At 69.7% G+C, this 55,413-nt stretch carries 52 protein-coding genes and 4 tRNA genes (1 of these 56 only partly in view); 38 read left to right on the top strand and 18 right to left on the bottom strand.

The genetic code is table 11. From position 1 onward, the window contains the following. Positions 1–135 precede the first annotated feature (135 nt). The 8 genes from pqqA to ICW72_RS06880 all read left to right on the top strand — a co-directional run bounded on the left by pqqA (position 136) and on the right by ICW72_RS06880 (position 5,987). Positions 136–291 (top strand): pyrroloquinoline quinone precursor peptide PqqA, encoded by a 156-nt coding sequence (pqqA, locus tag ICW72_RS20590; RefSeq protein WP_223880959.1) that lies wholly within the window; start codon positions 136–138, stop codon positions 289–291. 61 nt (positions 292–352) lie between these two features. Next, a complete protein-coding gene (gene pqqB / locus ICW72_RS06910; protein ID WP_191085526.1) occupies positions 353–1,273 on the top strand; it encodes a pyrroloquinoline quinone biosynthesis protein PqqB in 921 nt (306 codons plus the stop codon). Further along, positions 1,273–1,992: a pyrroloquinoline-quinone synthase PqqC gene (gene pqqC / locus ICW72_RS06905; protein WP_191085525.1), complete on the top strand. Its 720-nt coding sequence runs from the start codon at positions 1,273–1,275 to the stop codon at positions 1,990–1,992. Before pqqB ends, pqqC begins: the two co-directional genes overlap by 1 nt. Next, on the top strand, positions 1,989–2,249 hold the full coding sequence (gene pqqD, locus ICW72_RS06900; RefSeq protein WP_191085524.1) for a pyrroloquinoline quinone biosynthesis peptide chaperone PqqD: 261 nt from the start codon (positions 1,989–1,991) through the stop codon (positions 2,247–2,249). The genes pqqC and pqqD overlap by 4 nt, the downstream gene beginning before the upstream one ends. Next, complete coding sequence (gene pqqE, locus ICW72_RS06895; protein WP_191085523.1) at positions 2,243–3,322, top strand: pyrroloquinoline quinone biosynthesis protein PqqE; 1,080 nt, start codon at positions 2,243–2,245, stop codon at positions 3,320–3,322. Before pqqD ends, pqqE begins: the two co-directional genes overlap by 7 nt. Before the next feature lie 74 nt (positions 3,323–3,396). Further along, on the top strand, positions 3,397–4,599 hold the full coding sequence (locus tag ICW72_RS06890) for a PQQ-dependent sugar dehydrogenase (protein ID WP_191085522.1): 1,203 nt from the start codon (positions 3,397–3,399) through the stop codon (positions 4,597–4,599). Continuing rightward, positions 4,599–5,180, top strand: a complete 582-nt coding sequence (locus ICW72_RS06885; protein ID WP_191085521.1) for a c-type cytochrome — start codon at positions 4,599–4,601, stop codon at positions 5,178–5,180. The genes ICW72_RS06890 and ICW72_RS06885 overlap by 1 nt, the downstream gene beginning before the upstream one ends. 63 nt (positions 5,181–5,243) lie before the next feature. Then, the gene (locus ICW72_RS06880; protein WP_191085520.1) at positions 5,244–5,987 is read left to right on the top strand and encodes a tellurite resistance TerB family protein; all 744 of its coding nucleotides are present in this window, start codon (positions 5,244–5,246) and stop codon (positions 5,985–5,987) included. Here ICW72_RS06880 and ICW72_RS06875 read toward each other — a convergent pair. Next, complete coding sequence (locus ICW72_RS06875) at positions 5,984–7,243, bottom strand: MFS transporter (RefSeq protein WP_191085519.1); 1,260 nt, start codon at positions 7,241–7,243, stop codon at positions 5,984–5,986. The two genes, ICW72_RS06880 and ICW72_RS06875, sit on opposite strands and share 4 nt — an antisense overlap. A gap of 295 nt (positions 7,244–7,538) precedes the next feature. On the opposite strand from ICW72_RS06875, the gene ICW72_RS06870 reads away from it, so the two are divergent. After that, on the top strand, positions 7,539–11,270 hold the full coding sequence (locus tag ICW72_RS06870; RefSeq protein ID WP_223880881.1) for a histidine kinase N-terminal 7TM domain-containing protein: 3,732 nt from the start codon (positions 7,539–7,541) through the stop codon (positions 11,268–11,270). Between the two features lie 30 nt (positions 11,271–11,300). On the opposite strand, the gene ICW72_RS06865 is transcribed toward ICW72_RS06870, so the two are convergent. Both ICW72_RS06865 and ICW72_RS06860 read right to left on the bottom strand, forming a co-directional pair. Next, positions 11,301–11,513: a DUF4287 domain-containing protein gene (locus tag ICW72_RS06865; RefSeq protein ID WP_191085517.1), complete on the bottom strand. Its 213-nt coding sequence runs from the start codon at positions 11,511–11,513 to the stop codon at positions 11,301–11,303. A gap of 51 nt (positions 11,514–11,564) precedes the next feature. Next, positions 11,565–12,359 (bottom strand): enoyl-CoA hydratase/isomerase family protein, encoded by a 795-nt coding sequence (locus ICW72_RS06860; RefSeq protein WP_191085516.1) that lies wholly within the window; start codon positions 12,357–12,359, stop codon positions 11,565–11,567. Between the two features lie 85 nt (positions 12,360–12,444). Between ICW72_RS06860 and ICW72_RS06855 the strand changes: the two genes are divergently transcribed. After that, complete coding sequence (locus ICW72_RS06855) at positions 12,445–12,768, top strand: SemiSWEET family sugar transporter (protein WP_223880880.1); 324 nt, start codon at positions 12,445–12,447, stop codon at positions 12,766–12,768. 446 nt (positions 12,769–13,214) lie between these two features. Beyond that, positions 13,215–15,344, top strand: a complete 2,130-nt coding sequence (locus ICW72_RS06850) for a TonB-dependent hemoglobin/transferrin/lactoferrin family receptor (protein ID WP_191085515.1) — start codon at positions 13,215–13,217, stop codon at positions 15,342–15,344. Between the two features lie 8 nt (positions 15,345–15,352). Here the strand turns inward: ICW72_RS06850 and ICW72_RS06845 are convergent, their stop codons facing one another. Beyond that, entirely contained in the window at positions 15,353–16,051 is a 699-nt protein-coding gene (locus tag ICW72_RS06845; protein WP_191085514.1) for a phytanoyl-CoA dioxygenase family protein, read from the bottom strand. Further along, the gene (locus tag ICW72_RS06840) at positions 16,048–17,820 is read right to left on the bottom strand and encodes an extracellular solute-binding protein (RefSeq protein ID WP_191085513.1); all 1,773 of its coding nucleotides are present in this window, start codon (positions 17,818–17,820) and stop codon (positions 16,048–16,050) included. Before ICW72_RS06840 ends, ICW72_RS06845 begins: the two co-directional genes overlap by 4 nt. Positions 17,821–17,856: 36 nt before the next feature. On the opposite strand from ICW72_RS06840, the gene ICW72_RS06835 reads away from it, so the two are divergent. The 3 genes from ICW72_RS06835 to ICW72_RS06825 are packed head-to-tail and all read left to right on the top strand — an operon-like array spanning position 17,857 to position 22,137. After that, positions 17,857–18,948, top strand: a complete 1,092-nt coding sequence (locus tag ICW72_RS06835; protein WP_191085512.1) for an ABC transporter permease subunit — start codon at positions 17,857–17,859, stop codon at positions 18,946–18,948. Further along, positions 18,932–21,421: an ATP-binding cassette domain-containing protein gene (locus ICW72_RS06830; protein ID WP_191085511.1), complete on the top strand. Its 2,490-nt coding sequence runs from the start codon at positions 18,932–18,934 to the stop codon at positions 21,419–21,421. Before ICW72_RS06835 ends, ICW72_RS06830 begins: the two co-directional genes overlap by 17 nt. Further along, the gene (locus ICW72_RS06825; protein ID WP_191085510.1) at positions 21,418–22,137 is read left to right on the top strand and encodes a hypothetical protein; all 720 of its coding nucleotides are present in this window, start codon (positions 21,418–21,420) and stop codon (positions 22,135–22,137) included. The genes ICW72_RS06830 and ICW72_RS06825 overlap by 4 nt, the downstream gene beginning before the upstream one ends. Before the next feature lie 35 nt (positions 22,138–22,172). Here the strand turns inward: ICW72_RS06825 and ICW72_RS06820 are convergent. Next, positions 22,173–22,247 (bottom strand) — tRNA-Val (locus ICW72_RS06820). A gap of 82 nt (positions 22,248–22,329) precedes the next feature. Here ICW72_RS06820 and ICW72_RS06815 point away from each other — a divergent pair. Further along, positions 22,330–22,512, top strand: a complete 183-nt coding sequence (locus tag ICW72_RS06815; protein ID WP_184385916.1) for a hypothetical protein — start codon at positions 22,330–22,332, stop codon at positions 22,510–22,512. A 117-nt stretch (positions 22,513–22,629) separates the two neighbouring features. Here ICW72_RS06815 and ICW72_RS06810 read toward each other — a convergent pair whose 3' ends face one another. The 8 genes from ICW72_RS06810 to ICW72_RS06775 form a co-directional block, all read right to left on the bottom strand. Continuing rightward, a complete protein-coding gene (locus ICW72_RS06810; protein ID WP_191085509.1) occupies positions 22,630–23,811 on the bottom strand; it encodes a multidrug effflux MFS transporter in 1,182 nt (393 codons plus the stop codon). Then, entirely contained in the window at positions 23,808–24,248 is a 441-nt protein-coding gene (locus ICW72_RS06805; protein ID WP_191085508.1) for a cupin domain-containing protein, read from the bottom strand. The genes ICW72_RS06810 and ICW72_RS06805 overlap by 4 nt, the downstream gene beginning before the upstream one ends. A gap of 24 nt (positions 24,249–24,272) precedes the next feature. Then, complete coding sequence (locus tag ICW72_RS06800; RefSeq protein ID WP_456300178.1) at positions 24,273–24,977, bottom strand: ABC transporter ATP-binding protein; 705 nt, start codon at positions 24,975–24,977, stop codon at positions 24,273–24,275. Beyond that, a complete protein-coding gene (locus ICW72_RS06795) occupies positions 24,974–25,729 on the bottom strand; it encodes an ABC transporter ATP-binding protein (protein ID WP_191085507.1) in 756 nt (251 codons plus the stop codon). The genes ICW72_RS06800 and ICW72_RS06795 overlap by 4 nt, the downstream gene beginning before the upstream one ends. After that, entirely contained in the window at positions 25,722–26,645 is a 924-nt protein-coding gene (locus ICW72_RS06790; RefSeq protein WP_191085506.1) for a branched-chain amino acid ABC transporter permease, read from the bottom strand. The genes ICW72_RS06795 and ICW72_RS06790 overlap by 8 nt, the downstream gene beginning before the upstream one ends. Beyond that, complete coding sequence (locus ICW72_RS06785) at positions 26,642–27,562, bottom strand: branched-chain amino acid ABC transporter permease (protein ID WP_191085505.1); 921 nt, start codon at positions 27,560–27,562, stop codon at positions 26,642–26,644. The genes ICW72_RS06790 and ICW72_RS06785 overlap by 4 nt, the downstream gene beginning before the upstream one ends. Before the next feature lie 147 nt (positions 27,563–27,709). Next, positions 27,710–28,921 (bottom strand): ABC transporter substrate-binding protein, encoded by a 1,212-nt coding sequence (locus ICW72_RS06780; RefSeq protein WP_191085504.1) that lies wholly within the window; start codon positions 28,919–28,921, stop codon positions 27,710–27,712. A gap of 42 nt (positions 28,922–28,963) precedes the next feature. Further along, positions 28,964–29,761 (bottom strand): alpha/beta hydrolase, encoded by a 798-nt coding sequence (locus ICW72_RS06775; protein ID WP_191085503.1) that lies wholly within the window; start codon positions 29,759–29,761, stop codon positions 28,964–28,966. Positions 29,762–29,808: 47 nt separating this feature from the next. On the opposite strand from ICW72_RS06775, the gene ICW72_RS06770 reads away from it, so the two are divergent. Next, on the top strand, positions 29,809–30,393 hold the full coding sequence (locus ICW72_RS06770) for a nucleoside 2-deoxyribosyltransferase (protein WP_191085502.1): 585 nt from the start codon (positions 29,809–29,811) through the stop codon (positions 30,391–30,393). A 75-nt stretch (positions 30,394–30,468) separates the two neighbouring features. Here the strand turns inward: ICW72_RS06770 and ICW72_RS06765 are convergent, their stop codons facing one another. The 3 genes from ICW72_RS06765 to ICW72_RS06755 form a co-directional block, all read right to left on the bottom strand. Then, the gene (locus tag ICW72_RS06765) at positions 30,469–31,161 is read right to left on the bottom strand and encodes an endonuclease/exonuclease/phosphatase family protein (RefSeq protein ID WP_191085501.1); all 693 of its coding nucleotides are present in this window, start codon (positions 31,159–31,161) and stop codon (positions 30,469–30,471) included. Positions 31,162–31,166: 5 nt separating this feature from the next. Continuing rightward, positions 31,167–31,763 carry a DUF2238 domain-containing protein gene (locus tag ICW72_RS06760; RefSeq protein ID WP_191085500.1) on the bottom strand — a complete coding sequence of 199 codons (597 nt, stop codon included), beginning with the start codon at positions 31,761–31,763 and terminating at the stop codon, positions 31,167–31,169. Positions 31,764–31,918: 155 nt separating this feature from the next. Continuing rightward, a complete protein-coding gene (locus ICW72_RS06755; RefSeq protein WP_191085499.1) occupies positions 31,919–32,707 on the bottom strand; it encodes an enoyl-CoA hydratase-related protein in 789 nt (262 codons plus the stop codon). Positions 32,708–32,802: 95 nt separating this feature from the next. Here ICW72_RS06755 and ICW72_RS06750 point away from each other — a divergent pair, with 95 nt between their 5' ends. After that, positions 32,803–35,193 (top strand): 1-deoxy-D-xylulose-5-phosphate synthase N-terminal domain-containing protein, encoded by a 2,391-nt coding sequence (locus ICW72_RS06750; protein ID WP_408639221.1) that lies wholly within the window; start codon positions 32,803–32,805, stop codon positions 35,191–35,193. On the opposite strand, the gene ICW72_RS06745 is transcribed toward ICW72_RS06750, so the two are convergent. Beyond that, on the bottom strand, positions 35,187–35,729 hold the full coding sequence (locus ICW72_RS06745; protein WP_191085498.1) for a DUF1643 domain-containing protein: 543 nt from the start codon (positions 35,727–35,729) through the stop codon (positions 35,187–35,189). The genes ICW72_RS06750 and ICW72_RS06745 overlap by 7 nt on opposite strands. Positions 35,730–35,796: 67 nt before the next feature. On the opposite strand from ICW72_RS06745, the gene ICW72_RS06740 reads away from it, so the two are divergent. From ICW72_RS06740 to ICW72_RS06640, 21 genes are all read left to right on the top strand, one after another. Continuing rightward, a tRNA-Leu gene (locus ICW72_RS06740) sits at positions 35,797–35,881 on the top strand. Positions 35,882–35,917: 36 nt separating this feature from the next. Beyond that, on the top strand, positions 35,918–37,240 hold the full coding sequence (gene tig / locus ICW72_RS06735) for a trigger factor (protein ID WP_191085497.1): 1,323 nt from the start codon (positions 35,918–35,920) through the stop codon (positions 37,238–37,240). 146 nt (positions 37,241–37,386) lie between these two features. Next, positions 37,387–38,025, top strand: coding sequence for an ATP-dependent Clp endopeptidase proteolytic subunit ClpP (gene clpP, locus ICW72_RS06730; RefSeq protein WP_191085496.1), 639 nt, complete (start codon positions 37,387–37,389; stop codon positions 38,023–38,025). A gap of 169 nt (positions 38,026–38,194) precedes the next feature. Beyond that, positions 38,195–39,451 (top strand): ATP-dependent Clp protease ATP-binding subunit ClpX, encoded by a 1,257-nt coding sequence (gene clpX, locus ICW72_RS06725; RefSeq protein WP_184385942.1) that lies wholly within the window; start codon positions 38,195–38,197, stop codon positions 39,449–39,451. A 160-nt stretch (positions 39,452–39,611) separates the two neighbouring features. After that, a complete protein-coding gene (gene lon / locus ICW72_RS06720) occupies positions 39,612–42,008 on the top strand; it encodes an endopeptidase La (protein ID WP_191085495.1) in 2,397 nt (798 codons plus the stop codon). Between the two features lie 220 nt (positions 42,009–42,228). Then, positions 42,229–42,501 carry an HU family DNA-binding protein gene (locus ICW72_RS06715; protein WP_184385946.1) on the top strand — a complete coding sequence of 91 codons (273 nt, stop codon included), beginning with the start codon at positions 42,229–42,231 and terminating at the stop codon, positions 42,499–42,501. Positions 42,502–42,543: 42 nt separating this feature from the next. Continuing rightward, positions 42,544–42,618: transfer RNA gene (locus ICW72_RS06710), tRNA-Val, on the top strand. Positions 42,619–42,689: 71 nt separating this feature from the next. Continuing rightward, positions 42,690–42,766: transfer RNA gene (locus ICW72_RS06705), tRNA-Asp, on the top strand. 250 nt (positions 42,767–43,016) lie between these two features. After that, entirely contained in the window at positions 43,017–43,385 is a 369-nt protein-coding gene (locus ICW72_RS06700; RefSeq protein ID WP_191085494.1) for an NADH-quinone oxidoreductase subunit A, read from the top strand. Between the two features lie 5 nt (positions 43,386–43,390). Next, positions 43,391–43,936, top strand: a complete 546-nt coding sequence (locus ICW72_RS06695) for a NuoB/complex I 20 kDa subunit family protein (RefSeq protein ID WP_191085493.1) — start codon at positions 43,391–43,393, stop codon at positions 43,934–43,936. After that, positions 43,929–44,576 (top strand): NADH-quinone oxidoreductase subunit C, encoded by a 648-nt coding sequence (locus ICW72_RS06690; protein ID WP_191085492.1) that lies wholly within the window; start codon positions 43,929–43,931, stop codon positions 44,574–44,576. Before ICW72_RS06695 ends, ICW72_RS06690 begins: the two co-directional genes overlap by 8 nt. Further along, a complete protein-coding gene (locus tag ICW72_RS06685; protein WP_191085491.1) occupies positions 44,573–45,784 on the top strand; it encodes an NADH-quinone oxidoreductase subunit D in 1,212 nt (403 codons plus the stop codon). The genes ICW72_RS06690 and ICW72_RS06685 overlap by 4 nt, the downstream gene beginning before the upstream one ends. Then, the gene (locus ICW72_RS06680; RefSeq protein WP_191085490.1) at positions 45,781–46,443 is read left to right on the top strand and encodes a complex I 24 kDa subunit family protein; all 663 of its coding nucleotides are present in this window, start codon (positions 45,781–45,783) and stop codon (positions 46,441–46,443) included. Before ICW72_RS06685 ends, ICW72_RS06680 begins: the two co-directional genes overlap by 4 nt. A 3-nt stretch (positions 46,444–46,446) precedes the next feature. Next, positions 46,447–47,742, top strand: a complete 1,296-nt coding sequence (gene nuoF, locus ICW72_RS06675) for an NADH-quinone oxidoreductase subunit NuoF (protein ID WP_191085489.1) — start codon at positions 46,447–46,449, stop codon at positions 47,740–47,742. Between the two features lie 5 nt (positions 47,743–47,747). Beyond that, entirely contained in the window at positions 47,748–49,760 is a 2,013-nt protein-coding gene (nuoG, locus tag ICW72_RS06670; protein WP_191085488.1) for an NADH-quinone oxidoreductase subunit NuoG, read from the top strand. A gap of 4 nt (positions 49,761–49,764) precedes the next feature. Continuing rightward, positions 49,765–50,775, top strand: a complete 1,011-nt coding sequence (gene nuoH, locus ICW72_RS06665; RefSeq protein ID WP_191085487.1) for an NADH-quinone oxidoreductase subunit NuoH — start codon at positions 49,765–49,767, stop codon at positions 50,773–50,775. Beyond that, positions 50,772–51,260, top strand: coding sequence for an NADH-quinone oxidoreductase subunit NuoI (gene nuoI / locus ICW72_RS06660; protein ID WP_191085486.1), 489 nt, complete (start codon positions 50,772–50,774; stop codon positions 51,258–51,260). Before nuoH ends, nuoI begins: the two co-directional genes overlap by 4 nt. A 73-nt stretch (positions 51,261–51,333) precedes the next feature. Then, on the top strand, positions 51,334–52,014 hold the full coding sequence (locus ICW72_RS06655; RefSeq protein WP_191085485.1) for an NADH-quinone oxidoreductase subunit J: 681 nt from the start codon (positions 51,334–51,336) through the stop codon (positions 52,012–52,014). Further along, positions 52,014–52,325 (top strand): NADH-quinone oxidoreductase subunit NuoK, encoded by a 312-nt coding sequence (gene nuoK / locus ICW72_RS06650; protein ID WP_184385973.1) that lies wholly within the window; start codon positions 52,014–52,016, stop codon positions 52,323–52,325. The genes ICW72_RS06655 and nuoK overlap by 1 nt, the downstream gene beginning before the upstream one ends. Before the next feature lie 4 nt (positions 52,326–52,329). After that, a complete protein-coding gene (gene nuoL / locus ICW72_RS06645) occupies positions 52,330–54,240 on the top strand; it encodes an NADH-quinone oxidoreductase subunit L (protein ID WP_191085484.1) in 1,911 nt (636 codons plus the stop codon). A gap of 3 nt (positions 54,241–54,243) precedes the next feature. Beyond that, a protein-coding gene (locus ICW72_RS06640) for an NADH-quinone oxidoreductase subunit M (RefSeq protein ID WP_191085483.1) crosses the window boundary here: on the top strand, positions 54,244–55,413 show its 5' portion. The gene runs 345 nt beyond the window's last position; only the first 1,170 of its 1,515 coding nucleotides appear in the window; its start codon is at positions 54,244–54,246; the stop codon falls past the right edge of the window.

The following is a 55,413-nucleotide window of genomic DNA, read 5'->3' as shown; positions in this document are numbered from 1 at the left end:
GGAGACATTCTGGACGCATGAACCTTAAGCTGACGCGCCAAGATAACGATGTTTGCATGCCTTGGACACAGGGGGCGTGCAACCCCTGAAACGTGTGGGCGTTGGCAAGGAACGGGGATATCGGCCGGCGCCTTGATGGGTGCCCAGGCCCACCCCATAGTCGGACAGGATGGCATCGTGTCCATCCCATGCAACGCACAGGAGAGAAACATGGCCTGGAAGACCCCCAAGATCGTCGAAGTGTCCCTGGCGCTGGAAATCAACAGCTACGCCTGCGCCGAGATCGGCTGAGGCCCGCCGCGGGGGTGTTTCCCCGCGAAACTGAACGAGCCCTGGAGAAGGTGCCGCGCCCATGCTGCGCGTGATCGTGCTGGGCGCGGGGGCGGGTGGCGGCTTCCCCCAGTGGAACTCCGCCGGCCCTGGTTGCCTGCGCGCCCGTGCGGGCGACCCGGCCGCCCTGCCGCGAACCCAGGCTTCCATTGCCGCTTCGGTGGATGGGGAGCGTTGGGTGCTGGTCAATGCCAGCCCGGATTTGCGCGCGCAGATCGCGGCTACGCCCGCGCTGCATCCTCGTCAGGGCCGGTTGCGCCATTCCCCCATCTGCGCCGTCGTCCTCACCGGGGGCGAGGTGGATGCGGTCATGGGGCTGCTGCATCTGCGCGAGCGGCATGCTTTCGAGATCTGGGGCGCGCCCCCCGCCCTCTCGGTGCTGGAGGCCAACCCGATCTTTCGTGCCTTGAATCCGGACATTGTCTCCCGCCGTGCGCTCCCTCTCGGGAGGGAGTTCGACCTGATGGGGCTTCGCATCACCCCCTATCCGGTTCCCGGCAAGGTGCCCCTCTTCGCGGAGGAGGTCGGCCTCGCGGACGACGCGGCGGTGGCTCCCGTGACCGAGGATGGTGAGGCGCTGGGCCTCGCTCTCTCCGCTGGCGGTGGCACGCTGCACGTCATTCCCGGCTGCGCCATGATGACCCCCGCCCTGCGCCAGCGGTTGGCGGGCGCGGATTGCGTGCTGTTCGACGGCACCCTCTTCACCGATGACGAGATGATCCGCACCGGCGCCGGCCCCAAGACCGGCCGCCGCATGGGCCACATGCCCATGACCGGGCCCGGCGGCGCGCTGGAGGCCTTCGAGGGGCTGGGCGTGCGCCGGCGCATCTTCCTGCACATCAACAACACCAACCCCGCTTTGCTGGCCGACAGCCCCGAGCGCGCGCAGCTCGCCGCCGCCGGCTGGGAGGTGGCGGAGGACGGGATGGAGATTTCTGTCTGATGCTCTCGCCGGACCAGTTCGAGGCCGCTCTGCGCGCGATCGGGGATGAGCGCTATCACATCCACCACCCCTTCCATCACCTGCTGCATGACGGGAAGCTGTCCAAGGCGCAGGTCCAGGCCTGGGCGCTGAACCGCTACTACTACCAGGCCTCCATCCCGGCGAAGGACGCCTCGCTGCTGGCGCGCCTGCCCACCACCGAGCTGCGCCGCGAATGGCGCCGCCGCCTCGAGGACCATGATGGCGACGGCAGCGCGCCGGGCGGCGTGGAACGCTGGCTGGCGCTCACCGACGGGCTGGGGCTGGACCGCGACTATGTGGTGTCGCTGCGCGGCCTGCTGCCCGGCACGCGCTTCGCGGTGGATGCCTATGTGCGCTTCGTGCGGGAGCGTTCGGTGCTGGAGGCCATCGCCTCCTCGCTGACCGAGATGTTCTCGGCCAACATCATCCGGCTGCGCGTGGCCGGCATGCTGCAAAACTACGATTTCGTGAGCGAGGCGACACTCGCCTATTTCAAGCCGCGCCTGACCCAGGCGCCGCAGGATGTCGCCTTCGCGCTCGACTATGTGAAGCGCCATGCCGACACCGCCGAGAAGCAGGAGGCCTGCCTGGATGCGCTGCGCTTCAAATGCGACCTGCTCTGGGCGCAGCTGGACGCGCTGCACCTGGCCTATGTGGAACCGGGGCTGATTCCCCCCGGCGCCTTCGTGCCGGCATGACAATTCCCCGCTTCGCCCCCGGCGTCCGCCTGCAGGAGGACCGTGCCCGCAACCGCTGGATGGTCATGGCGCCGGAGCGCATGTTCCTGCCCGACGAAACCGCGCTGGCCGTGCTGCGGCTGGTGGATGGCGCGCGCGATGAGGCCGCGATCGTCGCCGCGCTTGCCGCGCAATACGCGGCACCCGCCGAAATCATCGCCGCCGATGTGCGTGCCCTGCTGGAGGACCTCCGCGCCCGGGGGGCGTTGACGTGGTAGACGCCCCGCTCGCCCTGCTGGCGGAACTCACGCACCGCTGCCCACTGCGCTGCCCCTATTGCTCCAACCCCATGGAGCTGGCGCGGGCCGCCGCGGAACTCACCACCGCCGAATGGGCGCGTGTCTTCGAGGAGGCGGCGGCGCTTGGCTGCCTCCAGGTGCATCTCTCGGGCGGGGAGCCGACCGCGCGGCGCGACATCGTGGAGATCACGGCGGCTGCCCGCGCCGCCGGGCTCTACACCAACCTCATCACGGCCGGCGTCCTGCTTGATGCGGGGTTGATGGAGCGCCTGGTGGCGGCCGGCCTCGACCATGTGCAGCTCTCCGTGCAGGACGCGGACGAGGCGGGTGCCGAGCGCATCGGCGGCCTCAAGGGCGCCCATGCCGCCAAGGCGCGGGCGGCGGCTTTGGTGCGCGCGGCGGGCCTGCCGTTGACGCTCAACGCCGTGGTCCACCGGCAGAACCTGCACAACCTGCCCCTGCTGGTCGAGCGCGCTCTGGAGTGGGGTGCCGCGCGGCTGGAAGTGGCGCATGTGCAGTATTATGGCTGGGCGCTGGCCAACCGCGACGCCCTGCTGCCCACCCGCGCGCAGCTGGACGAGGCCACGCGCGTCGTGGACGCCGCGCGCGTTGCCCACAAGGGCAGGCTGGTCATTGACTATGTGGTGCCGGACTACCACGCGACGCGCCCCAAGGCGTGCATGGGCGGCTGGGGGCGGCGCTTCCTGGGCGTCTCGCCCGCCGGCAACATCCTGCCCTGCCACGCGGCCGAAAGCCTGACGGGGATGGTTTTCCCCAATGCGCGTGAGGTGAGCCTCGCCGCCGCCTGGGCCGACAGCCCCGCCTTCAACGCCTTCCGCGGCACCGCCTGGATGCCCGAGCCCTGCCAGAGCTGCGACCGGCGCGAGGTGGATTGGGGCGGCTGCCGTTGCCAGGCCTTCGCCCTGACGGGTGAGGCGGCCGCGACCGACCCCGCCTGTGCCCTCTCGCCGCATCATGGGTTGTTGCAGGCGGCCGTTTCGCACGCGGAGGGTGGGGTGTTCCGCTACCGGCAATACAGCCGCGCGCGCTGACCACAAGTGCCTCTTGCGGGCGGCCGCGCGCCGCCCTTCTAATCATGGCAACCACCAATAAGCCGGAGGGACCCATGAACACCAACATCATCCCCGCGCTGGCCGGCGCGGCACTCCTGCTGGCGCCGGGCTTGGCCCTCGCGCAGGGCGCGCCGCCGCCCGCCTGGGCGCAGGGCCGTTCGCCGGAGATGGCCAACTCCACCCTGGCCCCCCATGCCGGACGCCTGACGGTAACGCCGCCCGACCAGCTTCCCACCGCGCAGCTGCGCGTGCCCGAAGGCTTCCAGGTGGAGCTCTGGGCGCATGGGCTGCCCGGCGCGCGCGTGATGGTGCGCGGGCCCAACGGCACCATCTTCGTGGGCACGCGCGGCATCGGCCGCGTCTATGCCGTGCGCGAGGAGGGGGGTGAGCGCCGGGTCAGCACCTTCATGCAGGGGCTCCAGCAGCCCTCCGGCCTCGCGATCCGTGATGGCGCGCTCTACATCTCGGCCATCAACCGCATGCTGCGCGTGGACAATGTCGAGCAGAACCTGTCCAACCCGCAGCCCGTGGACCTGACCGCCGCCTTCAACCTGCCCGAGGCGCCGCACCATGGCTGGACGCATATCGCCTTCGGGCCCGATGGGCGCCTCTACGTGCCGCGTGGCGTGCCCTGCAACATCTGCGACACGGATGGCGAACGCTACGCCCTGATCGCGAGCTTCAACCCCGACGGCACCGACCGGCGCATCGAGGCGCGGGGCGTCCGCAACTCCGTGGGCTTCGACTTCCACCCGCGCACCGGCCAGCTCTGGTTCTCCAACCACGGGCGCGACTGGGCGGGCAATGACAACCCCTCCGACACGCTGCACGTGAACCTGCGCCGCGGCGAGCATCACGGCTTCCCCTGGTGCGCCAGCGGCTGGCAGGACCCGGCGGTGAGCGGCCGGCTGTGCAGCGAATTCCCGCCGCCGGCGCTGATCCTGGGCCCGCACGTGGCGCCCATCGGCACGCATTTCTACACGGGCACGGCCTTCCCCGAGCAGTATCGCAACGCGCTGTTCATCGCGAACCGCGGCTCCTGGAACCGCGAACGGCTCGCGGGCTACGAGGTGGTGGTGGTGCGCGAGGTCGAGGGCGGCCGCCTGGTGCAGGAGCCGTTCCTGACCGGCTTCCGCGATGACGAGAACCAGCGCTTCCGCGGCCGTCCGGCCGGCGTGCTGACCATGCCCGATGGCTCCCTGCTCGTCTCCGATGAGCAGAACGGCGCCATCTTCCGCATCACCTACCGGCGCTGATGCGGGCGCTGACCTTCCTCGCGGCGGCCCTGCTGGCCGCCGCGAACCCTGCCTGGGCCGGGGATGCCACACGCGGCGCCGCCCTGGCCGAGGCCCGCAATTGCGGCGCCTGCCATGGGGCGAACGGCATCAGCGCCGTGCCGCTGATGCCCTCTCTGGCCGGGCAGCAGGCGGAATTCCTGCTGGTCCAGCTCATCATGTTCCGCGAAGGGTTGCGCCCGGTGCCCGCCATGGTGGAGCCCGCGCGCGGCCTGACGGATGCCGAGATCGAGGACCTCGCGGCCTTCTACGCCACGCTGCCCTCCGGCCCCGCCGCCACCGATCCGCGCAACGAAGCGCTGGCCGCGCGCGGCGCCGAGCTCTCGGCCGCGCGCAATTGCGGCACCTGCCACCGCCCGGACTATTCGGGCCAGGCCCAGGTGCCGCGCATCAACCACCAGCGCGAGGATTTCCTGGTGCACACCCTCGCCGAATATCGCGACAACCTGCGGGTCGGCATGGATACGCAGATGAATGGCGTGATGCACGGCATGACCAACGCCGACATCCGCGCCATCGCGCATTATCTCGCGCATCGCTGACGGCGCGGGCATCCCGGCCCCGGCCACGGCGTTCTCCTCAGGCATTTCGAGGGGAGCACGGCCATGGCGATCAACCTGCGCAACATCCTGGAGCAGATGATGGGCCCCGGCGCGGCCGGGCCGACCCCCGGCGCGCGGCCGGGCGAGGCGCCGCCCGGCTCCGGTTCCTTGGGCACTGGCCCGATGGGCAACATGTTCGGCGGTTCCCTGGGCGACATGCTGGGCCGCATCCGCCCGCCCGCCACGGGCGGCCAGGCGGCGGCGGCCGGCGGGTTGCTGGGCGCGGTGCTGGGCGGCGGCCTCGCGCGCACGGGCGGCATGGCGTTGCTCGGGCTGCTGGCCCACCGCGCCTACTCCCAGTGGCAGGCGCAGCAGGCCGGCGCGGCCCAGACCCCGGCCGAGACGGAATTCGCGCAGCCCGACGCGGCCGACAGCGCGGGCAAGCCCTTTGGCCTCTCGCTCATCCGCGCCATGGTCGCCGCCGCCCGCGCGGACGGCGCGCTGGACGCCGGCGAGCGGGAGCGCATCTTCGCCGAGGCCGAGCGCCTCGACCTCTCGGATGAGGAGAAGGGCGAGATCTTCGGCATTCTCGACACGCCCGCCGACCCGCGCGCCGTGGCGGCGCTGGCCGCGACGCCGGCGCAGGGCGCGGAGCTTTATCTCGCTTCCGCCATGGCGATGGGCACCACGCACAATGCCTCGGAACGCGCCTATCTGGGCGCGCTGGCCAGCGCCTTGCGGCTGCCGCCCGAATTGCGCGCGCAGCTCGACACCCAGCTGCGCGAGGCGGCGGGGGAAGGGGACTAACCCAACCCCTCGGCCACCCGCAGGGACGCCCGCCATCGCCAGGCGATGTAAAGCGTCGCCGCCAGGCCGAAGCCGGCGAAGAGTGTGGCCGTGCCCGCGAAGCCGATCCATGCGATGCCGATTCCGGCCAGCAGCAACCCCATGGGCAGGCCGTAGATGGCCAGCATGCGCAATCCCATGACCCGCCCGCGGAAGGCGGGGGCCGTGATGCGCAGAATGAGCACCGAGAGCGGCACCATGCACAGGCTCTGCAGAAAGCCCGTCAGCAGCAGCAGCACCATGCCGAGCGCGGCCACCGCCACCCAGGCATAGACCAGCAGCAGCGCGAACCACAGCGCGGCCGAGGCCAGCATCAGCCGTGCGGGCCAGGGTCCCACCCCTCCCAGCCCGATCAGCAGCGACCCCAGTAATGCCCCGCCCGAGAAGCAGGCGAAGAGCGTGCCGAGCCCCGTCTGCTCCAGCCCGTAGATGTCGCGCGCCACATGCGGCAGCAGCCCGCCCGTCAGCGGATAGGCCGCGAAATTGGTCAGGCAGGCCAGCGCCAGCAGCGCGATCAGCGCCGGGTTGTCCCGCGCATGGCCCACGCCGGCCGCGAATTCCCCCCAGATGGCGCCGGGCGAGGCGCGGGCACGGCCCGTGGCGTCGGGCGGCACCTCGCGGATGCCGAACGCCAGCAGCAGGCTCGCGGCATAGAGGAAGGTGACCGCGAGATAGGCTGGCCCCATGCCGAGCCAGGCCACGATGCCCGCCCCCGTCAGCGCGCCCACCACACGCGCGCCATCCATGCTGACGCGCTCCACGCCCAGCGCGCGCGGCAGCAGCGCGGCCGGCATGGTGGCGCCGATCAACGCATTGCGCACGCCGATGTCGGAGGGCCGCACCAGCCCCATCAGGAAGGCCATCACGAAGACGGCCACCACGCCCAGGTTCCCGGTCAGCACCAGCGCCGCCAGCACCGCCGCCTGCACGACATAGAAGCCGCGCATGGCCAGCAGCACCCGACGCTGCCCCACCCGGTCGCCCGCGACGCCATAGAGCGGCGAGATCAGCGTGCCCAGGAATTGCAGCGCGCCGAAGATGGTGAGCGCCACGACCGAACCCGTCTCCACCAGCACGAACCAGGCCAGCAGCAGGGTCTCCATCTCGAAGGCCCAGGAGGTGGCGAGGTCGGACGGCCACTGGAAGCGAAAGCTGCGCTGGCTGAAGGGTGAGCGGGTTGGTGGGGCCACCGGGCGCGGAGCCCCAGCCTGACTCATCGGTTTCCTCCGAGGCACGGAATGGGAGCGCGCCCTTTGGGAAACTCTACCCATCCAAGCAGCGCAGGAAAGGGTTCCCCCTGCTGACGAGGCAATCCCGCCACCGCAAATATCAATCAGAGGAAGTCTATCTATGGTAGAGTTTTTGTGCGGGATGGGCGCTAGAATGGTAAGGCCTTACGAAATATCGTAAATTTACGAACTTGCCGCCAAATAGGCCCCACACCAGGAGTTCAAAGGGTTTGCCTGTCGTCCCGCGCCGCTTCCCTGTCGTGCGTCCCGCAGGGGCTGGGCCATGCTGACCGGCTGCACCTTTTCAACGCCAGGTGCCGTTGAACTTGTGGTTGTTGCTGTATGGCTTGGGGTCGCGACTGTCACCAGTTGGGTGCTGCGCCAGCACCCTTTCTTCGGCAGGCCACATTTCATTTTGTGCAACTTCGCCATGCTCTGGTGGCTGGCCATGGTGCTGGGCGAGCTCGCGACGCCCGTGCTGGGTTGCAAGATGTTCTTCGCGGCGGCCGCCTGGCCGGCCATCGCGCTGCTGCCCACGGCCTGGGCACTGTTCCTGCTGCACTATTGCTTCCACATGCCCATCCGTCACGGCGGGGCGGAGGCGGCGCTGCTCTGGGGCACGGTTCTCGTCGTCTCGCTCATGGCTTGGACCAACCCCTGGCACGGGCTGTTCTACGGCCCGGGCACCACGCTCGCGCTGCGCGATGGCCGGTTGTCGGGCGTCTTCGACCACGGGCCGCTCTTCTACATCGCGGCCGCCTGGCTCTACGTGCCGCTGCTGACGGCGCTGGGCGTCGTCGTCGCCGGCGCCTTCCGGGCTCCGGTGGCCCACCGCACCTATTTCCTGCTGCTGTTCTTCATCACCGCCATCCCGCTGGCCGCCAATGTCGCCTACATCACCCACGGGGCCACTGTGGCGGGCACCGACCCGACGCCCTTCGCCTTCGCCGCGGTGCTGGTGCTCTACACCGGCCTCATCTTCACCAACCGCATGTTCGACCTGACGGCCATCGCGCGGGATGTGCTCTACTACCAGCTTGGCTCACCCGTGCTGGTGCTGGACGTGGCCGGGACCGTGACGGGGGCCAACCCGGAGGCCATGCGCCTCTTCCCCGGCGGTCGCGTGGGCCAACCCATCTGGCAATGGCCGCACATGCAGGGCTTCGGCGCGGCGACGCCGGAGGGGATGGAGGCCCCCTCCAGCCTGGCTTTCGACGACCGCTTCTTCGACGTGACGACCATGCCCATCCACAAGCCGCTGGGCCAGGGACGCGGCATGATCGGCGCCGTCATCATGCTGAACGACACGACGGAGCTGCGGCGCAATTCCCGCCAGCTGGAAACCGCCCTCGAGATCAGCCAGCTGCGCCTGCAAGAGATCGAGAATCAGCGGCGCCTGCTGCGCAGCCTCTTCGACCTCGCGCCCTTCGGCATCACGCTGGTCGAGACCGCGACCGGCCGTCTGCGCGAGGTCAATCCCGCCTTCGCCAGCATGACGGCGCAGGCCGCTTCCCCCGGGGAAAGGCTGCCCGAACTGCTCTCCAACCCCGGCCGGGCCGCGCTGGCCGAGGCCGCGAGGCTGCCCGAGGGGGGGCGCGTGGGGCCCATCTCCACCGAGATCCGCCGTCGTGATGGCGGGTTCGTGATGGTCGAGTTGCAGGCCGTGGCCGCCGGCGCGGGCCTGCACTGGACCATCCTGACGGACCTGACCGAGACCCGCGCCCTGCAGGAGGCGTTGCAGGCCGAGCGCGACTTCCTCTCGCGCCTCATGGCGACCTCCGTCTCGGCCATCCTGGCGGTGGACGAGGACAAGCAGATCGTCTTCGCCAATGCCGAGGCCGAGCGCCTGCTGGAGATGGACCGCGCGGCGCTGCTCGCCACCCGGATCAATGATCCTGAATGGCACTACACCACGCCCGAAGGCGGCCCCATCACGGATGAAGAACTGCCCTTCCCCGTGGTGATCCGCACAGGCCAGCCCGTGCGCGACGTTCGCGTGGGGGTGGAGGGGCCGGACGGCCGCCGGCGCATCCTCTCCGTCAATGCGGCACCCATGCTCGCAACGACGCTGACGCCGGGCCGCGTCGTGCTTTCGCTGACCGACATCACCGCGCAATGGGAGGGCCAGGCGGCGCTGGTCGCGGCGCGGCAGGAGGCCGAGGCCGCCTCCATCGCCAAGAGCCGCTTCCTGGCCAATATGAGCCACGAAATCCGCACGCCCATGAACGCCATCCTCGGGCTGCTGGCCTTGCTGCGCCGCACCAGCCTGGATGCGCGGCAGGCGGACTATGTGGGCAAGACCGAGGGGGCCGCGCGCGCCCTGCTCGGGCTGCTGAACGACATCCTGGACTTCTCGAAGGTGGAGGCGGGCAAGATCGCGCTCGATCCGCGGCCCGTCTCGCTTGATGCCATGCTGCGCGAGCTGGGCGTCATCCTGGCGGCCAACCTGGGCGCCAAGCCCATCGAGCTGCTCTTCGACATGGATCCCCGCCTGCCGGCCCAGGTCCTGGTGGATGATCTGCGCCTCGCCCAGGTCCTGCTGAACCTGGCCGGCAACGCCATCAAGTTCACCGAGGCGGGCGAGGTGGTGGTCTCGGTGCGCGTGCTCGCGCGGGAGGGGGGGCGTGCCCACCTGGAATTCGCGGTGCGCGACACGGGCATCGGCATCGCGGCCGACAACATGGCGCGCATCTTCGAGGGCTTCCTGCAGGCCGAGGCCTCGACCACCCGCAAATTCGGCGGCACGGGCCTCGGGCTTGGCATCTCGCAACGCCTCGTGGCGCTGCTGGGCGGCGAGTTGCAGGTGGACAGCACGCCCGGGCAGGGCAGCCGCTTCCATTTCGCGCTGGAGCTCGACCTGCCCGAGACGCCGGCCCGGCTGCCTGGCCCGGCGAAGCGGCTGCTCTTCGTGGACCCGCACCCGGCGGCGCGCGACATCCTGCCACGGCTGGCGGCGCGGCTGGGCTGGCGGGCCGAGGCCGTCGCCGACACCGCCGCCGCCCGCGCGCGGCTTGATGCCCAGCGTTATGACGCGGTGCTGGTGGAGGGGCTGCGGCCGGACGCGCCCGAGGCCGGATGGGAGGGCGTGCTGGGCATGGGCACGGTCCATGGCTGCGAGGGCTATGTCGCCGCCGGCGGCAGGCCCGGCCGCTACCTGGTGAAGCCCTTCACCCCCGTGCAGCTGCGTGAGCTGGTGGAGGGGGCGCCGGCGATGCCCCCCCGCCCCGTGACCCCCGTCAGCACGCGGCGCCTGACCGGCCGGCGCCTGCTGCTGGTGGAGGACAACGTCATCAACCAGCAGGTGGCGCGCGAATTGTTGGAGGCCGAGGGCGCCCTCGTGACCGTCGCCGGCCATGGCGGCATCGCGGTGCAGCTGCTGACCGAGATGCCCGGACGCTTCGAGGCCGTGCTGATGGACCTGCAGATGCCCGAGATGGACGGGCTGGAGGCGACGGCGCTGATCCGGGGCCGGCTGGGCCTCAAGCACCTGCCCATCATCGCGATCACCGCCAATGCCATGCGCAGCGACCGCGATGCCTGCCTGGCCGCGGGCATGAACGCGCATGTCGGCAAGCCCTTTGACCTGGAGACGCTGGTGCAGACCCTGCTCTCCTGCTGGGACGGCGCCCCCCCCGCCATGCCGCCACGCGCGCCCGCGGCGCCGGATCTGCCGCGGATCGACATTCCCGCCGCCATCGCGCGCCTGGGCGACAATCAGGACCTTTTCGCCGAGACGCTGCGCGAGGCCCTGCCGATGATGGAAGCCGCCCCCGCCGAGGTCGCCGCGCAATGGCGGGCCGGCACCCATGCCGATGCGCGCCGCACCGCGCACACGCTGAAGGGCCTGGCGGGCATGGTGGGCGCGCCCCTGCTGGCGGAGGCCGCCGCCCGGCTGGAGGCGCAGCTCAAGGCGCGGCCGGAGGATGACCCGGCCGAGGCGCTGGACGAACTGCGAAGCGAACTCGCCGCCAGCCTTGCCGCCTTGCGCGCCTGGCTGGACGGATGCGAGGGATAGGTACCGCGCCCAGCCGCCTCGACCTGCCGGTCAGCCTTCGCCCTTGGCCAGCGTGTGCGCGACCAGCGCGTTGGCATGGCCATGCCCCATGCCGTGCCGTTCCTTCAGCATGGCCACAAGCTCCATGTGCCTTGCGGGCAAGGCGGCGCGGATGAGGGCCTGCCATTCGGCGACCGGACGGCCGTATTTCTTCTCGATGGCCGGGAAGTAGGAGGCCGGACCCTTGGTCTTTTCTTCGGTCATGGAGGGAAAGCGAAGCTCGCGCACGGGCTGGCTGTCAACGGGACTGCGCCATCATTCCATCAGGTCCGGCAGGCGATAGCGGTCCTGGGGGTCGTCCCAGCCCAGGAAGCGGGGCGGGCGCTTCTCGGCGAAGGCGGCGCGGCTTTCGATCAGGTCGCTCTTCGCGCCATGCTCGTGCAGCGCGGCGGCGAGCTTCCGCTGGGCGGGGCTGGGGGCGGGGCGCATGCGGCGCATCATGTGGACCGTGTTCACCCGCGCGGCCGGCGGCAGGGTGAGCAGGTGGCGGGCCATCTCCAGGGCGGTGGGGATCAGCTCCTCCGGCGCCACGAGACGGTTGAGGAAGCCCAGCTGGTAGAAGCGCTCGGCAGTGAAGCGGTAGCCCAGCGCCATCTCCATCGCGATGGGGTAGGGCATGTTGGCCAGGTGGCCATGGTTGTAGCCGCCCAGCAGCCAGCGCTTCGCTTCCGAGACCTCGAAGATGGCGCCGGTCGCGGCCACCCGCAGATCCGTGCGCTCCACCAGCATGAAGCCGCCGCCCATGGCGAAGCCGTTGATGGCGGCGATGACCGGCTTTTCCAGCGTGCCGGCGGCGAAGGGGTCCTCGATCTCCGGCCGGCGGCCGCCGGGGGTGCCGTGGGCGAGGGATTCCTTCATGTCCTCGCCCGCGCAGAAGCCGCGGCCCGTGCCGGTCAGGATGGCCACCTCCAGCGCCGGGTCGTGGCGAAACCTGGTCCAGGCCTGGGCCAGTTCGGTCCGCATCTCGTGGTTCAGGGCATTCAGGCGTTCGGGCCGGTTCATGCGGATGATGAGCACCTGGCCGTGGGTTTCGGTCTCGACGGTGGGCATGGGCGTGTCCTCGCGCGGTTCGGGCCATGAAAGCGGAGGCGGGGGGCGGGGCCAACCCAGGCGCCCACCGCGCGTTCATCGCCGCATGGACATGGAAGCGGCGCCGATCATCGGGGGGCTCGCCACCCTCGCCTCGGTGACCAGCTTCACGCCGCAGGCGTGGAAGGTGATCCGCACGCGCGACACCTCCAGCATCTCCACCGCCATGTATGCCGTGACGGTGGTGGGTTTTGCCCTGTGGCTGACCTATGGCTGGCTGCTGGGGCAATGGCCGCTGATCGTGACCAACGGCGTGTGCCTGCTGCTGTCGGGCTTCATCCTCATCATGAAGCTGCTGCCACGACGCGGGAAGGAGGCGGTGGCCGAGGCGCTGTCCGTGCCCCCGGCCGGGAAGGCTGACGCGCGCTAGAACAATATCCGACCGGACGGAATCATCCGCTCGGATTTTTGCTGGCTTCTGAAGCAGCTTACGCCTGGTCGGCTGAACCGCTTCGCGCTTCGACCCGATGGACGCTGCCCTGGCTCCGGATTCGAACGGGGCGGGAACACAGGCGGCACGGCCCACGGGCCGGGCTCCTGCAGCCTTGCCCGGGCGGAAAGCTTCGCCGCGCCCCTCTCGCGCCAGATGACCTCTTGACGATGCGAATGATTCGCAGTTGCAGTGTGGTCTCAACCCTGGGAGAGCCACCACATGCCCCACCCGTCCCGCCGCCGGCGGCGGACCCCGCTTGCGATCGCATTGATCGCGGGCGGCCTCACCCCCATGGCCGCCTCGCCCTGGGACGCCGCCCGCGCCCAGACGCCCGAGCCCAATCCCGCCGATGTCCGCCTCGATGCCGGCATGCTGCTGCCCCCGTGAACACCACCGCGCTGCGCAATGAGCGCCGCCTGTTCGACACGCCGGCCACCGTGGACGTGATCCCGGGCCGCGAACTGGATGAACGCATGGTGCGCAACGCCGAGGACGTGTTCCGCTACACCCCCGGCGTCTTCGTGAACCGCCAGACCAGCGGCACCGACCCCTTCCGCAGCCTGGGCGGCATCACCATCCGCGGCGTCGGCGCCAACCGCGTGCTGACGCTGGTGGACGGCTTCCGCACGCTGGAGCGCATCACCGACAACACGCGCGACGTGGTGGACCCCTGGAATCTCAGCCGCGTCGAGATCCTGCGCGGGCCGGGCTCGGTCCTCTATGGCTCGGACGCGCTGGGCGGCGTGGTGAACTACATCACCCGCAACCCCGACGACCTGATCCGGCCGGGGCGCACATGGGGCGGCGAGGTGGGCACCAGCTGGGATTCGCTGGACAACAGCCTCGTCACCCGCGGCACCTATGCGGTGCGGGCGGGCGATGTCTCGGCCATGCTCTCCTACCAGCGGCGCGATGCGAATGAGCCGCGGCGCACGCGCTCGCGCTCGGTGGGCGGCATCTGGAACTGCCCACGCAACCCCCAGGCCACGCCCTGCGACCGCTTCGACCCGCTGGACATCAGCAGCAACAACGTCTTCGGCCGCATCGTCTGGGACCCCAACCCCGATGTGCGCCTGCGCGTGACGGGCGAATGGCTGGACCGCAGCACCGATGTGGACCAGCGCTATGACCTGGGCGCGGCGACGGGGGGCATCACCAACCTCTCCTACCTCCGCAACCAGACGATACGGCGCGGGCTCTTCGCGGTGGATGGGCAGTATCGTCCGCAGGTCTCCTGGCTGGACGAGGTGCGCGTCATGCTGGGCTACTCGCCGCAGACCATCGAGCGCACGGGCACAAGGCTGCGGCGCCTGGCCAACGGCCAGGAGCAGACGGTGCGTGACGCGCTGACCTATTCCGAAGACCTGATCCAGGGCGAGGCGCAGTTCCGCTCCAGCTTCGACCTGCTGGGCGCCCGCCATGTGCTGACCTATGGCTTCGCGGGCAGCCTGACGGCCACCGACTATGCGCGCGAGGACGTGACCACGAACCTTGCCACCGGCGTCACCACCACCACCCGCGCCGGCGGCTTCAACTTCGCCAATGCCGACACGCGCCGGCTGGAGGGCTTCCTGCAGGACGAGGTGACGCTGTTCGGCGGGCGCCTCACCCTCACCCCCGGGATGCGCCTGTCCAACACCAACATCACACCACGCCCCGACGCGGATTATCGTCTGGTGACGGGGCGCGAGCCGCGGACGCTCGACCAGACGAACCTGGCTTTCGGCGTCGGCGCCATCCTGCGGCTGGATGAGCGCTTCTCGCTCTACGGGAACTACGGCGAGGGCTTCAAGATGCCGACCGCCGAGCAGCTCTTCACCTCGCTGCCCAGCACCACCTTCAACCTGATCCCCAACCCCAACCTCCGGCCCGAGCAGGTGCGCAGCTTTGAGGCCGGCGTACGGATGCAGTTGCAGAACGCCTGGCTCAGCCTGGGCGCCTTCCGCGCCGAATACACGGACTTCATCCAGAGCTTCGTCAGCATCCCGAACAGCATTGACATCACCTACCAGAACCTCAGCGAGGTGACGTTGCAGGGCATCGAGGTGGCGGGCGCCTGGCGGGCGCATCCGCGCTGGCTCTTGCAGGCTTCCGCGTCCTGGCAGGAAGGAACGCAGCGCGTGACGCGCGGCGCGGCGCGCACCAACTTCGACGGCGCGCGCCCCTTCCTGATCAGCAGCGGCGTGACCTATGAGGACCCGGACCTGCGCCTGCGCGTCTCGCTGAACAACATCACCTCCGCCGGGGTGACGCAGGTCAGCGACCCGCAGCGCTACCGCCCGCCCGCCTACACCGTGTTCGACCTGACGGCGTCCTGGCGGCCCATCGAGCGGCTGGAGCTGAACGCGGGCATCTTCAACCTGCTGAACGCCCGCTACGTGCCGCTGGCCCCGGGCGGGACGAGCTACAACCAGTCGCGCTTCACGACCGACGACACGAAGCGCGTGAACCCGATCGAGCTTCAGGTGGCGCCGGGCACCAGCTTCCGCGTGGGCGCGCGCTACACCTTCTGACGGCGCCATCACCCCCCGCCGAGGGCCAGCACCTCGGCGGGGGAGAGGCCCGTCAGGCTCTCCCGCGCCTCGCTGAGCGGCGGGTCATCGGCCCGGCCCCATTGCACGATCAGGTTGCGGCGCGAACGGCCCGACAGGTTGGGCGCGCCGCCATGCAGCACCCGCGAATGGATCAGCACGATGCCGCCCGGCGGGCAGCGCGCCACCACCTCCGCCGCGCCCTCAGCCCCGTGCTGGGAGCCGGGACGGAAGGCGGTGCCGCCATTGGCCGCCTCCATGCCGTCCAGGCAGATCATGGCGCGCAGGAAGGCGCCGCGGGCGGTGGGCATGTAGCGGTTCAGCGCGTCGCGGTGCCAGGCGATGCCGCTGCCGCATCGCGCGGCCTTGATGGTGGCGTTGGTGAAGTGGCAGCGCAGTTCCGGCGTGCCGAGCAATTCGGTCGCCGCCGCGACCAGGGCCGGATGCGCGAAGCCCTTCGCGAAGACGGGATCGGCCCGGCAGGGGTCGCCCAGCAGGAAGACCGCATCGCCCGGCGCCGGCAGCCCCTGGCGCTGGCGGGGAGAGAGGTCCCGCTCCCAGGTCACCATGTCGGCGGGCAGCGTCGCGGCCCGGGCCAGCAGCGCGTCCAGCGCGGCCCCCAGGCGCCGGCGCAGCGCCGCGGGCAGGGGCGGCAGGATGGCGTAGCCCTGGCAGTGGAAGCGCCTCATTCCGCCTCCCGGCACCACCAGGCGTCGTCACCATAGCCGAAGCGCGGCTGGCGCGGCGGCGGGGCGAAGCGCGCGGAGACGGCCAGGCGCCGCACCGGGTCGTAGCGTCCCGGCACCACCAGCCATTGCCATTGCAGGGCGCGGTCCAGCACGCGTGCCGCGGTGACCAGGCTGGCGCGGTCGGGGGCGGCCTCCAGCCGGTCCAGCAGCAGGTCCATCTCCGGCCGCGCGAGGCCCGTGGTGTTGTTGGCGCCCGTCGAACCCCACAGCGCGCGCTGTTCCGGCCCCGGCCATTCGGGCGGGATGGTGAAACGATAGGCCAGGTCGAAATCATGGGCGCGCAGCCGGGCGGTGAAGCTGGGCGCGTCCAGCACCTCGAAGCGGGGCGCGATGCCCAGGCGCCGCAGCCCGCGGAACCAGACACCCACCAGCGCCTGTTGCGCGTTGCTCTGCGCCAGCACCGAGAGCGGGAACACCTCGCCCGTCTCGCGGTGCGCGAGGCGCCCATCCGTGGCGCGTGGTGCCCATCCGGCCGCGTCCAACAGGCCCAGCGCGCGTTCCAGCAGGGCGCGGTCGCGGCCTGTGCCATCGCTGTGGGGGGGCTGCCAGGGGCGGTGCCAGGCCTCGGGCGGGAAGAGGGCCGGCACCTCCGCCATCAGCGCGCGTTCGGCGGCGTCCGGCGCCTCGGTGGCGGCGAGGTCGGAATTGAGGAAGAAACTGCCGGCGCGCTCGCTTGCGCCCTGGAAGAGGGCGGCATTGGCCCACTCGAAATCCATCATCAGCGCCAGCGCCTCGCGCACCCGCGCATCGGCGAAGCGGTCGCGGCGGAGGTTGAAGGCGAAGCCGTTCATGCCCGTGATGTGGCCGTGGCGCTGGGTGTGGCGCAGCAGGCGCCCCTCGCGCACCATCGGCAGGTCATAGCCTGTGGCCCAGCGGCGGGCGTCGTTCTCCACCATCCAGTCCACGCGGCCGGCCGCCAGCGCCTCGAAGACGGCGATGCGGTCGCGGAAATAGCGCAGCTCGATGCGGTCCATGTTGTGGCGGCCGCGGCCGGCGGCGGTGGCATCGCCCCACCAATCCGTGTTGCGGGCGAAGGTGACGCGCTGGCCGGCCTCGACTTCCACCACGCGATAGGGGCCGGAGCCCACGGGGGTTTCCAGCGTAAGCGCGCCGAAGTCGCGGCCCTGCCAGATGTGGCGGGGCAGGATGTGCACGCCGCCGATCCGCAAGGCGAGGCGCCGCGCATCGCCAGGCGGCAGGGTGATGCGGACGGTGCGCGCATCCTCGGCCATGGCCTCGACGCGTTCCAGCAGCGCGCGGTGGAAGGGGCGGCCGTGGCGGCCCAGGGTCGTGAAGCTGAAGACGACATCCCCAGCCGTCACGGGCTGGCCATCATGCCAGCGGGCACCCGCGCGCAGGGTGAAGCGCAGGGTGCGCGTGGCCTCGTCCAGCTCCACCGCCTCGGCCAGGTTCGCATAGCCCACCAGCACCTCGTCGGGCGCGGGCAACAGCAGGGTTTCATACACCCAGGACCACACTCCCATGACGAAGCGGCCGCGCAGGGTGAAGGGGTTCAGCGTGTCGAAGGTGCCGGCCTGCGCCATGCGGAGGGTGCAGCCGCGCGGCGCGTCGGGGCGCACATGCGGCCAATGGCTGAAGCCCGGCGGCAGGGCAGGGGCGCCATGGACGGCCAGCGCGTCGGTGCGCGCCGCGGCGGGGTTCAGCAGGAGGGGGAGGAGGGCAAGCCCCCATATGCAAGTGCGAGTCATTCGCACATAAAGGCGCGAAAGGAGCCTTCCGGCAACATGCGCCCCCTGTTCCGCTACACGCTGCGCCGCCTGCTGCTGGTGCCGCCCACCCTGCTCGCCATCCTCGCGCTGAACTTCGCGGTGGCGCAGCTCGCCCCCGGCGGCCCGGTCGAGCACCTGCTGGCCACGCTGCAAGGCGATGTGCAGGACGCCGCCGAGCGGGCACTGGGCGGCCAGGACAGCACCGCGGCGCCCGACCCCGCCTTCCGGCACCGTGGCGCCGAGGGGCTGGACCCGCGCCTGCTCGCCGAGATCGAGGCGCAGTTCGGCTTCGACCGCCCGCCGCTGGAGCGCTTCTGGCACATGCTGACGCGGCTGCTGGTGTTCGACCTGGGGCGTTCCTTCTTCCTCGACCAGCCGGTGACGCAGTTGCTGTGGGAGAGGCTGCCCGTCTCCATCGCACTTGGCCTGTCCTCGGCCGTGCTGACCTATGCGCTGGCCATTCCGCTCGGCATCGCGCTGGCCACGCGGCGCGGCACGGGCTTCGACCGGACGGCCACGGCGCTGACGGTGCTGGCCCATGCGGTGCCGGCCATGGTGGTGGCGGTGGCGCTGCTGGTGGTCTTCGGCGGCGGGCGGTTCCTGGCCTGGTTTCCCTCGGGCGGCCTCGCCTCGGCCGAGGCCGCCGGCTGGGCCTGGCCCTGGCGCGTGCTGGACCTCGCCTGGCACCTGGCCCTGCCGGTGGCGGCGCTGGTGATCTCGGGCTTCTCCTCGCTCGCGCTGCTCACGCGCAACCTCTTCCTGGAGGAGATCGGCAAGCACTACGTGCTGCTGGCCCGCGCCAAGGGGCTCGCGCCGCGCCGGGTGCTGCTGGGCCACGTGTTTCGCAACGCCATGCTGCTGGTGGTGGCGGGCCTGCCCGGCGCGCTGCTGGGCGTGGTCTTCGGCGGCGGCGTGCTGGTCGAGGCGCTGTTCGGGCTGCAGGGCCTCGGGCTGCTGGGCATCGAGGCCGCGCTCAGCCGGGACTTCCCCGTGATCTTCGGCACGCTCTGGCTGACGACCCTGGCGGGGCTGGTGCTGCACCTCGCTTCGGACCTTCTCTATGTGGCGGTGGACCCGCGGATCGGCTTCGATGCGGCCCGGCGCTGAGCTGCTGCGCCGCCGCAGCCTCTGGGCGCTGGGCCTCGTGCTGCTGCTGGTGCTGCCGGCGGAGTTCGTGGCGAATGACCGGCCCATCCTGCTCTGGCTGGACGGCCGGCTGCTGGTGCCCGCGCTGCAACCCGTCACCGAGGCCATGCTGGGCGGAACCCTGCCCATCCCGGCCGATTTCCACGACCCCGCCGTGGCCGCGCTGCTGGAGGCGCGCGGTGCCGTCAGCCTCTGGCCGCCCATCCCGCACGGGCCGGCCAGCATCCCGCCCGGCCTGCCGGCGGCCGCGCCCGCGCCGCCCTCGGCGCTGCATTGGCTCGGCACCGATGACCAGTCGCGCGACGTGCTGGCGCGGCTCATCTGGGGGGCGCGGCTGTCGCTCGTTTTCGCCGTGATCGTGACCGCTTCCTCCCTGCTCATCGGCCTGCCGCTGGGCGCCTGGCAGGGCTATGCGGCGGGGCGCACCGACCTGGTGCTGCAACGCCTGACCGAGATCTGGTCCGGGGTGCCGCTGCTGTTCCTGCTGATGATCGTGGTGGCGGCGCTGGCCCCCTCGGTCTGGGTGCTGGCGGCCACCATGTCGCTGTTCTTCTGGATGGGCATCGCGGGCGTCACGCGCGCCGAATTCCTGCGCCTGCGCGCGCAGGATTTCGTGCGGGCGGCGCTGGCGGCCGGGGCGGGGCCCGCGCGCATCATGCGCGTCCATATCCTGCCCAACGCCATGGGCCCGGTGCTGGCCATGCTGCCCTTCCTGATGGCGGGGGCCATGACCATGCTGGCGGGGCTCGATCTGCTGGGGCTCGGCCTGCCGCCGGGCACGCCCTCGCTGGGCGAGGCCCTGGCCCAGGCGCGCAACAACCTCCAGGCGCCCTGGCTCGCGCTCGGCGCCATCGCGGCCCTCGGCGGGCTGCTGCTGCTGCTGACGCTGCTGGGCCAGGCCCTGCGCGACGCCATGGACCCGCGCCTGCCCGCGCGCCGCACCACCATCACGCCCGGCGACGCGATGGTGCCGGAGGGCGCGGTGCTGGCCATCACCGACCTGTGCGCGGGCTTTGGCGAAACGCCCGCGCTGCGCGGCGTCACCCTGGCGCTGCGCCCGGGCGAGGCGGTGGCGCTGCTGGGCGAATCCGGCTCGGGCAAGACGCTGACGGGGTTGATCGCGGCGGGGCTGGCGCCGCCGCAGCTCGGCTTCATCAGCGGTTCGGTGCGGCTGATGGGCGCGGAGATGCTGGGCGCGCCCGAACCCCGGCGCCGCGCCGCGCTGCGCCGGCATCTGGGGCTGGTCTTCCAGGAACCGGGTGCCGCGCTCAATCCGCTGCACGCCCTCCACCGCCAGGTGCGCGAGGCGGTGGAGGCCGGCGGGCTGCACGGCGCCGCCGCCCGCGCCGAGACCGATGCCCTGCTGCGTCGTGTGGGCCTGCCCGAAGCCAGCCGCCGCCCGCGCGCCTTGCCGCATCAATTCTCGGGAGGGCAACAGCAGCGCGCCGTCATCGCCATGGCCATCGCCCGCCGCCCCGCCTTGCTGGTGGCGGATGAGCCCACCGCCTCGCTCGACGCGCCACTGCGGGCGGGGCTGCTCGACCTTCTGGCTGGGCTGGTGCGGGAGCGGGGCATGGCCCTGCTGCTCATCACCCACGACCTCGACGCCGCCCGCCGCGCCACCACCCGTGTGGCCGTGATGGGCGAGGGGCGCATCCTGGCCGACCTGCCCTGGGAGGTGGCGCTGCGCGCGCCCCCGCCCGCGCTGCACCGCCTCATGCCGCGCCCGCCCGCGCGCGCGCGCGCCGCCGCCCCGGCCGCCGTCCCGGTGCTGGAGGCGCGGGACATGACCCTCGCTTTTCCAGGGGCCGCGCCGTTGATCGAGGGATTGGAACTGCAACTCCATGCCGGGCGCACGCTGGCCGTCACCGGCCCATCGGGCTGCGGCAAGACGAGCCTGGCACTGGCATTGCTGGGCCTGTTTCCCGGTGCGGTGCGGGGCCAGGTGCTGCTGCATGGGCGGCCGCTGGCCGAAAGCCCCGGCTGGCGCCGCCGCGTGCAGATCGTCTTCCAGAACCCCGCCACCAGCCTCTCGCCGCGGCTTTCCGTGCGCGACATCGTGCTGGAACCCCTGGTGCTGGCGGGCGAGCGACGGCCGGTCGAGGCGCGCCTGGTCGCCGCCCTGGCCGAGGTGGGCCTGCCACCCGCTCTGGCCGACCGGCGCCCGCACCAGCTCTCCGGCGGGCAGCGCCAGCGCGTGGCGCTGGCGCGCGCCCTCATCACCCGGCCGGAGGTGCTGGTGCTGGATGAACCCACCTCCGCCCTCGACCGGCATGTGGAGGCGGAGGTGCTGCGGCTGCTGGCCGCGTTGCAGGCCCGGCACGGCTTCGCCGCCCTTCTCATCACCCATGATCCCCGCGTGGTCGCGGCGCTGGCGCATGACGTGCTGGCGCTCGGTGCGCCCACGCCCCTGCCCAAGGAAAACGCCGCATGACCGGAACCGACCTGCCGACCCGCCAGGAACTCACCGCCAGCCCTGCCGAGATCGGACTGCTGCTGCCCGGGCTGGGGCGCGTCATGGTGGCGCTCGCCGTCGGGAGTGCCGCGCATGAGCGCATCGGTCGCATCGCGCATGTGGCCCGGCGCGGCGGCGCGCTGTGCCTCGGCGGGGAGACGGAGCTCGATCTGGGCGCCGTGCGGCGTGTCGTGCTGGACCGCGGCTCGGTCATGCGGGGGCAGGTCTATCCGCGCCTCGAATTCCAGGACTGCACGGGGAAGGTGCTGATGCGGGTGGTGGGGATGGAGGGCGAGGCGCCCTTCGAGACCAACCTGGCGCATCTGCTGGGCCCGGCCCTCCTCCCGGAGGAGGCCGCCCCCACACCTGCCGCCGAGGCGGGCCCCGAGGTGGCCCCCGAGGATTGCGCCGCCACCACCCTGCTGCGCCGCTTGCACGCCGCGGGCGGGCCGGTGCGGGTGGCGCTGCGGACGGGCTCGGCCTGGCAGGCCTGGGAGGGGGTGCCGCCGGAACCGCGCCTGGTCATGGGATATGTGAACCTCATCGCGCCCAGCTTTCACCTGCATCTCAGGCTGGGCAGCGTGGCCGGCTTTCATGTGTCGGAGGAGGGCTGGGAGGCGGTGGACGGCACCGGCGCGCGCTTTGGGCTGAGCCTGGGCCCCCTCGACGCGGCCGCGCTGGAAGGGAGGGGCTGAAGCCCTGGGAAACACCACTAAATGATTGATTTAGATGGTGGGCGCTACAGGGATTGAACCTGTGACCCCTACCGTGTCAAGGTAGTGCTCTCCCGCTGAGCTAAGCGCCCGGGCCGAAGCCGGTGGCACCCTGTAGCGAAACCGAGGCCGCCCTGCAACCCTGGCGCCCACCGGTTTCGCCGCCATATCCGCATGATGCAGACCCCGCCCCAGGCCATCGCCCGCCTGCTCGACCGCGCCACCTATGAGGGCTATCGCCTCGGCTTCGAGGCGGCGCGGGCGGAAGCGGTTCTGCTGGCCGAACATGCGGGGCAGGCGGCCCTGGCCGCGCGGCTGCGCGCCATGGCCGCCCTGCCGGATCGGAACGCGCAATGACCCGCGAAGGCCCGCGCGACTGCCCCCATTGCGGCGAGGTGACCATGGCCAACCGCCTTCCCGATGGAAGTGTGGTCTGCTCCTGCCCTGCCATGCGCGACCTGCCCTCGGGCCCCGTCAGGCCCGCCGCAGCGACGCCCCCAACGCCCGCCAGGCGATAAGTCCGCACAACCCGCCGCCGGCCATCACGGAGGCCATAGGCAGCGCGGTGCCGTCATGCAGGAGTGCCAGCGCCAGCCCCGCCACGGCGCCCAACGCGAATTGCAGCGTGCCGATCAGCGCGGAGGCCGTGCCCGCCATGTGCGGGAAGGGCGTGATGGCGATGATGCCGCCCAGCGGCAGCGCCAGCCCGATCAGGCAGAGATAGGCCAGCAGCGCCGCATAGAGCGCCCAGAAGCCCATTCCCAGCGCCACCGTCACCGCCCCGATCACACCCGCGCAGGACAACCCCAGCAGCGCCAGCCCATAGACCCGCGCGCGCCCGAAGCGCTGTGCGAGCGGCCCCGCGAGCTGCCCGCAGCCGATCACCCCCGCGGCACCCGCGCCGAAGAGCCAGCCGAAATTCTCGGGCGCCACGCCATGCAGCTCGATGAAGACGAAGGGCGAGCCCGCGATATAGGCGAACATCCCCGCGATGGCGCAGCCCGAGCCGAGGGCGGCCGCCATGAAGGGCGCGGTCGCCAGCAGCCCGCCGAAATCGCGCGCGATCTGTGGCGTGGAGACGCGGCGGCGGCGCTCCATGGGCAGGGTTTCGGGCAGGAAGCGCCAGGCGAGGAGCAATGCCGTCACCCCCACCAGGGCCAGGACGCCGAAGATGGCCCGCCAGCCGAGCCAGGCGGCGATCCAGCCGCCCAGCAGCGGCGCCAGCATGGGCGCCACGCCCATGATAAGGAACAGCCGCGCCATCATCCGCACCGGGTCCATCCGGTCGGCCAGGTCGCGCACCACGGCGCGCGAGATCACCATGCCCGCGCAGCCGCCCAGCGCCTGCAAAAGCCGGAAGGCGATGAGCCAGCCCATGCCCCAGGCCAGGGCGCAGAGCACCGAGGCCAGGACATACACCCCCAGCGCGGCGAAGAGCGGCCGCCGCCGCCCGTAGCGGTCCGCGAGCGGCCCGTGCAGCAGCTGCCCCGCCGCCATGCCAAGGAAGAAGACGGCGAGCGTGAGCTGCGCGCCCTCCATGCCCCCGCCCAGCTCGGCCGCGATGGCCGGCAGGGCGGGCAGGTACATGTCAATGGACAGCGGCGCGAAGGCCGCCAGCAGCGCCAGGATGGCGATGACGGCGCGGAGGCGGATCACGCCGGCGGCGGCAGGAAGTCCACCTCGCACTCGGCGGAGATGCGGACCACCTGCTCGGGGTCCGTCAGGTTGTGGATGCGGCTGAACAGCTCGAACAGCTTGCGCGAGGGCGCCACCCAGAACAGGGCCCGCACCGGCGCGCCCGACTTGTTGAAGATGCCGTGCGGCAGGCCCATGGGCAGGCGGATCAGGTCGCCCGGGCCGCCATGCGCCACCTGGCCATCCAGCAGGAATTCGAAATTCCCCTCCAGGATGTGGATGTACTCGTCCTGGGTGGTGTGGATGTGGGGCGGCACGAAGGTGCCGGGCGGGAAGAGCGTGTCGAAGGCGAAGCTGTTCGCCGAATGCTGCCGCGGCTTGTAGGTCTGGCCGAGGATGTTCCAGACGACGCCGCCGATGCCCTCGCCGGCGGGGGTGATTCCTGCGGTTTCCTGCATGTGTCCTGGCCTTTCCTGGGCTGTTCAGACGTGGAGGTATTGTTCGCGCAGTTCGGGCGCGGCGGCCAGGGCCGCGGAGGGGCCTTCCCACACGCTGCGCCCGCGCTCGATGATGACATGCCGGTCGGCCAGCTTCAGCACGGCCGAGAGGTTCTTGTCGATCAGCAGGATGGACTGCCCTTCGGATTTCAGGCGCCCCAGCACCGCCCAGATCTCGGCGCGGATCAGCGGGGCCAGGCCTTCCGTGGCTTCGTCGAGAATGAGCAGGCGCGGATTGGTCATCAGCGCGCGGCCGATGGCCAGCATCTGCTGCTCGCCGCCCGAGAGGTTGCGGCCGAGGTTGCGCCGCCGCTCCCGCAGGCGCGGGAAGAGGGCGTAGGCGGCTTCCAGGTTCCAGCGGCCGGGGCGCGCGGTGGCGATGAGGTTTTCCTCCACGCTCAGCGTGGGGAAGACCTGGCGCCCCTCGGGGACGAGGCCCAGGCCCAGGCGGGCGATGCGGTGCGCGGGCAGGGGGGGCAGCGGGGTGCCGTCGAACCCGATGGCGCCGCCTGTCACCCGCCCGCCCTGGCTCGGCAGCAGGCCCATGATGGCGCGGATGGTCGTGGTCTTGCCCATGCCGTTGCGGCCGAGAAGCGTCACCACCTCGCCCGCACCCAGGTGGAAGGACACGTCGAAGAGGGTCTGCGAGGCGCCATAGGCGGCGGCGAGCTTCTCCACGCGCAGCATCATGCCGCCTCGTCCTCGCCCAGATAGGCGTCGCGCACCGCGGCATCGGCGCGGATTTGCGCGGGCGTGCCGGTGGCGATGACGCGGCCCTGGGCCAGCACCGAGATGCGGTCCGCGAGCGCGAAGACGGCCTGCATGTCGTGCTCCACCAGCAGCACGGCATAGCGCGCGCGCAGGCCGGAAAGCAGGCGGATCAGGCGCTCCGCTTCTTCGGTCCCGGTGCCGGCGAGGGGTTCGTCCAGCAACAGGGCGCGGGGCCGCATGGCGAGCGCGATGGCGATCTCCAGCTGGCGCCGCTCGCCATGGCTGAGCGCGGCGGCGGGTGTCGCGGCGCGGGCATCGAGCCCCACCTCGGCCAGCGCGGCCATGGCCTCAGCGTTCAGCGCCGCCTCGCGCGACGCCGCCCGGAAGAAGCGGAAGGAAGAGCCCTGCCGCGCCTGCACCGCCAGCGCCGCATTCTCCAGCGCCGAGAAGGAGGGGACCACGCTCGTGATCTGGAAGCTGCGGGCCAGGCCGCGCCGCGCGCGGGCGGGCATGGACAGGGTGGTGATGTCCTCGCCCAGGAAGCGGATGCGGCCGGCATCGGGGGCCAGCGTGCCGCTGATCTGATGGATCAGCGTGGTCTTGCCCGCGCCATTGGGGCCGATCAGCGCATGGATCTCGCCCTGGCGGACGTCCAGCGTCACGTCATCGGTGACCAGCAGCCCGCCGAAGCTCTTTCGCAACCCGTGCAGGGCGAGGATGGTCTCAGCCACGGCGCAGCAGCCCCACAATGCCGCCGCGCAGGAAGAACACGCACAGGATCAGAAGCGGGCCGAAGACCAGGCGCCAATGCTCCATGGCGTGGGAGAGCCACTCCTCCACCAGCACGAAGGCGAGCGCCCCCACCAGCGCGCCATGGGGCCCGGCGAGCCCGCCCAGGATCACCATGAACAGCAGATCGCCGCTGCGCTGCCAGGCGAGGTAGGCGGGGGCGACGAACTCCGCGGAATTGGCCAGCAGCACGCCCGCCAGCCCACCCATGGCGCCCGCGATGACATAGGCCAGCAGGCGGTACGGATAGGGGGCGAAGCCCAGCGCGCGGGCGCGGGTCTCGTTCTCGCGCGATGCGCGCAGCACCCGCCCGAAGCGGCTTTCCAGCAGCATTTGCACCAGCGCCCAGCAGGCCACCAGCAGGCCGAGGCACACGAAATGGAAGACCAGACGATTTTCCAGCCAGCGCGCGCCGAAGACCTCGGTGCGGTTGAACAGGGTGTAGCCGTCATCCCCGCCATAGATCGCGAGCGAGGAGGTGGTGAAGAAGGCCATCTGCCCGAAGGCCAGCGTGATCATGATGAAATGCACACCGGAGGTGCGGATGGCGATGGCCCCCGTCAGCAGCGCGAAGAGCGCGGCCGCCAGGATGCCCGCGGGAAAGACCATCCAGGCCTCGGTGATGCCGGCATGGTCCAGCACCACCACCGCATAGGCGCCCATGCCCATCATGGCCGCGTGGCCCAGGCTGACCAGGCCCGCCCCGCCCACCAGCAGCATCAGCGAGACGGCGGCGAGCCCGAAGATCATGCCACGCGCCAGCAGCGTCAGGGAATGGCCCTGGCCCAGCCCCAGGAAGGGCGCCGCCGCCAGCCCCGCGAAGACCAGCAGCGGCAGCCAGAGCCGCGGGTTGCTCATGCGCGGGCCGGGAACAGCCCGGCCGGGCGGAAGGCGAGGATGGCGGCCATGACGATGTAGACCAGCATGGAGGCCAGCGCGGCGCCCGTCTGCCGCGCGGAGGAGGCGTCCATGAACAGGCGCATCAGGTCCGGCATCAGCCCGCGCCCGATGGTCTCGACCAGCCCCACCAGCAGGGCCGCCACGAAGGCGCCGCGCACCGAGCCGATGCCACCGATCACGATGACCACGAAGGCGAGGATGAGCAGGTTGTCGCCCATCCCCGGCTCGACCGAGAGGATGGGCGCGGCCATCACCCCCGCGAAGCCCGCCAGCATGGCGCCGAAACCGAAGACCAGCATGAACAGCCGCCGGATATCCACGCCGAGTGCCGCGACCATCGGCGCGTTGGTGGCGCCGGCCCGCACCAGCATGCCCGCCCGCGTCCGCTCCACCAGGAACCAGAGCAGTGCCGCGGTGGCCAGCCCCGCGGCCAGGATGGCGAGGCGATAGGTGGGGTAGAGCAGCCCATCCATCAGCGGCACGCCGCCCGAGAGCAGTTCGGGCACCGGCATCTGCATGGGGGCCGCGCCGAAGACCACCTTCACGCCCTCGTTCAGGAAAAGGATGACGCCGAAGGTCGCCAGCACCTGGGAGAGATGGTCGCGGTCATAGAGGTGGCGGAAGACCAGGAATTCCAGCACCAGCCCGAAGACCAGCGCCGCTGGCAGCGCCAGCAGCAGCCCCAGCCAGAAGCTGCCCGTCAGCGCCGCCAGCGAGGCCCCCAGATAGGCGCCCACCATGTACTGCACCCCGTGGGCGAGGTTGATGAAGTCCATCACCCCGAAGACGAGGGTGAGCCCGGCCGCCACGAGAAACAGCAGCACGCCGAACTGCAACCCGTTCAGCCCCTGCACCAGCAGCAAGGTGGTGTTCACGAAACCACCTTCCCCGACGCGCCGCAGGCCGCGTCCCTCCGCCCCCCGCAAACCTTCGCGGGCTTCGCCCGCGAAGGCCACGCCGTCATCACAAGATAAAGTACCAAGCCGGGGCCCCCGCGAAATTGCGAAGCGATTTCGTGGGGATCAAATTCGCTGCGGCATCCGGCACTGCGCCGCCCAGGGGTCCACATTGGCCTCCAGCACGCGGCGCACCGTCTGGGTCTGGAACTTGCCATCGGGCCGGCGCACCACCTGGCACAGCCAGAAATCCTGCACCGGATACTGGTTGGCGCCGAAGCGGAAGCTGCCGCGCACCGAGGTGAAGTCCGCCGCCGCGATGGCCGCGCGCAGCGCGTTCTTGTCGGTGAGGTTGCCGCCCACCTTCCGCACCGCGCTGTCCAGCAGCATGGCCGTGTCATAGCTCTGCGCCGCATAGGTGGCGGGGACGTAGTTGAAGGCCGCCTCGAAGTCCCGCACGAAGCGGGTGTTCTGGGCGTTGTCCATGTTGGGCGCCCAGTTGGCGCCGCTGTAGAAGCCCAGCGCCGCCTCGCCCTGCGCGGGCAGGGTGGCCTCGTCCACCGTGAAGGTGGACAGGAAGGGGATGTTGGCGAGGCCGGCCTGGCGGTACTGCCGCACCAGGTTCACCCCCAGCCCACCCGGCATGAAGGTGAAGATGGCGTCCGGCCGGAGCGAGGCGATGCGCGCGAGCTCGGCCGAGAAGTCGAGCTGCGTCAGCGGCACATAGACCTCATCCACCACCTCGCCCTGGAAGCGCGACTTGAAGCCCGCCATGGCATCGCGCCCGGCCTGGTAGTTGGGCGTCATCAGGAAGACGCGGCGATAGCCGAGATCCTGCGCCGCCTGGCCCATCACGGAATGGACCTGGTCGTTGTTGTAGCTGGTGTTGAAGAAGAAGGGGCTGCAACCGCGCCCGGCGAAGGTGGAGGGGCCGGCATTGGAGGAGATCAGGAAGGTCCCGCTCTCGGTCACCGGCCGCATGATGGCCTGCAGGATGTTCGAGAAGACGACGCCCACCACGAAATCCACCCGGTCACGCTCCAGCGCGGCGCGGACCTTGGTGACGGCGACGTCGGGGCGGAGTTCGTCGTCAATGACGATGGTCTCGACCGCGCGGCCGCCGAGCTGGTTGTTCAGGTGGCGCAGCCCCATGGTCCAGCCGTCGCGCAGCTGGGTGCCGAGCGCCGCCTGCGGCCCGGTCTGCACCGCAACCACGCCCACCTTGATGGGGGCGGCCTGCGCGTGCAGGGCAGGGGCGGCAAGCATGCCCGCGCCCGAGGCCAGCAGCAGGCCGCGGCGGGTCGCGCCCGTCTTGTGGCCGGAATCCTGGAACGCCATCACCGCTCTCCCGTTTCGCGTCATCGAAGGTTGTTTTTCGCCTCAGGCCTCGGTTAGCCCGGCGCCCGCATGCCATGCAAGCCGTGCGGCGCGCTGGGTCAAGGGGTGGGCCGGGTCTTCCAGCGGGGCCAGCACGGTGAAGTGGTTGAGCCCGGGCAGGGCTTCGTGGCTGCCGCCCCAGAAGGCGGCGAATTCGCGGGTCTGGCGCAGGAATTCATCGCTTTCAGCGCCACCCACCACCGCGTGCAGCGGGCGGCCCGGCGCGGGCAGCAGGGCAGGGGAGAGGCCGCGCGCCGTCGCTTCGTCGAGACCCAGCTTGTCGTTGATGGAGGTGCCGAGCAGCGGCTCCAGCCAGAACAGGCCGGAGATGGGCAGGGCCGCCGCGACCACTTCCGCCGGCAGCCGCGCCAGCAGCATGGCGGCCAGGTGCCCGCCCGCCGAATGCCCCATGGCCAATGCGGGCCGCTCCATGCGCGCGTGCAGGGCCCGCGCCGCCGCCTCGGCCTGCGCCACGATGCGGGCCAGCGGCACCTCCGGGCAGAGGTCATAGGAGGGGATGGCCACCGCCACCCCCTGCGCCAGCAGCCCTGCCGCCACATGGCTGACGGCCCGCCCGTCCAGCGCCTGCCAGTAGCCGCCATGGAAGAACAACGCGACCGGTGGCCGCGCCACGCCGGGCGGCAGGAACAGGTCCATCACCTCCCGCGCGCCAGGCCCATAGGCCAGGGTCTCCGGCGGGTGGGCCAGGCGGAAGGCCTCCGCCGCCTGGATCCAGCGGGCGATGATCGCCCCGCTCTCCGGCACGCGGGCACGGTTGTTGTATTCGGTTTCGAAACCCATGGCGCGAATGATAGGGGCAGGCGAGAGACGGAGGCAAAGAGGGCGCCATGCGCATCTACCTGGCCGGGCCGGAGGTGTTCCTGCCGGAGGCGCTGGCCATCGGCGCGGCGAAGAAGGCGCTCTGCGCGCGGCATGGGTGGGAGGGCGTCTTTCCCATGGACCCGCCCGCCCTTTCTCCCTCGGGCGAACAGGATTGGCGCCGCATCCATGCCGCCAATGAACTCCTGCTGCGCGGGTGCGACGCGCTGGTGGCCAACCTCACTCCCTTTCGCGGCGTGGGCGCCGACCCGGGAACGGTGTTCGAGCTGGGCTTCATGCGGGCCCTGGGCCGGCCCGTGCATGGCTACACCCATGACCCGCGACCCCACCGCGCCCGGGTGCCCGAGGCCCGGCTGGTTCAGGGTATCTGGGAGGACGCGCAGGGAATGCGCGTGGAGGATCACGGGCTGGCCGAAAACCTCATGCTGGAGGGCGCCATCCGCGCCGGCGGCGGCGTGATGCTGCGGGCGGCGGTGGCGTTGCCCTGGACCGATCTCTCGCTGTTCGAGCGCTGCCTGGAGGCGCTGGCGCTGCCGTCCGTGGCCGGGTTCGAAGGCGTCCCCGGTCTTCCGGGCGGGCCAGCCCCGGCCTAGGTGCCTGACTGCGCGCCCACCTGCGGAAGCGCGGACATGGTCCTTCCTGAGTGAAGTCCGGGCCGGGTGGCACCGTCACGCCCCGGGCAGCGCGATGCGTGCCACCAGCGGCAGGTGGTCCGATGCGCGGCGCGCCAGGGGTGTGTCATGCACCGCCACCCCCGTCACCACGCCCGCGGGGTGACCCAGGATCCGGTCGAGCGACAGGCGCGGCAGCAGGGCCGGAAAGCTCGGCGCGGCGGGCGGCACGCCGAAGGCCCCGGCCAGCACGGCCAGCGCCGCGCCCTCCACCCGCCTCTCGTTCAGATCGCCCATGATCAACACCGGCAGGCGCGGCGGCTCCAGCGCCGCCGCCAGCAGCCGCCCTGCCTGCTCGCGGCGCCGCGCCGCCCCGAGGCTGAGATGGGTGCCGATAACCCGGAACGGTCCGGCGCCGAGGTCGAGTTCCGCCAGGATCGCACCGCGCGGCTGCGCGCCGCCGAGCCGCAGCCCGACCGGCCCGCGCCGCAGCCGCGCGCCACGCCGCGCCAGCAGCAGATTGCCCCGGTATCCCTGCTGGCCCGGCACCACCCGAAGGACAAGCAGGTCGAGCCTGGTTGCCAGCGCCGCCTCGTCCAGCATGGGCATGTCGGGGCGCAGCCAGGACTGCGCTTCCTGCAGCGCGATTACGTCAGGGCGGATTTCGGCCAGCACGTCGAGGATGCGCCCCGGCCGCGGCCAGCCGGCCACGCCACGGGCCCCATGGATGTTCCAGGTGGCGACCCGCATCGGGCTCAATGCGCCAGCGCCCGGTCGGCCCGCTGCGCCCGGTGCAGTCGCAGCGGCCCGACCCATGCGGCGCCCAGCGCGGCGCCGGCGGTGGTGAGCAGGATATCCGTCGCGGTGTCCCAGGGACCGCCGATCAGGCCGGTGGCCCATTCGAACACCTCCCATCCCACCGCGAGCGCCAAGCCGAAGCCGAGGCCGAGCCAGGCCCGGCGACGCCATCCGCGATCCTTGCCCTCCGCTTCCAGCAGCGCGGCGAAGACGGCGCCGGCCAGCACCCCGTTCAGGAGATGCACGATTTCATCATAGGGGTTGGCCCCGTGGAACCAGCCCAGCCCATAGCCCGGGCAGCTCAGCAGCGTGGCCAGGACCGGCGCGGCGTCCAGCACGCGGGGCAGGCGACGCACCCGCCGCGGCAGCATCGCCATCCTTTCGCGCGGCGGCAGGATGAGGCCGAGGCAGCCGACCAGGGCGGCCAGGGTGCCAAGGGCGGCGCCAGTCCGGTCCATGAACCAGAAGAGTGCCGCGCAGCCCAGCAACGCGCCCAGGCACATCCAGGCGACGGGCGAGTGCCGGCGCCAATCCTCTCTCGTCAGCAAGGCCATGCCGGCACTCCGCGGTTCGGAGAGGGCAACGCGCGAGGCGCGGCTTGGTCGCGGGGCCAGGCCGCCATGCGCCCGCGTATCGTCCCGCTACGGGAGGGCTTCCGGGCGGCTCGCGATGACCCAGGACGCGTTGGAAGTGGTGGGCCTGGGACGCCTTACGCCCAGCGCGGCTTCCGCTTCTCCCGGAAGGCGGCGAGCCCCTCGCGTCCCTCGTCCGAGGCGCGCTGCGTCCAGCTTTCATAGGCCAGCTGGTCCATGGTCCGCGCGTCCAGCAGCCAGCCATTGGCGCCCAGCATGCTGCGCTTGGTCATGGCGATGGCCGTGGGCGAGGAGAGCAGCATGGCGGAGATGATCTCCTCCAGCCGCGCCTCGATGGCGTCTGGGGCATGCACCTCATGCACCAGGCCGATCCGCATGGCCTCCTCCGGCCCGAAGCGCTCACCGGTGATGGCGTAGCGGCGGGTGTGGCGCACGCCCATGGCATGGACCATGTGGGTGGAGATGGGGGTGGGGGCCACGCCCACCCGCACCTCGCTGATGCCGAAGCTCGCTTCCGTGGTGGCCAGCGCCACATCCACGCAGCAGGCGATGCCGGTGCCGCCGCCGAAGCAGGCGCCATGGATCACGGCGAAGGTGGGCTTGGGGAATTCGTTCAGCACCTGCATGGCGCGGGTGGTCAGCATGGAGGCGGCGTGGGCGGCCTCGGGGGTGGCGCCCGCGGCCTCGTTCAGCCAGTTGATGTCGGCACCCGCCTGGAAATGCCGCCCGGCGCCGCGGATGACCAGGCCCCGCACCGAGGCGTCATGTGCCATGGCCTCCATGCCGGAGATCAGCGCCTCCAGCATCTCGCCATTATAGGCGTTGTTCAGCTTGGGCCGGTTGAGGGTGGCGGTGACGATGCCGCGGGCGTCGCGTTGCGTCAGCAGGACGGGTTCGGTGTTCATGCGGCGAAGCTTCCGCCCGCCGGCCGGCCCCGGCAAGGGGGCGCTTGGAGATGGGCGGCCACGGCCTTAGCCTGCCATGAAGCGGAGGGTTTTCCATGACGGTCCAGGGCATCAGCACAAGGTCGGAGACGCCGGACGAGGCGCGGCGCCTCGCCATGCTCCATGCGGTGGAGCGCAAGCTGCTCTGGCTCTCCGCCTGGATGATCCATCACGCCAACCATGTCCGCCCCAACCGGGACGGGCTGAAGGTGGGCGGGCACCAGGCCTCCTGCGCCTCGGTCATCTCCATCATGACCGCCCTCTATTTCGACATCCTGAAGCCGGCCGACCGGGTGGCGGTGAAGCCGCATGCGGGGCCGGTCTTCCACTCGATGAACCTGCTGCTGGGGCGGCAGAGCGCGGAGAAGCTGGCCACCTTGCGCCAGTTCGGCGGCATCCAGCCCTATCCCTCGCGCATGAAGGATGGGGGTGAGGTGGATTTCTCCACCGGCAGCGTGGGGCTGGGGGTGGCGCTGACCAGCTTCGGCTCGCTCGTGCAGGATTATGTGCGGCTGAAGAAGCTGGCGCCCGAGAACCTGCCCGCCGGCCGCCACGTCGCCATCGTGGGCGATGCGGAGCTGGATGAGGGCAATATCTACGAGGCCCTGCTGGAGGGCTGGAAGCACGACATCCGCAATGTCTGGTGGGTGGTGGACTACAACCGGCAAAGCCTGGACAGCGTGGTGCAGGACCGCCTCTTCGGCCGGATCGAGGGGCTGTTCCGGGACATGGGGTGGAATGTCGTCACCCTCAAATACGGGCGGCGCCTGACGGCCGCCTTCGCCCGGCCCGGCGGCGAGGCGCTGCGCCACTGGATCGATGACTGCCCCAACTCGCTCTACGCCGCGCTCACCTTCCAGGGCGGGGCCGCCTGGCGCGCGGCCTTGATGGCGGAACTCGGCCGGGAGGAGGGGGTGCGGGCCATCATAGACCCGCTCTCCGATGACGAGCTGGCGGCGCTGATGACCAATCTCGGCGGCCATGACATCGAGACGTTGATGGAGGCCTTCCGCGCCCAGGACGCGGCCGGCGACCAGCCCACCTGCTTCATCGCCTACACCATCAAGGGCATGGGCCTGCCCTTCGCCGGCCACAAGGACAACCATGCCGGGCTGATGACCAAGGAGCAGATGGAGGGCTTCCGGGCCGAAATGGGCATCCGCCCCGGCCATGAGTGGGACGCCTTCGAGGGGCTGGAATTTTCCTCGGCCGACATGCGCGCTTTCGTGAACAGCGTGCCCTTCGCGCGGAAGCTGACGCCGGAGGGCAGGCGCCTGGCCTCGCCCACCATCCATGTGCCCGCCCGCCTGCCGGTTCCGCGCGTGCCGGCGGGCCGGAAACTCTCCACTCAGGCGGCCTTCGGCGAGATCCTGGCGGGCATCGGGCGCGGGGAGGGGGAGTTCAAGGACCTGGCCTCCCGCATCGTCACCACCAGCCCGGATGTGACGGTCAGCACCAATCTCGGCCCCTGGGTGAACCGGCGCGGCATCTTCGACCGGCATCTGAAGAACGACGTGTTCCGGGACGCCAAGCTCGCCTCCGCCCAGCGCTGGGGCATGTCGCCCGAGGGGCAGCATGTGGAACTCGGCATCGCCGAGCAGAATCTTTTTCTTGTCCTGGCGGCGCTCGGGCTCGCCGACCGGCTCTATGGCGCGCGGCTGCTGCCCATCGGCACGGTCTATGATCCCTTCGTGAACCGCGGCCTCGATGCGCTGATCTATGGTTGCTACATGGATGCGCGCTTCCTGCTGGTGTCCACGCCCTCCGGCCTGACGCTGGCGCCTGAGGGCGGCCAGCACCAGAGCGTGAACACCCCCCTGATCGGCATGGCGCAGGACAGGCTGGCCGCCTATGAGCCCGCCTTCGCCGACGAGCTCGCCATCCTGATGCGCCACGCCTTCGCGCATATGCAGGCGGAGAACGGCTCCAGCGTCTGGCTGCGCCTCTCCACCCGCGGGCTGGAACAGCCCGAGCGGACGCTGGACCCCGCGGCGGTCATCGCCGGCGGCTATTGGGTCACGCCGCCCGCGCCGGGGGCGCGCATCGCCATCGCCTATCAGGGCCCGCTGGCGCCCGAGGCCATGGCCGCCTTCGCGACCCTGCGCGAGGAGGAGCCCGGCGCCGGGCTTCTGGCCGTGACCAGCCCCGACCGGCTGCACCAGGGCTGGCTGGAGGCGCGCAAGCGCGCGCGGCAGGGGCCGGGGGGCGCGCCCTCGCATATCGAGACGCTGCTGGCGCCGCTGGCGCGGGATGCGGGGATCGTGACGCTGCTGGACGGGCACCCGGCCGCGCTGGACTGGATGGGCGCGGTGCGCGGGCAGCGGGTGGCGGCCCTTGGCGTGGACCGCTTCGGGCAGGCCGGGGACATCCCGGCGCTCTATGCCGAGTATGGGCTGGACGAGGCGGCGATCCTGGATGCCTGCGCCGAGGTGCTGGTCGGTCAGTAGGGGACCAGCGGCGCGTCCTTGCGCTGATACAAAGGGTGCTTCGGGCTGCCATCGGCATTTCGCCCGAAGCACATCAGCCGCACCCCGGCCCCCGCCAGCATCGCGGCCAGCGCCGGCCCCCGCCCGGCCAGCGCCCTGGGCGGTTGCCCCCAGGCGGCCACCACCAGCGGCGCCCCCTGGCTGAGGCGCAGGATGGTGGCGTCATTCTCTGGCCCCACCGGGTCCTCCACCTCCAGCAGTCGCAGCTTGTCCGTGGCGCGATAGGCGAAGGCGTTCAGCATGATCAGCCCCGGCAGCCCCCAGAGGTGCCGCGCCCGCCACATGACGCCCGCCACCGTGGGGTCATCGGCCGTCTCGTCGGCCACCGAGGGGTTCATCCCGATGACCACGCCAGGCCCCGGGCTGCCAAGCGGCGCCCCGTCCCAGCGCCGCTCCAGCCACCACCGCCAGCGCCGGCAGGCGGAGAACCCGGCCGCCGAAACCACATCCGCCGCCAGCCTGCGGCGCACCTTTCCGCCCGGGTCGTGCAAATCCATCCCCCCAGTATTGGCGGGAAGCGGCCTTTCGGCTACACGCCCCCCTTCCTACCGGCAGCGCGGCTCCGCGGGCGTGGTGGAATTGGCAGACACGCTGGATTTAGGTTCCAGTGGCGCAAGCCGTGGGGGTTCAAGTCCCTCCGCCCGCACCACTGAGCCACCGGCAATCACTGGAACGGATTGCGCTGATGCAGGTGACCGAGGTCGCGAACGAAGGGCTCAAGCGGGCCTATACCGTGGTGGTGCCCGCCGCCGCCATCGCCGCGGAGAAGGACAAGCGCCTCGCGGAACTCGCCAAGGACATGAAGATTCCCGGGTTCCGCCCGGGCAAGGTGCCCCAGAAGATCGTCCAGGCCCGCTATGGCCAGGCCGTGATGGGGGAGGTGCTGGAAGCCTCGGTGCAGGATGCCACGGGCAAGGTGGTGGAGGAGCGCGGCCTGCGCCCCGCCGTCCAGCCCAAGATCGAGCTGGTGAAGTTCGATGACGGCGCGGATCTGGAATTCCGCCTCGATGTCGAGGTGATGCCCGAGATCCCCATGCCGGACTTCGCCTCCATCACCCTCACGCGCCTCAAGGCCGAGGTGGGCGAGGAGCAGATCGCGAAGACGCTGGAGACCATCCAGTCCCGCAACGCCACCCTCGAGGACGCCGAGCCCCGCGCCGCCCAGAAGGGCGACGTGCTGGTCTGCGACTTCGTGGGCCGCATGGACGGCACCGAGTTCGAGGGCGGCGCCGCCCAGGACATGCCGATCGAGGTCGCGGGCCAGGGCTTCATCCCCGGCTTCACCGAGCAGCTGGAAGGCATGGCCCCCGGCGAGGAACGCGTCATCAAGGTGAGCTTCCCCGCCACCTATGGCGCCGCCAACCTGGCCGGCAAGGATGCCGAGTTCACCATCACGGCCAAGGCGCTCAAGACCAGCGCCAAGCCCGCGCTGGACGATGAGTTCGCGAAGAAGCTCGGCCTCGAGGACCTGGCCAAGCTGCGCGAGGCCATCACCGAGAGCCTGCAGCGCGAATATGACGGGCTGAGCCGCCTCGCCATCAAGCGCCGCCTGCTGGATGCGCTCGCCGAGCGCGCCAGCTTCACCGTGCCGGAAGCCATGGTGGAGGGCGAGTTCGCCGAGATCTGGCAGCGCGTGGAGGCCGACATGAAGGCCGGGCGCCTGGATGGCGAGGATGCCGGCAAGGACGAGGACACGCTGAAGGCCGACTACCGCGCCATCGCCGAGCGCCGCATCCGCCTGGGCCTGCTGCTGTCCGAGATCGGCCGCACCAACAACATCCAGGTGGGCCGCGAGGAGCTGTCCAAGGCGATGATGGCCGAGGTGCAGCGCTACCCGGGCCAGGAAAAGCAGGTCATCGAGTATTTCCAGAAGAATCCCCAGGCGATGGAGCAGCTTCGCAGCCCGCTCTTCGAGGAGAAGGTGGTGGACTTCATGCTGGAACTCGCCCAGGTGACCGAGGAGAAGGTGACGCCCGAGGCCCTGGCCGAGGCGTCGCAGAAGGCCTGACCCGCGGGCGCGGGCGTGGCGGGGGCTTCCCCCGCCGGGCAGGATGCCCACATGCTGTCACGAACTTGGGGCGAGGGGCGGATTCGCCCCCGCCCCGGACCCCTGCGCCCATTCCGGGGCGGGGCGTCATGATGGGAAGCCGAGCCATGGACCGCGATCCGGTCGAAATCTACAACAATTCCCTCGTGCCCATGGTGGTGGAGCAGTCCTCCCGGGGCGAGCGGGCCTATGACATCTATTCGCGCCTGTTGAAGGAGCGGATCATCTTCCTGACCGGCGCCGTCTACGATCAGGTGTCCAGCCTGATCTGCGCGCAGCTGCTGTTCCTGGAGAGCGAGAACCCGAACAAGGACATTTCGTTCTACATCAACAGCCCCGGCGGCGTGGTCAGCGCCGGCCTCGCGATCTATGACACCATGCAGTACATCCGCAGCCCGGTCAGCACCGTGTGCATCGGCATGGCGGCCTCCATGGGCTCGCTGCTGCTGACGGCCGGCGCCAAGGGCAAGCGCTTCGCGCTGCCGAATGCGCGGGTCATGGTGCACCAGCCCTCCGGCGGCGCGCAGGGCCAAGCGACGGACATTGAAATTCAGGCGCGCGAGATCCTGGAACTCCGCAAGCGCCTGAACCAAATCTATGTCCGCCACACCGGCCAGCCGGTCGAGGCCATCGAGGCCAAGCTCGAGCGCGACAGCTACATGTCGGCCGAGGAGGCGATGAACTGGGGCCTGATCGACCAGGTGGTGACCGAGCGTCCCACCCCGGCCGAAGCCCCCAAGGCCTGATGCCCTGCCGCAGCCGTAACGAATTGGCTGCATTGACCGGGCATTAGGTGTTTATGTGGTGCCCTGGCGGCCGCGCCAGGGCAGCGCTTCCCCCGGGAGGACCGGGGGTCTATTCTTTGCCGACGCGCCATCCAGCCCGCCGGGGCCGGACAGGGAGCGAGGAGTGGGCATGAGCAAATCGGGCGACAGCAAGAACACCCTTTACTGCTCCTTCTGCGGGAAGTCGCAGCATGAGGTCCGCAAGCTGATTGCGGGACCGACGGTGTTCATCTGCGATGAATGCGTCGAACTCTGCATGGACATCATCCGTGAGGAGCACAAGACGCACCTCGTGAAGACGCGCGATGGGGTGCCCACGCCGAAGGAGATCTGCAAGGTCCTCGATGACTATGTCATCGGGCAGGACCATGCGAAGAAGGTCCTCTCGGTCGCGGTGCACAACCATTACAAGCGGCTGGCGGCGGGCGCCAAGAACAACGACGTCGAGATCGCGAAGTCCAACATCATGCTGCTGGGCCCCACGGGCTCGGGCAAGACGCTGCTGGCGCAGACGCTCGCGCGTATTCTCGACGTGCCCTTCACCATGGCGGACGCGACCACGCTGACCGAGGCCGGCTATGTGGGCGAGGATGTGGAGAACATCATCCTCAAGCTGCTCCAGGCCGCGGACTACAATGTGGAACGGGCCCAGCGGGGCATCGTCTACATTGATGAGGTGGACAAGATCAGCCGCAAGTCGGACAACCCCTCCATCACCCGCGACGTGAGCGGGGAGGGCGTCCAGCAGGCGCTGCTCAAGATCATGGAGGGCACGGTCGCCTCCGTGCCGCCGCAGGGCGGCCGGAAGCACCCCCAGCAGGAATTCCTGCAGGTGGACACGACCAACATCCTCTTCATCTGCGGCGGCGCCTTCGCCGGCATCGAGCGCATCATCGGCGCGCGCGGCAAGGGCTCGGGCATCGGCTTCGGCGCCGAGGTCCGCTCGCCCGAGGACCGTCGCACCGGGGCCGTGCTGAAGGAAGTCGAGCCCGAGGATCTGCTGAAGTTCGGCCTGATCCCGGAATTCATCGGCCGCCTGCCCGTGGTCGCCACGCTGGAGGACCTCGATGAGCGCGCGCTGATCGAAATCCTGACGCGGCCGAAGAACGCCCTGCTGAAGCAGTACCAGCGCCTGTTCGAGATGGAGGGCGCCAAGCTCACCTTCACCGAGGACGCGCTGAAGTCGGTGGCCCAGCGGGCCATCCAGCGCAAGACCGGCGCGCGCGGCCTGCGTTCGATCATGGAGAGCATCCTGCTCTCGACCATGTTCGAACTGCCGGGCCTGACCGACGTCGAGGAGGTGGTGGTGAACCGGGAGGTGGCCGAGAGCCGCGCCCAGCCTCTCTTCATCTATGGCGAGAAGGCCGCGGAACAGAGTTCCGCCTGATGGCTGTGCGGCGGCCCCCCTGCCCCCCGGGCGGGGCCGCCTGTCATCCCGCCGACTTGTTTGCCCAGGGTTCCAACCCACATCCAGTGCTTTCCCGTGGTGCCGGCGGGCGTGCCTGTCCAGGGCGCCTGACCCACCGACTGTCCCCCGTGAGGTCCAAATGACGGAAGTTCCCCCAGGCGAGCTGCACCCGGTCCTGCCGCTGCGCGACATCGTCGTCTTCCCCCATATGATCGTGCCGCTCTTCGTGGGCCGCGAGAAATCCGTCCGCGCGCTGGAAGCGGTGATGCGGGAGGACAAGCAGATCCTCCTCGTCGCGCAAAAGAACGCGCAGCAGGATGATCCGGGGGCGGAAGACCTGTTCCAGCTCGGTACGGTTTCCACGGTGCTGCAGCTGCTCAAGCTGCCCGACGGCACGGTGAAGGTGCTGGTGGAGGGGCTGAAGCGCGCCCGCATCCACAGCTTCAAGGAGAATGAGAGCCACTTCGAGGCCTATGTCCAGGCCGTGGAGGAACCGGCCTCGGAGAAGCGCGAGGTCGAGGCGCTGATGCGCTCGGTCATCTCGCAGTTCGAGGGCTACATCAAGCTCAACAAGAAGATCGCGCCCGAGGTGCTGGTCTCGGTCAACCAGATCGACGACCCGGGCAAGCTCGCGGACACGGTGGCGAGCCACCTTTCCATCAAGATCGCCGAGAAGCAGGAGCTGCTGGAGATCGCCTCCGTGGCCCAGCGGCTGGAACGCGTCTTCGCCCATATGGAGGGCGAGATGAGCGTGCTGCAGGTGGAGAAGCGCATCCGCAACCGCGTGAAGCGGCAGATGGAGAAGACGCAGCGCGAATACTACCTGAACGAGCAGCTCAAGGCGATCCAGAAGGAGCTGGGCGAGGGCGAGGAGGGCCGCGACGAGATCGCGGAACTCGAGGCCAAGATCAAGGCCACCAAGCTCAGCAAGGAGGCCTCGGACAAGGCGCTGGCGGAGCTGAAGAAGCTGCGCTCGATGTCGCCCATGTCCGCCGAGGCCACGGTGGTGCGGAACTACCTCGACTGGATTCTCTCCATCCCCTGGAAGAAGCGCAGCCGCGTCCGCAACGACATCACCGCGGCCGAGAAGGTGCTCGACGCCGACCACTACGGTCTCGAGAAGGTGAAGGAACGGATCATCGAGTATCTCGCGGTCCAGTCGCGCTCGAAGAAGATCCGTGGGCCGATCCTGTGCCTGGTGGGGCCACCCGGCGTGGGCAAGACCTCGCTGGGCAAGTCCATCGCCAAGGCGACGGGGCGCGCCTTCGTCCGCATGTCGCTGGGCGGCGTGCGCGACGAGGCCGAGGTGCGCGGCCACCGGCGCACCTATATCGGCTCCATGCCCGGGAAGGTGATCCAGGGCATGAAGAAGGCCAAGACTTCCAACCCGCTCTTCCTGCTGGACGAGATCGACAAGCTGGGCGCCGATTGGCGCGGCGATCCGTCGAGCGCGCTGCTGGAGGTGCTGGACCCCGAGCAGAACTCGACCTTCGCGGACCACTATCTGGAGGTGGATTACGACCTCTCGGACGTGATGTTCGTCACCACCGCCAATTCGCTCCGCATGCCCCAGCCCCTGCTGGACCGCATGGAGATCATCCGCATCCCCGGCTACACCGAGGAGGAGAAGCTCGAAATCTGCAAGCGGCACCTGATGAAGAAGGTGACCGAGGCGAACGGGCTGAAGCCGGGCGAGTGGTCTGTCACCGACGATGCCCTGCGGGACCTGGTGCGCTACTACACGCGCGAGGCCGGCGTGCGCAGCCTGGAGCGCGAGGTGGGCGGCCTGGCCCGCAAGGCGGTGAAGGAGATCGTGAGCGGCAAGGCCAAGAAGGTCGCCATCACCCGCAAGAACCTCGAGAAATACGCCGGCGTGAAGAAGTTCCGCTATGGCGAGACCGAGAGCGAGGACATGGTGGGCGTCGTCACCGGCCTCGCCTGGACCGAGGTGGGCGGCGACATCCTCTCCATCGAGAGCGTGGTCGTGCCCGGCAAGGGCAACATCAAGCCCACCGGGCAGCTCGGTGACGTGATGAAGGAGAGCGTGAGTGCGGCGCTCTCCTATGTCCGTTCGCGCTCGGTGCAGTTCGGCCTGAAGCCCACGCTGTTCGAGAAGCGCGACATCCACGTCCACGTCCCCGAAGGTGCGACGCCCAAGGACGGGCCGAGTGCGGGCGTGGCCATGGCCACCTCCATCATCTCGGTGCTGACCGGCATCCCGGTGCGGCGCGACGTGGCCATGACGGGCGAGATCACGCTGCGCGGGCGGGTGCTGCCCATCGGTGGCCTGAAGGAGAAGCTGCTGGCGGCCCTGCGTTCGGGCATCACCACGGTCTTCATCCCGAAGGACAATGAGAAGGATCTGGTGGACATTCCGGAATCCGTCCGGAAGGCGCTGACCATCATCCCCGTCAGCCATGCCGACCAGGTCATCGGCAAGGCGCTCATCCGGGCGCCCGAGGCCATCACCTGGGTGGAGCCGGAGGAGGCGCCTGTGACGCCGCCCGCGGCCGAGAGCGGCGTCCGCCCGCATTAACACCAGGACAGGGAGGGGGCGCTCCCCCTCCCGATCCGCGTCAGGGCTGGCCGCGATGCCGCGGCGCAGCGGGGTTTCCCCCAGAAAACCGCGGCAATCCGCCAGGAATCCGGTCACGCCGTGATTGACGTGGCGGAAAACCGCCCCCTACTGTCCGCTTCGGTTCGCGGACGGGGAATCGGTCCCGTCGCCGACAGTTTCACGGAAAGGGGATCATCCCATGAACAAGCAGGACCTGGTGGCCGTTGTCGCGGACTCGGGTGAACTCTCCAAGGCCAAGGCCGGCGACGTGCTGGACGCGGTGTTCGAGGCCATCACGAAGGCGCTGAAGAAGAAGCAGGAGGTCCGTCTGGTGGGCTTCGGCACCTTCAGCACCAGCAAGCGCAAGGCCGGCAAGGGCCGCAACCCGCGCACGGGCGAGGAGATCAAGATCCCCGCCTCCACCACCGTCCGCTTCAAGGCCGGCAAGGGCCTCAAGGACGCGGTCAACTGATTGGCGCGCCCCGGGCTGGCCCCGGGGCGCCACTTCGCGGGCGGGCGCTTAGCTCAGAGGTAGAGCGCCTGCTTTACACGCAGGATGTCGGCGGTTCGACCCCGTCAGCGCCCACCACGAAACCATCTGAAAATGCCGGCCCCTTGGTTGACAGGTGTCGGTTCGGGGCCTAAACGCCCCAGCACTGCGCGGGTGTAGCTCAGTCGGTTAGAGCGCCGGCCTGTCACGCCGGAGGTCGCGGGTTCGAGCCCCGTCACTCGCGCCAGTTCACCGCATATGCGGATCGCCCATTAGGGCTTCCTTTCCCTTCAAAGCCTGATCATTTCGACCGCTGAGGCACGCCCAGGGGGGCGCCGTGAACTGGTCCTTGCATCCCGGTCATCCGCGTGCGGGCCTATGGCGGAAATGGGCGCGCCTCTGTATGGTGCGCCGCGTCACGCCCCCGGGAACGGGGGTGGGACCAAGCGCGGCTCACGCGTCTCTTGAGGCAAAGTTTACAAAGGCAAGGCCGGACAATGACCCAGCCCCTGCTCGCGCAGTATTTCCCGATCCTGGTCTTCCTGGGAATCGCGGGTGGCATCGCGCTCGCCATGGTGGGCGGCAGCATGCTGCTGGCCCGGCAGAAGCCCGATGCCGAGAAGCTGTCGGCCTATGAGTGCGGCTTCGCCCCCTTCGACGACACGCGCCGGCGCTTCGATGTGCGATTCTACCTGGTCGCCATCCTCTTCATCATCTTCGACCTGGAGGTGGCCTTCCTCTTCCCCTGGGCGGTGACGCTGGGGCAGATCGGCTGGCTGGGCTTCTTCTCCATGATGGGCTTCCTCTTCGTGCTGACGGTCGGCTTCATCTACGAATGGCGCAAGGGTGCGCTGGACTGGGAGTGAGCGCCATGAACGAGATCAGCTGGAACAAGGGCGCGACACCCCCCGGGGCCGAGCAGGACGCCGTGATCCGCGCCGTCACCGGCGAGATCGAGGAGAAGGGCTTCGTCGTCGCCAACCTCGACAAGGTGGTGAACTGGGCCCGCACGGGCAGCCTCTGGCCGATGACCTTCGGCCTGGCCTGCTGCGCCGTGCCGATGATCCACGCCTACATGGCGCGCTATGACCTCGACCGCTTCGGCATCATCCCCCGCGGCTCGCCGCGGCAGTCCGACGTGATGATCGTGGCCGGCACGCTGACCAACAAGATGGCCCCCGCGCTGCGCAAGGTCTACGACCAGATGAGCGAGCCGCGCTGGGTCATCTCCATGGGCAGCTGCGCCAATGGCGGCGGCTATTACCACTACTCCTACAGCGTGGTGCGCGGCTGCGACCGCATCGTGCCGGTGGATATCTACGTGCCCGGCTGCCCGCCGACCTCGGAGGCGCTGGTCTACGGCATCCTCCAGCTCCAGAAGAAGATCCGCAGGACGGGGACCATCCTCCGTGGTTGACGCGCTCGAAGAGGCCATCCGCGCCGCCCTCGCCGACCGGGTGCCCGTCACCTATGGCCGTGCCCGCTTCGGGCATGAGCTGGTGCTGCATGTGGAGCGCGAGGCGCTGCTGCCGCTGCTGATCGTGCTGCGCGACACGCCCGAGCTCGACTTCGCGCAATGCATGGACATCTGCGGCGTGGACTGGCCGGAGCGGCCGGAGCGCTTCGACGTGGTCTACAACCTGCTGAGCCTCACGCGGAATGCGCGCGTCACCGTCATCACCACGACGGACGAGACGCTGCCCGTGCCCAGCGTATCCCTGCTCTGGCCGAGCGCCACCTGGTTCGAGCGCGAGTGCTGGGACATGTATGGCGTGGTCTTCGCCGGCCTCGACGATCTGCGCCGCCTGCTGACCGACTACGGCTTCGAGGGCCACCCGCTGCGCAAGGACTTCCCGCTGACCGGCCGTGTCGAGGTCCGCTACGACGCCGAGGCCGGGCGCGTGATCCAGGAACCCGTGAAGCTGACGCAGGATTTCCGCAGCTTCGACTTCCTCAGCCCCTGGGAGGCGATGACCACGCTTCCGGGCGACGAGAAGGTGCATCTGAACCGCGTCCCCGGCCTGGCCGTGGACGGGACGAAGGGCGACCAGAAGTGAGCGTCACCACGAACAACGCGGCGACCACCACCGTCGAGGTGGACAGCCACACCATCAATTTCGGGCCCCAGCACCCGGCCGCGCATGGCGTGCTGCGCCTCATCCTCGAGATGAAGGGCGAGGTGGTGGAGCGCGCCGACCCGCATATCGGCCTGCTGCACCGCGGCACCGAGAAGCTGATCGAGCACAAGACCTACCTCCAGGCGCTGCCCTATTTCGACCGGCTGGACTACGTCAGCCCCATGGCGATGGAGCATGCCTTCGCCCTGGCCACCGAGCGCCTGCTGGGCATCGATGCCGATGTGCCGGAGCGCGCGCGCTACATCCGCGTGCTGTTCAGCGAGATCACGCGCATTCTGAACCACCTGCTGAACGTCACGACCTATGCGCTGGATTGCGGCGCCATCACGCCCTCGCTCTGGGGGTTCGAGCAGCGCGAACACCTGCTCGAAATGTATGAGATGACCTCCGGCAGCCATTACCACGCCAACTACTTCCGGCCTGGTGGTGTGGCGAAGGACATCCCGGCCGAGCTGCCCGAGAAGATCCACAACTGGGCGCGCGCCTTCCCCGCCTTCCTGGACGATCTTGAAGGCCTGCTGACCGAGAACCGCATCTTCAAGCAGCGCACCGTGGACATCGGCGTGATGTCGGCCGAGGCCGCCATGGCCTGGGGCTTCTCCGGCCCCTGCCTGCGTGCGAGCGGCGTGGCCTGGGATCTGCGCAAGTCGCAGCCCTATGAGCTCTATGACCGCATGGAGTTCGACGTGCCGGTCGGCCGCCATGGCGATTGCTATGACCGCTACCTGGTGCGGATGCAGGAGATGCGGCAGTCGCTGCGGATCATCGACCAGTGCCTGGCGCAGATGAAGCCTGGCCCCATCAAGATCGCTGACAACAAGATCGTGCCGCCCACGCGCGGCGAGATGAAGCGCTCGATGGAGGCGCTCATCCATCACTTCAAGCTCTACACCGAAGGCTACCACGTGCCGCAGGGTTCGACCTATTCCGTGATCGAGGCGCCGAAGGGCGAATTCGGCGTCTATCTCGTGGCGGACGGCACCAACCGCCCCTACCGCTGCAAGATCCGGGCGCCCGGCTACGCCCACCTCCAGGCGATCGAGGCGCTGAGCAAGGGCCACATGCTGGCCGATGCGGTGGCCATCATCGGCAGTCTCGACATCGTCTTCGGGGAGATCGACCGATGAGCGCCCAAGGTCCCGGTGGCGGCTTCCACGCCACCCATGCGGTGGGCAAGGCCGAAGCGGCGCAGCCCACGGAATTCGCCTTCGACGCGGCCAGCGAGGCCGAGATCGAGAAGATCATCGCGCGCTACCCGGCCGGCAAGCAGGCCAGCGCCGTGATCCCGCTGCTCTACATCGTGCAGCGCCAGATGGGTCGCGTCACCGGCAGCGCCTGGGTGCCGCGGGTGGCCATGGATGTGATCGCGCAGCGCCTCTCCATGCCGCCGATGCGCGTCTATGAGGTCGCGACCTTCTACCTGATGTTCAACACCAAGCCGATCGGCCGCTATCACCTGCAGGTCTGCGGCACCACGCCCTGCATGCTGCGCGGCAGCGATGACGTGCTGGCGGCCTGCAAGAGCGCGGGTGGGCTGAAGGGCTATGGCGACACCAGCGCGGACGGGCTCTTCACGCTCACAGAGGTCGAGTGCCTCGGCGCCTGCGTGAACGCGCCCATCCTGCAGGTGGATGACGACTACTACGAGGACCTGGACTACGACAGCACGGTGCGGCTGATCGAGGCGCTGAAGCGCGGCGAACGCCCGCCGCATGGCAGCGCCATCGGCCGGCAGACGAGCGCGCCCGAAGGCGGCCCCATGGTTCTCACCGGTTCGGAGGATTGAGCCATGGCGCTCTCGGACAAGGACCGCATCTTCACCAACCTCTACGGCACGCAGCCCTGGAACCTCTCGGCCGCGCGCATGCGGGGCGATTGGGACGGCACGCGCGAGTATCTCGCGAAGGGCCGCGACTGGCTGATCGAGGAGGTCAAGAATTCCGGCCTGCGCGGCCGGGGTGGCGCGGGCTTCCCCACCGGCATGAAGTGGTCCTTCATGCCGAAGAAGAGCGATGGCCGCCCCTCCTACCTGGTGGTCAATGCCGATGAGTCCGAGCCCGGCACCTGCAAGGACCGCGACATCATCCGCCACGATCCGCACAAGCTGATCGAGGGCTGCCTGATCGCGGGCTTCGCCATGGGCGCGACGGCGGGCTACATCTACATCCGCGGCGAATACTACAATGAGAGCGTGGTGCTCGAAGCCGCCATCGCCGAGGCCTATGAGGCCGGGCTGGTCGGCAAGAACGCCTGCGGCTCGGGCTATGATTTCGACCTCTACGTTCATCGCGGCGCCGGCGCCTATATCTGCGGCGAAGAGACGGCGCTGATCGAGAGCCTGGAGGGCAAGAAAGGCATGCCGCGCCTGAAGCCGCCCTTCCCGGCGGCGGTGGGGCTCTATGGCCTGCCGACCACGGTGAACAATGTCGAGACCATCGCGGTGGTGCCGACGATCCTGCGGCGGGGGCCCGGCTGGTTCTCCTCCTTCGGGCGGGAGCGCAACGCGGGCACCAAGGTGTTCTGCATCTCCGGCCATGTGAACAAGCCCTGCAATGTGGAAGCCGAGATGAGCATCCCGCTGCGGGAACTCATTGACCGCTACGCCGGCGGCGTGCGCGGCGGCTGGGACAATCTGCTGGCGGTGATCCCGGGCGGTTCGTCCGTGCCGCTGCTGCCCAAGCACATCTGCGACGACGTGCTGATGGATTTCGACGCGCTGCGCGAGCACAAGTCGGGCCTCGGCACCGCGGGCGTGATCGTGATGGACAAGTCCACCGACGTGGTCCGCGCCATCGCCCGCCTCGCCCATTTCTACAAGCATGAGAGCTGCGGCCAGTGCACGCCCTGCCGCGAGGGCACGGGCTGGATGAAGCGCGTGATGGACCGGATGGTGCGCGGCGACGCGCAGATCGAGGAGATCGACATCCTCGAACAGGTCACGCGCCAAGTCGAAGGCCACACCATCTGCGCGCTGGGCGATGCCGCGGCCTGGCCCATCCAGGGCCTGATCCGGCACTTCCGGCCCGAGATGGAGCGGCGCATCCGCGAGCGGCACGCCACATCAACCCCCCTGGCGGCGGAGTAAGCGCGATGGCCAAGGTCACCGTGGACGGCATCGAGGTCGAGGTCCCGAACGGCGCCTCCGTGCTCCAGGCCTGCGAGGCCGCGGGCAAGGAAGTGCCGCGCTTCTGCTATCATGAGCGGCTGTCGGTCGCCGGCAATTGCCGCATGTGCCTCGTCGAGGTCGAGAAGGCGCCCAAGCCCGTCGCCTCCTGCGCCTATCCGGTCATGGACGGCATGAAGGTCTTCACCGACACGCCCGTGGTCCGCAACGCGCGGCGCGGCGTGATGGAATTCCTGCTGATCAACCACCCGCTGGACTGCCCCATCTGCGACCAGGGCGGCGAGTGCGACTTGCAGGACCAGGCCATGGCCTATGGCCGCGACCTCTCTCGCTATGACGAGGGCAAGCGGGCGGTGAAGGACAAGTATGTCGGGCCGCTCATCAAGACGGTGATGAACCGCTGCATCCACTGCACGCGCTGCGTCCGCTTCGCCGCCGAGGTGGCGGGCGTGCCAGAGATGGGTGCCACGGGCCGCGGCGAGAGCATGGAGATCGGCACCTATGTCGAGAAGGCGCTGTCCAGCGAACTCTCCGGCAATTTGATCGACATTTGCCCCGTGGGCGCGCTGACCAGCCGGCCCTACGCCTTCGTCTCCCGCCCCTGGGAACTCCGCAAGACCGAGAGCGTGGACGTGCTGGACGCCGTCGGCGCCGCCATCCGCGTGGATGTGCGCGGCGGCGAGGTGCTGCGGATCATGCCGCGCGTGCATGACGACGTGAACGAGGAATGGCTGGGCGATCGCGGCCGCTTCTCCTTCGACGGGCTGAAGCGAAACCGCCTGGACCGCCCCTGGGTGCGGCGCGACGGCAAGCTGCAGCCGGCGAGCTGGGCCGAGGCGCTCGGCGCCATCGCGCGCGCGCTGCCGGGCAAGCGCCTGGGCGCCATCGCCGGCGACACCATGGATGCCGAATCCATGTTCGCGCTGAAGGGGCTGATGACCGCCCTTGGCAGCCAGAACCTGGATTGCCGCCAGGATGGCGCGAAGCTCGACGCCTCGCGGCCCGATTATTACCTGTTCAACACGGGCATCGCCGGCATCGAGCAGGCGGATGCCATCGTCATCATCGGCAGCAACCCGCGCGTCGAGGCGCCGGTGCTGAACGCGCGCATCCGCAAGCGCTGGATGACGGGCGCGCTGCGCGTGGGCGTGGTGGGGCCGGTCACGGACCTGACCTATCCCAGCCAAGCGCTGGCGATGGGCGAGGCGGGTGCCTTCCTCGACGGCGCCAAGAACCCCATGGTCATCCTCGGCCGTGGCGCGCTGGCGCGCGAGGATGGCGCGGCGGTGCTGGCCGCCGCCTGGGACCTGGCTAAGCAGGCGGGCGGGCTGCGCGAGGATTGGCACGGCTTCAATGTCCTGCACCAGTTCGGCGGACAGGTGGCGGCGCTCGACCTCGGCTTCCTGCCGGGTGAGGGCGGTCTCGACATGGCGGGCATGCTGGCAGGTGGCGTGGACGCGCTGTGGCTGCTGGGCGCCGATGGATTCGACGTGTCGCGCATCGCGCCGGGCACCTTCGTCATCTACCAGGGCCATCATGGTGAGGCCGCGGCCGCGCGCGCCGACGTGATCCTGCCCGGTGCGACCTACACCGAGAAGGACGGCACCTACGTCAACACCGAGGGGCGCGTGCAGCGGGGCCGCATGGCCGTGACGCCGCCCGGCGAGGCGCGGGAGGATTGGAAGATCATCCGCGCCGCCTCGCAGATGCTGGGTGTGACGCTGCCCTATGATTCGCTGGAGGCGCTGCGGGCCGAAATGGCCGCGGCGCACCCCGTCTTCGCGCGGCTGGACCAGGGCCCGCTGCCCGGCTGCACCGATGATGCGGGGCCCGTGGCGACGGGCGCGCTCGGCATGGCGCCCTTCCAGCTTCCCATTCAGAACTACTGGCAGGTGGACCCCATCACGCGCGCGAGCCCGACCATGGCCGAGTGCGCGGCGACCTACCTGCAGCCCAAGCCGCTTCTGGCGGCGGAGTGAGGCGATGACGGAGTTTCTCAACACGCCGCTGGGTGTGCTCGCGCTGACGGTGGCGCAGGCGCTGGCCCTGCTGGTGCCGGTGCTGATCGGCGTGGCCTACCTGACCTGGGCCGAGCGCAAGGTACTGGCCGCGATGCAGATGCGCCGCGGGCCGAATGTGGTGGGGCCCTTCGGCCTTCTCCAGCCCTTCGCCGACGCCATCAAGATGCTCATGAAGGAGACGATCATCCCGTCGGGCGCCTCGCGGCTGCTCTTCCTGGCGGCGCCGATCCTGACCTTCGTGCTGGCCATGATCGCCTGGGCCGTGATCCCGGTGGCGGATGGCTGGGCCATCGCCGACATCAATGTGGGCATCCTGTACCTCTTCGCCATCAGTTCGCTCGGGGTCTATGGCGTCATCATCGCGGGCTGGGCGTCCAATTCGAAATACGCCTTCCTGGGCGCGCTGCGCTCGGCCGCGCAGATGGTGAGCTACGAGGTCTCGATCGGCTTCGTGATCGTGACCGTGCTGCTCTGCGTGGGTTCGCTGAATCTCACGGAAATCGTCCGCGCGCAGGCGACGGTGTGGTTCGTCATTCCTCTGTTCCCGATGTTCGTCATCTTCTTCATCAGCGCGCTGGCCGAGACCAACCGCGCGCCCTTCGACCTTCCGGAGGGCGAGAGCGAGCTGGTGGCGGGCTTCTTCGTCGAATACAGCTCGATGTCGTTCGCGCTGTTCTTCCTCGGCGAATACGCGAACATGATCCTGATGAGCGCGTTGGCCACCATCCTCTTCCTGGGGGGCTGGCTGCCGCCGCTGGACATCGCGCCCTTCAACTGGGTGCCTGGTCCCATCTGGTTCGCGCTGAAGGTGGCGGCCTGCCTCTTCGTCTTCATCTGGGCGCGCGCCACCTTCCCGCGCTACCGCTATGACCAGCTGATGCGGCTGGGCTGGAAGGTCTTCCTGCCGTTCAGCCTGCTCTGGCTGGTGCTGACGGCCGCGGTTCTCAAGCTGACGGGGTGGCTGCCGGCATGACCACATTGGATCGTTTCGCGCGCTCCTTCCTGCTCACGGAGATCGTGGGCGGCATGGCGCTGACGCTGCGCTACTTCTTCAGCCGCAAGGCGACGCTGAACTACCCCTATGAGAAGACGCCGCTCTCGCCGCGCTTCAAGGGGGAGCACGCGCTGCGCCGCTACCCCAATGGCGAGGAACGCTGCATCGCCTGCAAGCTGTGCGAGGCGGTGTGCCCCGCACTCGCCATCACCATCGAGGCCGAACCGCGCGAGGATGGCAGCCGCCGCACCACGCGCTACGACATCGACATGACCAAGTGCATCTATTGCGGCATGTGCGAAGAGGCCTGCCCGGTGGATGCCATCGTCGAGGGGCCGAACATGGAGTTCGCGACCGAGACGCGCGAAGAACTGATGTATGACAAGGAGCGCCTGCTGGCCAATGGCGATCGCTGGGAAAGCGAACTCGCCAAGCGGCTGGAACTGGAAGCTCCCTACAGGTGATGCAAGACGGCCGCGCCGAAGCGGCCCTGGGAAGGTTTGTTGAGATGGCCAGCTTCACGGAAGGACGGGTGCGATGATCGCAGGGCTCGCCTTCTATTTCTTCGCCTTCATCCTGATCGCGGCGGCGGTGATGGTCGTCACCGCGCGCAACCCCGTGCACTCCGTCATCTGGCTGATCGCGGCCTTCTTCAACGCGGCCGCGCTCTTCCTGATCGCGGGGGCCGAGTTCCTCGCGATGATCCTGGTCATCGTCTATGTGGGCGCGGTCGCGGTGCTGTTCCTGTTCGTGGTGATGATGCTGGACGTGGACTTCGCCCAGCTCCGCGAAGGGGTGCAGCGCTACGCGCCGATTGGCGCGGTGGTGGGCGGTATCCTCTTCCTGGAACTGCTGCTGGTGCTGTCGGTGTGGCGCTTCGCGCCCGATGCCGCGGCGCTGCGCATGGCGCCGATGCCGGAAGGCATCACGAATACCGAGGCCATCGGGCGCATCCTCTATACGGACCATATCTACCTCTTCCAGATCTCGGGGCTGATCCTGCTGGTGGCGATGATCGGCGCCATCGTGCTGACCCTGCGCGACCGGCCGGGCACCAAGCGCCAGGATGTGGCCGCGCAGATCGCGCGGAGCAGCGCGGTGGCCATGGCCCAGCCGGCGCTGGGCGAGGGCATCCGGCGCGAGGACATCCTGCGCCCCCTGCCGCCGCCGGCGAAGGAAGCGCCCAAGCCCATCACGCATGAGGGGGGGCACCACTGATGCTCGACATCGGCCTCACCCACTACCTGGTCGTCAGCGCGATCCTCTTCGTGCTGGGCGTCTTCGGCATCTTCATGAACCGCAAGAACGTCATCGTGATCCTGATGAGCGTGGAGCTCATCCTGCTCTCGGTGAACCTGAACCTGGTGGCCTTCTCGGCGCAGCTCGGCGACCTGACGGGCCAGGTCTTCGCCATGTTCATCCTGACCGTGGCGGCGGCCGAGGCGGCCATCGGGCTCGCCATCGTCGTCATCTACTTCCGCAACCGCGGCAGCATCGAGGTCGAGGACATCTCGACCCTGAAGGGCTAGAACGATGTTCGTTGGGGCGGTCTTCTTCCCGCTGCTGGGCGCCTGCGTCAGCGGTTTCCTGGGGCGCTGGCTCGGCGACCGGGTGGCCATGTGGTCCACGGTCTTCTTCATGGCGCTCGCGGCCATCTGCGGCCTGCTGGCCTTCTGGCAGGTGGCGCTGGGCGGCCAGCCGCAGACGGTGGTGCTCTTCACCTGGATGCAGGTGGGCGAGCTTTCCTTCTCCTGGTCGCTGCGCTACGACACGCTGGCCGCGGTCATGGTCGGCATGGTCACGCTGATCTCGACGCTGATCCACCTCTACTCGATCGGCTACATGTCGCATGACGCGACGCCGGCGCGCTTCTTCGCCTATCTCAGCCTGTTCACCTTCATGATGTTGATGCTGGTGACGGCGGACAACCTGGTGCAGCTCTTCTTCGGCTGGGAGGGCGTGGGCCTCGCGAGCTACCTGCTCATCGGCTACTGGTATGAGAAGGACAGCGCCAACGCCGCCGCGATGAAGGCCTTCATCGTGAACCGTGTGGGCGATGTCTTCTTCATGCTGGGCATGGCGCTGACCTTCTTCACCTTCGGCAGCCTGGAATTCAACGCCATCTTCGGCGCCGTCCAGGACCATGTGAACGACACCTTCCTGGGCCTGCCCTCGCTGGAACTGATCGGCGTGCTGCTGTTCCTGGGCGCCTGCGGCAAGTCGGCGCAGCTTGGTTTGCACACCTGGCTGCCGGACGCGATGGAGGGGCCGACACCTGTCTCCGCGCTGATCCATGCGGCCACGATGGTGACGGCCGGCGTCTTCCTGATCTGCCGCATGTCGCCGGTGATGGAATTCGCGCCGGTGGCGCTGGCCATCGTGACGGTGGTGGGCGCCTCCACCGCGCTCTTCGCGGCCACCATCGGCTGCGTGCAGAACGACATCAAGCGCATCATCGCCTACTCCACCTGCTCGCAGCTCGGCTACATGTTCTTCGCGGCGGGTGTGGGCCTCTACCAGGCGGCGATGTTCCACCTCTTCACCCACGCCTTCTTCAAGGCGCTGTTGTTCCTGGGTGCCGGCAGCGTGATCCACGCGATGTCGGATGAGCAGGACATCCGCAAGATGGGCGGCATCTGGAAGAAGATCCCCGTCACCTATGCGGTGATGTGGATCGGCTCGCTGGCCCTGGCCGGCATTCCCTTCTTCGCGGGCTACTACTCCAAGGACGCCATCCTGGAGGGCGCGGTCGCGGCCGGCACCGGCGTGGGCATGTATGCCTTCGTCTGCGGCGCGGTGGCGGCCTTCCTGACGGCCTTCTACTCCTGGCGCCTCCTGATCCTGACCTTCCACGGCAAGCCCCGCGCCGACCACCACACCATGGAGCACGTCCACGAAAGCCCGCTGGTGATGCTGGTGCCGCTGCTGCTGCTCGCGGTCGGCGCCATCACCACGGGCTTCGTCTTCGCGCCCTACTTCATCGGTGACAGCGCGACCGCCTTCTGGAACGGCGCCATCTACAACCTGCCGGCCAAGCACATGATGGAGGCGCTGCATCACGCGCCGCATTGGGTGCCGACGCTGGCCAAGACGGTGGCCATCAGCGGCATCCTGCTCGCCATCCTGATCTATGGCTTCCTGCCGCACATCCCCGGCCGGGTCGCGGCGGCGGCCCCCGGGCCGTACCGCTTCCTGCTGAACAAGTGGTATTTCGACGAGCTGTATGACCGCATCTTCGTCCAGCCGGCACGGCGCCTCGCGGTGCAGCTCTGGCAGGTGGGCGATGCGCGCATCATTGACGGCATGCCCAATGGCGCGGCCGCGCTGGCCGTGGGGGCCGCGCGCGGCACGGTGCGGCTGCAGACGGGCAAGGTGGCAAGCTACGCCTTCGCCATGATCATCGGCCTTGTGGTCTTCGTGACCCTCTTCCTGACGGGGCGCTGAGCCATGAACGCCGCGGGTTTCCCCATCCTTTCCCTGGTCACCTTCCTGCCGCTGCTGGGGGTGCTGGTCATTCTCTCGGTGCGGGGCGAGGAGGCGGTGGTCGCCTCCAACGCGCGCTGGACCGCGCTCTGGACCAGCCTCGTCACCTTCGTGCTGTCGCTGGTGCTGTGGTTTCAGTTCGACCGCAATAGCCCGGACTTCCAGTTCGTCGAGCGCCTCGACTGGCTGCCGGATTACGGCGTCTCCTACCTCATGGGCGTGGACGGCGTGTCGGTGCTGTTCGTGCTGCTCTCCACCGCGCTGACGCCGCTCTGCATCCTCGCCTCCTGGGAGTCGGTGCAGAACCGCGTGCGGGAATACATGATCGCCTTCCTGGTCCTCGAGACCATGATGGTCGGCATGTTCTGCGCGCTGGACTTCATGCTGTTCTACATCTTCTTCGAAGCCGTGCTGATCCCGATGTTCCTCATCATCGGCGTGTGGGGTGGGGCGCGGCGGGTGTATGCGGCCTACAAGTTCTTCCTCTACACCTTCTTGGGTTCGGTGCTGATGCTGCTGGCCATCATCGCCATCTGGTACCAGGCGGGCACGACCAGCATCCCCGAGATCTACGAATTCGACATTCCCTTCGCGATGCAGGTGTGGATCTTCCTGGCCTTCTTCGCCTCCTTCGCGGTGAAGGTGCCGATGTGGCCCGTCCACACCTGGCTGCCCGATGCGCACGTCGAGGCGCCGACGGCGGGCTCCGTCATCCTGGCCGGCGTGCTGCTGAAGATGGGCGCCTATGGCTTCCTGCGCTTCAGCGTGCCCATGCTGCCCGACGCCTCGCAGTATTTCGCGCCGATGATCTATGTGCTGAGCGTCGTGGCGGTGGTCTACACCAGCCTTGTGGCCCTCGCGCAGCAGGACATGAAGAAGCTCATCGCCTATTCCTCGGTGGCGCATATGGGCATCGTCACGCTGGGCATCTTCACCTTCAACCAGCAGGGCATTGAGGGCGCGCTCTTCACCATGCTGGCGCATGGCGTGGTCTCGGGCGCGCTCTTCCTCTGCGTGGGCGTGCTCTATGACCGTGAGCACACGCGCGAGATCGCGCGCTATGGCGGGGTCGCCAAGATCATGCCCGCCTATGCGCTGGTCTTCATGCTCTTCACCATGGCCTCCGTCGCCCTT

Source organism: Roseococcus microcysteis (assembly GCF_014764365.1).
Lineage (GTDB): Bacteria > Pseudomonadota > Alphaproteobacteria > Acetobacterales > Acetobacteraceae > Roseococcus > Roseococcus microcysteis.
This window is presented reverse-complemented; position numbering and strand designations above follow the sequence as displayed.

Excerpts from the sequence above, each read along its gene's own strand:
- pqqD (WP_191085524.1), top strand. The coding sequence starts at position 1,989 with ATGACAATTCCCCGCTTCGCCCCCGGCGTCCGCCTGCAGGAGGACCGT.
- ICW72_RS06860 (WP_191085516.1), bottom strand. The coding sequence starts at position 12,359 with ATGCCCACCGTCGAGACCGAAACCCACGGCCAGGTGCTCATCATCCGC.
- ICW72_RS06745 (WP_191085498.1), bottom strand. The coding sequence starts at position 35,729 with ATGGATTTGCACGACCCGGGCGGAAAGGTGCGCCGCAGGCTGGCGGCG.
- nuoF (WP_191085489.1), top strand. The coding sequence starts at position 46,447 with ATGGCGCTCTCGGACAAGGACCGCATCTTCACCAACCTCTACGGCACG.
- ICW72_RS06755 (WP_191085499.1), bottom strand. The coding sequence starts at position 32,707 with ATGAACACCGAACCCGTCCTGCTGACGCAACGCGACGCCCGCGGCATC.
- ICW72_RS06765 (WP_191085501.1), bottom strand. The coding sequence starts at position 31,161 with ATGCGGGTCGCCACCTGGAACATCCATGGGGCCCGTGGCGTGGCCGGC.
- ICW72_RS06875 (WP_191085519.1), bottom strand. The coding sequence starts at position 7,243 with ATGAGTCAGGCTGGGGCTCCGCGCCCGGTGGCCCCACCAACCCGCTCA.
- ICW72_RS06865 (WP_191085517.1), bottom strand. The coding sequence starts at position 11,513 with ATGACCGAAGAAAAGACCAAGGGTCCGGCCTCCTACTTCCCGGCCATC.
- clpP (WP_191085496.1), top strand. The coding sequence starts at position 37,387 with ATGGACCGCGATCCGGTCGAAATCTACAACAATTCCCTCGTGCCCATG.
- nuoH (WP_191085487.1), top strand. The coding sequence starts at position 49,765 with ATGACGGAGTTTCTCAACACGCCGCTGGGTGTGCTCGCGCTGACGGTG.
- tig (WP_191085497.1), top strand. The coding sequence starts at position 35,918 with ATGCAGGTGACCGAGGTCGCGAACGAAGGGCTCAAGCGGGCCTATACC.
- ICW72_RS06760 (WP_191085500.1), bottom strand. The coding sequence starts at position 31,763 with ATGGCCTTGCTGACGAGAGAGGATTGGCGCCGGCACTCGCCCGTCGCC.
- ICW72_RS06870 (WP_223880881.1), top strand. The coding sequence starts at position 7,539 with ATGCTGACCGGCTGCACCTTTTCAACGCCAGGTGCCGTTGAACTTGTG.
- ICW72_RS06880 (WP_191085520.1), top strand. The coding sequence starts at position 5,244 with ATGGCGATCAACCTGCGCAACATCCTGGAGCAGATGATGGGCCCCGGC.
- ICW72_RS06775 (WP_191085503.1), bottom strand. The coding sequence starts at position 29,761 with ATGGGTTTCGAAACCGAATACAACAACCGTGCCCGCGTGCCGGAGAGC.
- ICW72_RS06800 (WP_456300178.1), bottom strand. The coding sequence starts at position 24,977 with ATGATGCTGCGCGTGGAGAAGCTCGCCGCCGCCTATGGCGCCTCGCAG.
- nuoL (WP_191085484.1), top strand. The coding sequence starts at position 52,330 with ATGTTCGTTGGGGCGGTCTTCTTCCCGCTGCTGGGCGCCTGCGTCAGC.
- ICW72_RS06830 (WP_191085511.1), top strand. The coding sequence starts at position 18,932 with ATGCGGCCCGGCGCTGAGCTGCTGCGCCGCCGCAGCCTCTGGGCGCTG.
- ICW72_RS06780 (WP_191085504.1), bottom strand. The coding sequence starts at position 28,921 with ATGGCGTTCCAGGATTCCGGCCACAAGACGGGCGCGACCCGCCGCGGC.
- nuoI (WP_191085486.1), top strand. The coding sequence starts at position 50,772 with ATGACCACATTGGATCGTTTCGCGCGCTCCTTCCTGCTCACGGAGATC.
- ICW72_RS06840 (WP_191085513.1), bottom strand. The coding sequence starts at position 17,820 with ATGACTCGCACTTGCATATGGGGGCTTGCCCTCCTCCCCCTCCTGCTG.
- clpX (WP_184385942.1), top strand. The coding sequence starts at position 38,195 with ATGAGCAAATCGGGCGACAGCAAGAACACCCTTTACTGCTCCTTCTGC.
- ICW72_RS06890 (WP_191085522.1), top strand. The coding sequence starts at position 3,397 with ATGAACACCAACATCATCCCCGCGCTGGCCGGCGCGGCACTCCTGCTG.
- ICW72_RS06855 (WP_223880880.1), top strand. The coding sequence starts at position 12,445 with ATGGACATGGAAGCGGCGCCGATCATCGGGGGGCTCGCCACCCTCGCC.
- ICW72_RS06845 (WP_191085514.1), bottom strand. The coding sequence starts at position 16,051 with ATGAGGCGCTTCCACTGCCAGGGCTACGCCATCCTGCCGCCCCTGCCC.
- ICW72_RS06835 (WP_191085512.1), top strand. The coding sequence starts at position 17,857 with ATGCGCCCCCTGTTCCGCTACACGCTGCGCCGCCTGCTGCTGGTGCCG.
- ICW72_RS06815 (WP_184385916.1), top strand. The coding sequence starts at position 22,330 with ATGATGCAGACCCCGCCCCAGGCCATCGCCCGCCTGCTCGACCGCGCC.
- ICW72_RS06715 (WP_184385946.1), top strand. The coding sequence starts at position 42,229 with ATGAACAAGCAGGACCTGGTGGCCGTTGTCGCGGACTCGGGTGAACTC.
- ICW72_RS06700 (WP_191085494.1), top strand. The coding sequence starts at position 43,017 with ATGACCCAGCCCCTGCTCGCGCAGTATTTCCCGATCCTGGTCTTCCTG.
- ICW72_RS06770 (WP_191085502.1), top strand. The coding sequence starts at position 29,809 with ATGCGCATCTACCTGGCCGGGCCGGAGGTGTTCCTGCCGGAGGCGCTG.
- nuoG (WP_191085488.1), top strand. The coding sequence starts at position 47,748 with ATGGCCAAGGTCACCGTGGACGGCATCGAGGTCGAGGTCCCGAACGGC.
- ICW72_RS06885 (WP_191085521.1), top strand. The coding sequence starts at position 4,599 with ATGCGGGCGCTGACCTTCCTCGCGGCGGCCCTGCTGGCCGCCGCGAAC.
- pqqB (WP_191085526.1), top strand. The coding sequence starts at position 353 with ATGCTGCGCGTGATCGTGCTGGGCGCGGGGGCGGGTGGCGGCTTCCCC.
- ICW72_RS06825 (WP_191085510.1), top strand. The coding sequence starts at position 21,418 with ATGACCGGAACCGACCTGCCGACCCGCCAGGAACTCACCGCCAGCCCT.
- pqqA (WP_223880959.1), top strand. The coding sequence starts at position 136 with ATGGGTGCCCAGGCCCACCCCATAGTCGGACAGGATGGCATCGTGTCC.
- ICW72_RS06750 (WP_408639221.1), top strand. The coding sequence starts at position 32,803 with ATGACGGTCCAGGGCATCAGCACAAGGTCGGAGACGCCGGACGAGGCG.
- ICW72_RS06680 (WP_191085490.1), top strand. The coding sequence starts at position 45,781 with ATGAGCGCCCAAGGTCCCGGTGGCGGCTTCCACGCCACCCATGCGGTG.
- ICW72_RS06790 (WP_191085506.1), bottom strand. The coding sequence starts at position 26,645 with ATGAGCAACCCGCGGCTCTGGCTGCCGCTGCTGGTCTTCGCGGGGCTG.
- pqqC (WP_191085525.1), top strand. The coding sequence starts at position 1,273 with ATGCTCTCGCCGGACCAGTTCGAGGCCGCTCTGCGCGCGATCGGGGAT.
- ICW72_RS06655 (WP_191085485.1), top strand. The coding sequence starts at position 51,334 with ATGATCGCAGGGCTCGCCTTCTATTTCTTCGCCTTCATCCTGATCGCG.
- nuoK (WP_184385973.1), top strand. The coding sequence starts at position 52,014 with ATGCTCGACATCGGCCTCACCCACTACCTGGTCGTCAGCGCGATCCTC.
- ICW72_RS06805 (WP_191085508.1), bottom strand. The coding sequence starts at position 24,248 with ATGCAGGAAACCGCAGGAATCACCCCCGCCGGCGAGGGCATCGGCGGC.
- ICW72_RS06695 (WP_191085493.1), top strand. The coding sequence starts at position 43,391 with ATGAACGAGATCAGCTGGAACAAGGGCGCGACACCCCCCGGGGCCGAG.
- lon (WP_191085495.1), top strand. The coding sequence starts at position 39,612 with ATGACGGAAGTTCCCCCAGGCGAGCTGCACCCGGTCCTGCCGCTGCGC.